We start from the raw sequence: 57,671 nt of genomic DNA, 5'->3' as shown, positions 1-57,671 counted from the left end.
TTTTTACCGATGAAGAGATTTTCGAACTGGAGATGAAACATATCTTCGAAGGCAATTGGGTTTATCTCGCCCATGAGTCGCAGATCCCCAACGTGGGGGACTACTTCACCACCAACATCGGCCGCACACCCGTGGTGATCACGCGCGACAAGGACGAAAACCTAAACTGCATCGTCAACGCCTGCTCACACCGCGGCGCCATGCTGTGCCGCCGCAAGACGGATAACCGCACCACTTTCACCTGCCCGTTCCACGGCTGGACGTTTAAGAACTCCGGTGAGCTGCTGAAAGTGAAGGACTCCCGCAACGCCGGCTACCCGGAGACCTTCAACAAAGAGGGCTCCCACGACCTCACCAAGGTTGCCCGGTTCGAGTCCTACCGTGGCTTCCTGTTCGGTTCCTTGAAGGCTGACGTGCTCCCGCTCGAAGAGCACCTGGGTGACGCCACCAAGGTCATCGATTCAATCGTGGACCAGTCCCCGGAGGGACTCGAAGTGCTGCGCGGGGCGTCCACCTACACGTACGACGGCAACTGGAAGGTGCAGGCCGAGAACGGTGCCGACGGCTACCACGTCACCGCCGTGCACTGGAACTACGCCGCCACTACGGCCCGCCGCAGCGCCGGAGACTCCGCCAACACGACCAAGGCCATGGACGCCGGCAAGTGGGGCAAGGTCAAGGGTGGCTTCTATTCCTACGACCACGGACACCTGCTGCTGTGGCAGGAATGGACAAACCCGGAGGACCGTCCTCTGTGGGACCGCCGCGAGGAGCTCGTTGCAAAGTACGGCGAGGAGATGGCGAACTTCATGATCAACATCTCGCGGAACCTCTGCCTGTACCCGAATGTCTACATCATGGACCAATTCTCCTCGCAGATCCGCCACTTCCGCCCCATCTCGGCGGACCAGACCGAGGTGACGATCTACTGCATCGCACCCAAGGGCGAATCGCAGGAGAACCGGTCCAAGCGCATCCGACAGTACGAGGACTTCTTCAACGCCACCGGCATGGCCACCCCCGACGACCTTGAGGAGTTCCGGTCCTGCAACAAGACCTACTGGGCCACCTCGGCGCCATGGAACGACATGACCCGCGGGTCCACCCATGAGATTGCCGGCCCCGACGAACAGGCCCAGGCGCTGGGCATGACCAAGGTCATCGCGTCCGGGGTGCGCACCGAGGACGAGGGGCTCTACCCCATCCAGCACGGGTACTGGAAGGAAGTCATGGACCGGGCCCTCGCGGAAGGGGAGCACTCCGCACGGGATACCGTTCCCGTCACCGCCTGACGCAGACCAAGTGGAACCAGAGAGAGTGCATAACCCATGACAAACCTGACCAGACCAGCTGCGGCGCTCAAGAGCGCCGAGGAGATCGCCACCCTCGAAACCGTCCGTGCCTTTCTGTACAAGGAGGCCCGCCTGCTGGATGATCGCCAGTTTGATGAGTGGCTTCAGTGCTACCATCCCGACTCCGAGTTCTGGATGCCCGCATGGGACGTCGATGACCGGCTGACCGAGGATCCGCAGAACGAGATCTCGCTCATCTACTACGACAATCGCGGCGGCATTGAGGACCGTATTTTCCGGATCAAGACAGATCGGTCCTCAGCGACCTCCCTCCCGGAGCCCCGCACCGGGCACAACATCACAGACATCGAAATCATGGAGCAAGACGGCGACCAGGTGAAGGTGCGCTTCAACTGGTTCACCCTGTACTTCCGCTACAACACCACGGACACGTACTTCGGGAACAGCTTCTACACGATCGACCTCGGCGGCGGCGAGCCGGTAATCCTGAAAAAGAAGGTCGTCCTCAAGAACGACTACATCCACCACGTGGTGGACGTCTACATGATCTGACGGCCCCGCGCCGGCGCCTGGCACTTCCCGGGCGCCGGCGTTGACCGTTTCGAAAACCCGCTCTCAACGGGCATATCCGCACTTTCCCGGGTCGCGACGACGTGACCCCCAGCCAGGAGGAAATCATGGGCCACAAAGTAGCCCTCAGCTTCGAGGATGGCGTCACCAAGGTCATCAAAGTCGGCGACTACGAGACCGTGATGGACGCCGCGTACAAGGCACGGATCAACATTCCATCCGACTGTCGCGACGGTGCCTGCGGCACCTGCAAAGCGTTTTGCGATTCCGGCTCCTTCGATCCGGGCGACTACATTGACGACGCGATGACGGAGGAGGAGCTCGAAAAGGGTTACATGCTCACCTGCCAGGCGGTTCCGGAGTCGGATCTGGCCATTCAGATTCCCGCCACGTCGGAATCCGCGAAAACGTCTGCCACCACCTTCACTTCCACGGTGAAGGAACTCGACAAGCATTCGGAAACCACAGTTTCCTTCACCCTGGCGGTGGAAAACCGGGACGCCCTGGCCTTCCTGCCGGGCCAGTACGTCAACATCAAGGTCCCCGGCACCGACGCCGAGCGTTCCTATTCGTTCAGCAGCGGCCCCGAGGTGCAGGATGCCTCATTCATGGTGCGGGTGACGCCCCAGGGTGCCATGTCCGAATACCTGCGTGACCGGGCGGCGGTGGGCGACACCGTTGAATTCACGGGTCCCTATGGCTCGTTCTTCCTGCGTGAGCCCAAGCGCCCCCTGTTGCTCCTCGCAGGCGGCACGGGCCTGGCCCCACTCCTGTCCATCCTCGAGAAGCTCTCCGAGAACCCGCCGTCGGCACCCGTCCATCTGATTTATGGCCTCACCCGTGAGGCGGACATCGTCGGTCTGGACTGGCTGCGGGAATATGAGGCGAAGCTGCCCGGATTCACGTGGGACTACATTGCGTCCGAACCCGACACGTCTGCTCCCCATACGGGCTATGTCACCCAGATTATTGAGCCCTCGCACCTAAACGATGGCGACGTTGACATCTACCTGTGCGGACCGCCTCCCATGGTCAATGCAGTGTCGAAGTGGCTGGACTCCGAGGGCATCAAGCCCGCCAACTTCTACTTCGAGCGCTTTGCCCCGAAGGAAACCACTGGGGGCGACGCGGAAACAGGTGCACCTGCACCCGCGGAGAAGATTGAGGCGGAAGGCGACACGATGAGCCGCAGCGAGGCTGTCTCCTCCCTGGAGACCGGCCGGCTGGATTTCCGCAAGGAGGACAGCTTCGCCCAGCTTGACGCCCGCATGGGACTGGAACTTGCAGTGAGCGAGCTGATGTTGGGCCGTCTCAGCCAAGAGCAGCTGCACCAGTTCCGCCGGCTTGCCGAGGCCACCACGCTCTTTGTTAGGGCCGGCGCCGTTCAGGAACCGGATGAGTTCGCCCGAACCAATGAGGAGTTCCACGAATACCTTTTCGTGGTCTGCGACAACCCGATGCTGCTCGAGTCTTACCGTCGGCTGGACGTCCACGCGCAGATGGCGGCGGCCTTCGAAAAGGGAACCCCGATCTTCGAGCGGGTCACACAGGACCACCTTGATATTGTTGATGCCTTCGAGCGCCAGGACAAGGCGCGGGCGCGGGAGGTCATCATGGCCCATGCACGCGATGCCAAGGAAACCATGTCAGGGGCGATCGACGCCAAGGCTGGCAACTGATGACGCGACCATATGCGGGACAGTTCGTTACTCCCGGCCGGTACGCCGGGAAGGTGGCCGTTGTGACCGGTTCCGCCCAGGGCATTGGCCAGAAGGTAGCAGAGCGGATCGGTGCCGAGGGCGGCGCCGTCGTCCTTGTAGACCGGGCCGATTTGGTTCATGAGGTGGCGCAAGGGATCCAGGAGGCCGCGCAGCGTTCCGGTTCAGGAGGCTCCGCTACCTCAGTGAACGCTGACCTTGAGACGTTCGCGGGCGCGCAGCTGGCTGTGGACGCGGCGCTGGCAGCCCACGGCCGGGTGGACGTACTGGTCAACAATGTCGGTGGCACCATCTGGGCCCGCCCGTACGAAGAGTACGACGAGGACAAGATTGAGAAAGAGATCCGCCGCTCGCTCTTTCCCACCCTCTGGGCCTGCCGGGCTGTGCTGCCGGCCATGCTGCAGCAGGGCTCGGGCACCATCGTCAACGTTTCCTCGGTGGCCACCCGCGGAATGCACCGCGTGCCGTATGCGGCGGCAAAGGGTGGTGTCAATGCCTTGACCCAGTCATTGGCGATGGAGGTGGGCGGACGCGGTATCCGCGTGGTGGCCACAGCCCCGGGCGGTACCGAGGCGCCACCCCGCAAGGTCAAGCGGGGGCCGGAGGCCGAGTCCTCCACGGAAAAGGCCTGGTACCAGGTGATTGTTGACCAAACCGTTGAATCGTCCTTTCTGAAGCGCTACGGGACATTGGACGAACAGGCCGCTCCCATCGTCTTCCTGGGATCAGATGAAGCGTCCTTCCTAACTGGCAGCATCCTCCCAGTCGCTGGCGGGGACTTGGGCTGAGGCCGCTGTGATGGATGCCCGCCGCCGGGTCCGGTCCGCTGGCTCCGGTAGAGTTGCGGCCATGACGGCGGCATCCATACACGGCGGAGTGGCGGAGGACTTGCCGCTTGTAGGCCGGTCAGCGGTCTTTGAAGAGCTGTTAGAGATGTTGCGCACGGTCCGCAAGGGCAACGTCGGCGCAGTGGTGATCACCGGTCCAACCGGGGCGGGGAAGACCGCCGTACTGGAGTTCTTTCTTGAGCACTGCCGCACCGTGGCCCGTGGTGTCCGTGTGCTGTCCGCCATGGGCGATGAATGGGAGGCACAGTTTCCGCTAGCGGGGTACTCCCAGCTCATGCGCACGTTGCCGCTGCGCTCGGCCAAGGATTACGACTCCGGAATGGCCTTGTCCGCGGGCCCCGTTGGGGCTCTCACCCCCGACGAAGTGGTTAATTACGCTTCCACACTCAGCACCCACCTCGAAGGACTGCAGTCGCAGGGCAGCGTGGTTGTTGCCGTCGACGACGTCCACAAACTGGACGTGGAGAGCCTGCGTATCCTCACGTTCGTCATGCGCCGGCTGCATGGAAAGCGGATTTTGTTCGTGCTCACGCTCAATCCCGATGACGCTTTACGGGTCCCCGCCGGTGCGCTGGACTTCCTGACGGGCCATCAGGTGGCCTCTATCCCTCTGGATCCGCTGACCCCGCAGCAGGTTCAGGATCTCGCCAGGAGGATCCGCGGCGTCGATCTCAGTGCGACGGCGGCCCACGGCCTGGTCCAGCACACCGGAGGGCTGGCACAACCGATCGTGGAGCTGCTCCATGAGCTGCCGGTGGAAACCTGGCAGACGTGGTTTCCCTCCCTGCCGCCGACTTCCCGTGTGCGAGCCCGGGTGCGCAGTGTCCTGGGCGCAGCGACCCCGGGGCTGGTTGCTGTCGCGGAGGCTGCCTCTGTGCTCGGGCGCGCCGCAAGCCCGGCAGAGGTTTCCCAGGTGAGCGGGGTGGAGTCCGTCATGGAGCCACTCGACGAGGGACACCGTGCCGGACTGCTGGGCTTGACCGTTGACCAGGCGCGTTCCGCCGTGGTGTTCTTTGAACCAGGTACCGCCGAGGCCATCTACGAACAGATCATTCCCAGCCGGCGCATTGCGCTTCATCGGCTTGCCGCTGAAGCCGTGCAGCCCGAGGGCGAACGGTTGGGCCACCGCGTCTCTGCCACACCCGGCGCCGACGAAGGCCTGGCCGAGGAGCTGGAGGAATTCGCCCGACGCCAGGCGCTGGTAGGAGCGTGGCAGGATGCCTCAACAGCTTTGTTCTCCGCGTCCCGGCTTTCCCAGGACATCCGTTCCCGGAACGACAGGCTCCTGAGGGCCGTGGATGCCCTGGTGGGTTCCGGCAACATTGCCCAGGCCCAGATGTGGACCGCGGCAGTGGACGCCCTGCCGTCGTCGCCGCTTCGCTCCTCTGTGTTGGGCTACCTCTCCACCGCGTCGGGACAGAACGACAGCGCGCAGACACAGTTGGAGATGGCCTGGCGCACCTCCAACCCGCAGCGTGATCCATCCGCCGCAGCGCAGGTGGCGCAGCGCTTGGTCCTGCACGGGGTAGCATCCTGGGACGGCCCAATGATTACTACTTGGGCAGAACGGGCCATGGAACTTACGCCGCCGGGAACCCCCGCCCACATTGAATCAGAGGCCATCTACGGCCTGGGCCTGTATGCACAGGGCCGGCTTTCCGAGGCGGAGGCCTCCTATCACCGGGCCTTCGAACACGCTGCCGAGAACGCCCAAAAACAGCGCGTCCAGATGGGCGCGGGCTGGCTGGCGCTGCGCCTTGACAACGTTGAGACTGCGCTGGTGAACTTCGAGTCCGCGGCCCCCACTGAGTACCGGGGCGGGTCGATGCGGATTTCCCTCTGGGCCGAGGCGTGGCTGGCGCGTACGCACTTAGTTCTCGGGAACTGGGATGCGGCGGCCGCCACCGTGGTGCGCGCTTCCGCGCGCCTCGAGACCTCGCGAATGCCGCTGATCCGCCCGCTGCTCTATTGGACTGCGGCAGAGCTCTGGTCCATGCGGGGAGACTGGGAGCGGGCACGGTACTACGTTTCGCAGGCCGCGGTGCAGCCGGGGACCTATCGCGCCATGCAGGTGCCGGCGAGCCTCGCCCGTGCCCGCTTCCACGAGGCGAGGGCGGACTACGAAGGTGCTTTGGCCGTCCTGCAGCCGCTGACGGAGCTTGACCCGTGGACGGAGAACAGGGTGTCCTTCTGGCCCTGGCAGGACACATACGTCAACGCCCTCGTCATGACTGACCAGCTCGACGCCGCGGACTCGTTCCTCACGGCGTTCGAGCGCGTGCCGCGCGAGCGGGAAGTGCCTTCGGATATGGCCCGGATGGCGTGGGCGAGGGGCCGGCTGGTAGCCGCGCAGGGAGACCCCGACACAGCCAGGGGACATTTCGAGGCGTCCCTGGGCTACCTTAGGGGGCTCAACCGACCGTATCTGCGGGCACGCGTTAGTTTTGCCTTCGGCCAGAGCATGCGACGGGCGGGCAAACGTCGCCTGGCGTCGACAGTCCTGCGCGCGGCCCGCGACCTATACGACTCCCTGGGTGCGGCCACCTACGTGGAACGGTGCGACCGGGAGCTCAAGGCAACGGGCCTCGACGTCGGAAATATGCCCGACCCTGCCGACCCCGTACTCACCGCGCTCAGCGATCACCACCTCCAGCTCACAGCACAGGAACGGGCGGTGGCCGAACTAGTAGCGGGCGGCGCCACCAACAAGGAGGCGGCCCGGGCCCTGTTCCTGGCGGAGAAGACCGTGCAGTACCACCTGACCCGGCTCTACCGGAAAATGGGAATCCGCTCCCGCAGCGAGCTCGCGGCCGCGTTCCGGGCTCGGGATTGACTCGGAACACGGCCGGCAATAGAGCCCCTGACGGCGTTCAGTAGTTGACGCCGGCGCTTACTTGACGTCGGAGGGGTGTTTCGCGAGCGGCACCACTGAGATGTCCATATACGGGAACAGCGGCAGGTTCTGCAGGATCTCATGGAGTTCGTCGTTGGAATCGACGTCGAAGATCGAGTAGTTGGCGTATTCGCCCACAACTCGCCAGATTTCCGGCCACTTGCCCGAGCGCTGCAACTGCTGCGAGTAGGCCTTCTCCTTGGCCTTGATTTCCGTTGCCTCGTTGGCTGGCAGGTCGGCTGGCAGGTTTACGTCCATGTGGACCAGGTACTTCATGAATGTCCTTTCGGTAAAGGGGTTGCTATCGATCGGTGCGGTAAAGGGAGAGCTTTTCTTCGTCAACAGCGGTACCCACGCCGGGGCCCTCGGGCACATGGATGCGCCCCCCGGTGATGACCAAAGGCTTGGCCAGCAGGTCGTCGGCCATGTCCAGGTAGTTGGAGAGTTCCGCTGCGCGCTTGGCGGTGTGGGCGAAGGCGGCGCCGAAGGTCACCGACGCGGCCGTGCCGACCTGGGTGTCGATCTGGTTGCCGATATAAACGTCGATGCCCATTCCCTCGGCCATCCCGACGATCTTGGCCGCCTCCGTGAAGCCGGACCGTGCCGTCTTTACAGCCAGCAGGTTGGCGCCCCCGGTGAGGATTTCCCGTGCGGCCTCACCGAGGTTCGCGGCAGATTCGTCTGCGGCAATGGGGATGGGAGAGTTCTCCACAAGGCGGCGGCGGCCGAGGACCTCGCGGGCGTCGTCGGGCTCCTCAAGGAACTGCAGTCCCAAATCCACCGTCCGGCGGAGTACCTCGGCTGCCTCGTTGGCAGACCAGCCGCGGTTGGCGTCCATGTAGAGCTCGGCATCCTCGCCGAGGCCCTCCCGCAATACCCGAGCGGCCTCGATGTCGAGGTGCAGGGGACGGCGGCCGGTCTTGAGCTTGAACGTGTTGATGCCATACGTCTCGCGGAACTCGAGGGCCAACGCCAGCAACTCCTGCGCGGGCTTGAAGCCGAGCATATGGGAGACGCGGAGGGAGTCGGAGTACCCACCCAGCAGTTTTGTCACCGGCTGACCGAGAGTTTTGCCTATGACGTCCCAAAGGGCGATGTCCACGGCCCCCTTGGCGGTCTGGTTGTGCACCGTGCGGTACAGGATCGCCTGGACTTTCTCACGGTCAAATATGTCGACCCCGATCAGTTGGGGAGCAAAAACATCCTCCACCACCGCAACGATCGACTTCTGCGTCTCCCCGTAGGTGTAGGGGCGCGGCGGCGTGTCAGCGGTGCCCACCACTCCATCGTCGGTGCGAAGCCTGATGAGAACATGGTCCGCCTCGTGCACCGATCCGGAAGCAAAATGCAGTGGATGAAGATACGGGATCGAGTAGGGAATCGCCTCAATAGCCTTGATCTTCATGAGTGGGAGAGCCTTTCATCAGTGGGAAACGGCGCAGGGCCGGAGGCCGGGACCGGCGCCGGGGGTGCCGCAGTTGCGGTAACGACGACGTCCAAGAAGTTGTGTAGCAACGCAGAGTGATGCCCCCGCAGCCAGGCGACAGCGAGCTCCACCATGGGGACGTTTTCAATCTCCCGGTAGGCCACGCCTTCAAGCTGGAAGGCCTGAACGCTGGACGGCATGACCGCCACCCCGCCCCCTGCGGCTACGAATGCCAGCATGGTGGAGGTCTCCCCAACCACCTGGGTGATGCGTGGCTGGAAGCCCGCCTGGCGGCACAGGTCCGCGGTGGTGCGGTAGAGCACGGATTCGGGCCCGTAGGCGATGAAGTCCTGGTCCTGCAGTTCATGCATCGCCACAGGCCGATCCACGGCCAGGGCGCTGAACGAGGGAAGCGCAAGGACGAGCGGCTCCTGGGTCACCATCCGGTAGTCGATCTCCTGGGAAGCGACGGGGGGACGCAACAACGCGGCGTCCAGAGTGCCGTCCCGCAGCCCCGCTTCCATGGATGGCGTCAGCATTTCACCGTGCAGCGCAAGGGACAGGCCCGGCAGGACCTGTTTGGCAAGGCGGGCGATCTGGGGCATGACGCCGTAAGTTGCCGACCCTGAGAAGCCCACGCGGAGGACGCCGGTGGCGCCCTTCCCGACCTGGTAGACGTCGGCCTGAAGGGTCGCGACGTCGTTGACGATCTGCCGTCCGCGGTCCAGCAAGAGTTGGCCTGCCGCTGTCAGGTCCACCCTGCGGGTGGTCCGGTTGAGCAATTGGACCCCAAGCTGCTCTTCCAACTGGCGGATCTGCTGCGAGAGGGGTGGCTGCGCCATATGCAGGCGTTTGGCCGCGCGGCCGAAATGCCGCTCCTCAGCAACCGCGATGAAATAGTTCAGTTGGCGGATGTCCAACGTGGTGCCGTCCTTCCGCTAACCGGCCCCGCGCGACGCTGCCCTGGGCTCGTGATTGATTCACAGAATAACCATAATAAGCCCTACTAGGAAATTTCGTAGACGTAATATTGGCCAGGGCAGCCACGCGGACTAAGAGATCTTTCCAGCAGGAATGCTGCCCCCTGCCCGGCCTTCGGCGATCTCCTCGACTTTGTGTTCGGCCTCCTCAAGCCTGCGCTGGCGGGGCACCAGGACGGTGACGACAGCACCGAGGAGTGCGACTGCCCCGTAAATGTAGAAGGCGGTGGAACCGCCGATGCCCGCGGCGGCCAGCCACCCGCCGATGATCGGACCGAGCACCCCGCCCAGCCGGCCCACGCTGGCGCACCATGCCACGCCCGCTGCCCGGGCATTGGTGGTGAAGTAGTTGGACTGGAACCCGTAGATCAGCACCTGGGTTCCAAGCGTTCCCACGCCCGCGAGGGCGATAAAGACAAAAAGCAACGGCAACGGAAAGCTAAAGGTCATAAGCGCCAAGGAAATCGTCGCCAGCAAGAAGGTCGCGGCGATAACCCGCTGGGGGCCGTTTTTGTCCGCCAGACGGGATGCGAGCAAACCGCCCGCCACCGCGCCAAGGTTCAGCGCCAGCGGGAAATACAGGGAGTACGTCCGCCCATAGCCGTAGCCCTCCATGATTTTGGGCAACCATGTGTTGAGTCCATATGTCAGCAGCAGGCCAGAGAAGGACATTAGCCCCAGCAGGATGGATGCAACGGCGAACTGGCGGGAAAAGACGGCCGCAAAGCCGGACTTCTGTGGCGCGGCGCCGACCTGCAGGATTACGCGCTCCTTGAGGAGCGGGACGCCGGTACGTTCCGCGGCGACCAGGGCCTCCTGTTCACGGCCCCGGGACAGCAGCCACCGCGGTGACTCCGGGAGCTTGCGCCAGGCAATAGGCAGGAGAATGACCAGCGGCAGGGAGCCGATGATGAACAGTCCGCGCCAGCCAATGCTATCGAGGAAAAGGATGCCCATGATTGAGGCCAGGACGCCGCCTGCCGGGACCCCCGAATACACAATTGCGTTGTAGAACTGCCGCTTTCCCGCGGGCGCGAATTCAGCCATGGTGGCACCGGCGCTGGCGATAACTACCCCCAGGCCGAGCCCGGTCACGAACCGCAACGCACCGAAGGCAGGGACACTGGTGGCCAAGGCCGTGACGAACATGCCCACGGAGAACCAGGCGATGCCCAGGAGCATCAATCGGCGCCGGCCGAAAAAGTCACCGACAGCGCCGCAGATCAGTGAACCTACGAGTACTCCGATGAGGGCCCAGGACCCGAGGAGGCCTGCGGTGACTGCATCAAACGCTCCGATCTGGCTCGGGTCTGCGAGCAGCCCCGGTAGGATCGTGCCGTAAATGACCAGGTCGTAACCGTCAAACAAGAGCGCTGTACAGATAACGAAGGCCACCCAATTGGCGGTGCGCGCCTCCTTTTGCGGATTTTCGGCGATAACGGCGTGCGGTTGTGTCATGGTCCCCAAGTCCTCTCCGGAGAAGTGGAGGCCTACGGCACCCGGAGGATCCGAGGGGCCGTCCTCCGATTACTTCCAGCCTGACAGGCGTGTGACTCAAGTCATATGAGGGGAATGCCCGGCTTTCCGCCCGGGGGTTAATTATATGCATTTGCTCTCAATCAGCGGTTTTATTGAATTGAGCCCTCGTTGGCGCTGCACGTCTGAGTTCATACGATCTGGATACGAAAGGTGACCCAGGAACGGTGGTCCGGGAACCGGCCGATGGGTAGGCTGGCACAATGATCAACTCCGCACGGCTGCACTCGGACCTGTCCCGCCTCGGCAGGGAGACTGACATGTTACTGGCCACCGTCGAGTCCCTTGCCGACAACGAGATGACCGTTCCCTCGCTGTGTGAGGGGTGGACGCGCGCCGACGTCATCGCCCACCTCGCCTCCAGCGGCCGTGCCCTGGTAAAGCTCATCGACTGGGCTACCTCCGGCGAGGAGCGTCCCCTTTACGACTCAAGCGAGGCCCGCTCCCGGGAGATCGCTGCCCTGGCGGCCCTGCCGCGGGAGGAGCTCATTGGGGAGTTGCGGGAGTCCGCCCGAAACTTTGCCGAGCAGGCACAGCGGCTAAGCGGGGAACTCCTGGCCACGGAAGTCCAGGTGAGCGGCAAAGCGGTCCCCGCCACGTCCATCGTGGCGCTCCGGATTGCCGAGGTGGTGGTGCACCACCATGACCTCGGCACTGCTTGGACCATCGAGGAAGCCGATCCGGATTCGCTGCTCAACGCCCTCGAAGCCGTGGTGCGGTCGCTGCGCGCCAAGGGTGCTCCGGGTATGACACTTGTGACCGAAGAACGTGACGAGTGGGTGATCGGCGACGGCGGCCTGCGCGTTTTATCCGACCGCGCAGGCATGCTCCAGTGGCTGGCACGCGGGGACGCCGAACATGTTGACTTAGACGGCCCGGTGCCGGCACTGCCTTTCTGGTGAACGGACCGACCCCTCGCCGGGTCAGTCAGCGCATTACAGGGACAAGCGAGATTCCGTTGAGCATCAGGCCCAGGGCGCAATACATCTTCAGCTGGGTGGCCGGAATGGTGACATCCGGATGTATGAAGGCGCCCGTCAGCAGCAGCCCTGCCAGGCCCACCCAGATCAACGGGGCCACAGCCGATTCCAACCTGCTGGTGTCATGCAGTCCGCGCTTGCCGATCAGCCACAGGAATCCCACCCAGTCCACAACGATCACGGAACCGAACCCCAGCACCATCGCCAGGACGTGGCCGGACAGCGCCAGCCGTTGGACACCGGCGTCGAACGTGGTGGTATGGCCAACAGCCAACGACGCTCCCCACGCGGCTGTCGCCGCCAGCGACAGGACTGGTATCAGAATGCTGGGCCGCGACAATACTTGCTTCTGCGCCGCCGCGGTTATTGTCTGACCCGCCATCACGCCGGGCGGCACCGCGGCCAGGGCGGAACCCGTGTGCTGGAGGTACTCCACGGCCAGGGTGTCCTGCTTAGCCATGGCCATCTGCATGGGGACGTAGTGCGTGCGTGGATCCTTGACGAAGGCAACAAAGAACAGCCCGGTGTCGAGGTGCCCCAGCCCGTCCGACCCGTCGGTGTAGTTGTACCCGCGGCGCAGCATCCGGACGGAGACTACGGCGGCCGCGCACCCGCACCTGTACCCGAACAACGGCGACGATGACTGCGAACGGGAACGCACCCTTGGAGTGTGGATCCGCGCGTAGCGGTAAACGGCGCCGCGGCGACTTCGGCCCGGTGAAGGTCAGGCTCCTGAACGACGCCGTTGCCGGATGGCAGACCGGGAGGAATCGCGGCCGCCCTCCCCGAAGGTAACGACACGTTGTGCCCGCTGGGGGTCAGGCGGAGCCCTTCGCACAGCTCAAGGCCGTGCCCGTGGGCGCAACCTGTTCTCCTGGAGGTCGGCCCGGAAACACAGGCGGATTTCTGGGCCCCGAAAATAGCCTTCCGGCGCCGTCCGGGCACTCCCCCGATGCTCGCCGTTGAACTGCTTACTCAATGCCGGGGGCTTCTTCCTCCGCCAGCCTGATCATGCGCAGCTCCTCCTCCACCGCGCGGGAAGGCCAGTAGTCCTTCGCCAGCTCACTGGCCCGGATTTGATCTGCTGCCGGTACGATTTTGCCGAGCAGCCCGGCAGCCTGAAGCAGGGCGATCAGCGCCGTGGTCCTGGCATCGACTGCCCTGGCATCAGGCTTCGCGGGAGCGGGCGTCCCGGCAGCTGGCTTCCCGGAAACGGGCGTCGCGGTAACGGGCGTCCCGGCATCTGTCTCCGTGGCAGCGGACGCACCGGCATCCGACGGCGCACTGCCGAGGGCGGCCTGGATCTTTTTCAGGAGCGCCGCCTCAGGAGCATGGTCCTTCTCCGGGTACCGGGTGGACTTGAACAGACCAAGGTGTTTTTCGCCGACATGTTCCACGATGCCCTGGGACGCCATCCCCTCGTAAACACGCTGCATTTCGGCGCGGCCCTCCAGCATGGAGACCCAGCGCTTGGGAGTGTGCGGCCGTGATTTGCCGCGGATGAGCTCCAGCTCGTGCTGCAAATCCGTCTGCGGGGCTGTGCCCGTAGCCCTGACGTGCTTCCCCTGGAGCCTGATTGCACCGATCAGGTCCAGCTCGGCCAATATTGCCCCGGCCAACGTGGTCCTGAGTGCGAACATAGGGACTTCAGGTTTGCCGTCCGTGTCGTTCGTTGCCAGAAGGAGGAAGGCCTGGGGAAGGTTCAGCTCCACGGCCTTCGGTGTTTCAGCGTTCATACGAACATCGTGGCGCGGCTGGGCTGCCAGCACAATAAGGATTTAGCAGCGTCGACGTCGGCGTCTCCATTGCCCTGCCGCTGGCACCGCTGCCAAAGGTTCGCGGCCACCTGGTGCCTCCGTCCATTGCCGGGGGCACCAGGTGGGTTGCGATGCGCTGTCGGGAGCGTGCCTCAGGTCCGGACGCCTGCGGGGCCGCCGTCTGAGCTGGGGTTTGCGCCGCTGGCAGGCTGCACCCTCACGGACGGCACCGGTTTTTCATCGCCCGGCCGAAAAGAGCGCCAGGCCGCGAGTCCCGCGGTCACTGCGACGGCCACCGCCCCGGCAATAAGCCAGGCTTTCCTGGAAGCCGTCCGCTTCGACTTAGCCCGGCCGCGGGCCGTAACCGGGACTGCGTCCGGCGAAACCCGCTTCAGGCCCTCGTGAACACGAGGTGCCAGAGTTTCCACTCCGCCGGCGAGCTCATCAGCGAGCCGCCGCAGACCTGCCTGGATCCTCGGGGACGCAGATTCGATCCCGGTATCGAGCCCCGCCACCACTCTTTGCAATGCCGCCTCGACCCCGGGAGTGGCCCACTCCTTCCCCTTGGTCAGCTGGGACATGAGATTCTCTGAAAGATGCCGGACCTGGTCGGCCTGGGCAGCTGGTGTTGCCGTGCGCATAAGTGCCTCCTCGGTGTGATGTACTCCCATAGCCTACGGCGGCCGGCGCCCGCGAAAAAGGGGCCCTCCCGGCGGCAGCCACCAAGAACGCCGCGCTCCTCGGCGACGTAAGCCCGCGGTGGCCGGAAGACGAGTTTGAGGATTCCCTACCGCGACAGAATTCGGGCACAGTACGACGTCGTCGACAACCTCGTGGAAGCGGCCAACGCTTCGGGCGCGCCCGCATCCTGCTCGGCGGAAACCCGGACGCCGAGCAGCCCGGCTACTTCTACCCGACCACTCTCATAGCCGACATCGACAACGACAACCCCCTGGTGGCCGAGGAGCAGTTCGGCCCGGCCCTGCCGATCATCCGTTACAGCACGGTTGACGAGGCTGTTGCAATGGCAAACGGCCTCGACGTGGGGCTCGGCGCCTCGGTCTGGTCCTCGGACCTTTCAGCAGCCCGCGAAGTCGCCGCGAGGATCGAGGCCGGCACCGTCTGGATCAACAAGCACGGCGCCGTGGACCCCCGCATCCCCTTCGGCGGAGCCAAGCAGTCCGGCTACGGCCTGGAATTCGGCGTCGAAGGCCTCAAAGCCCTCGGTGTCCCCCAGATCATCAACGGCTGATCCGCTCCCGGCCCCACACACACAACGCAAGGTGCGGGCCACCCCCCGCGGCCCAGTCGCTGCAGCCGAGCCAAGATTCACGCCTGCCCGAACCCGAATATCAACCCGACAGGCGCCGGGCACCCCATGGGGTGCCCGGCGCCTGTTTCGCCCTTCGGATCAGGGTCTGAAGGAGTCGGGGAACTAGGCGGAGGCCGCCGAGCGCACGGCTTCGGCCAGTGACGTAGTCGGGCGTCCGATGAGCTTGCGCAGGTCTCCGGCGGTGACCAGAAGATCACCGCGGGCAATCCCCAGATCCGAATCCGCGAGGATCTCGGCGAACGCTTCCGGCACGCCCACACCGGCAAGCATGCCCGCGTATTCCTGGGCCGGGAGATCCCTGTAAATGATGGTCTTGCCCGCGGCGGCACTGATCTCGGCAGCAAGCTCGGTCATGGTGAAGGCCTGGTCACCGCCAAGCTCGTAGATCCTGCCCGCCTGGTCATCGGCAACAAGTACCGCCGCGGCAGCCTGTGCGTAGTCAGCGCGGGAGGCACCACTGATCCTGCCATCGCCGGCGCTGCCGGCCACCGCACCCTGTGCCAGTGCTCCCGGAAGCTGGTCGGTGTAGTTCTCCAGGTACCAGCCGTTGCGCAGGAGGGCGAAGGGGACCCCGGCTTCTTTGAGAAGCGCCTCCGTGGCCTGGTGCTCCGCCGCGAGCTTCATTTCCGAGGTGTCCGCATTTGCGATGCTCGTGTACGCAATGAGGCCCACGCCTTCAGCCTTGGCGGCCTCGATCACGGTGCGGTGCTGCGGCACCCGCTCCCCAACGGCGTTGCCGGAGATCAGGAGGACCTTGCGGGCACCTTTGAGGGCCGCGGCCACTGAATCCGGGTCCGCGTAATCCATCGCCTTGACCTGGACCCCCCGGGCGGCGAAGTCCGCCAGCTTTTCGATGGAGCGGCCGGCGGCCACAATCTCCCCTGCCGGGACGTTGCGCTCCAGCAGTGCTTCAACAACGTGGCGGCCGAGCTGGCCGGTTGCGCCTGTGATGACGATGCTCATGGGTTTCCTTTCACCATTTGTACTCTGTCACCGGTCACAACCTCACCCGCAGCCAATTGCTTCCCAAACGTTAGTACGCACTTTTAGGTAAGGTACAGGCATGGAAGTTAGTAGCAACGCCACAAGTCTCCCCGTGAGCTTTTCTACTGGTGTGTTTCCGGCAGGGTGCCCCAGCCGGACGGTGCTGGACCACATCAGCAGTAAGTGGGGCGTACTCATCCTGCTCGCCCTGTCCGAAGGCGAGCAGCGCTGGAGCGAGCTTCGCCGGCGGGCCGATGGCATCAGCGAGAAAATGCTGGCGCAGACGCTAAAGACCCTGGAGCGCGACGGCCTGGTCAGTCGTCGCGCCCAGACGGTCATCCCGCCACGGGTGGACTACAGCCTGACCAGCCGCGGCTACGAGCTGAGCGCATTGCTGGTTCCGCTGGTCACGTGGGCCTTCCAAAACGCCGATGACATCATCAACGGCCAGCGCGACCCCGCTTAGTCCGGGTCGGCCCTACGATGCCGGTGGTGCCGTTCATAGCTGTGGAACACGGCAGAAGAGGTGCTCCCTTCGTGGCCGAAGTTCCCGCGGAGCACCTCGGCCAGATCCTCCAGCGCCGCGTACAGCATCCGTCCGGCGAAGCGGAGTTCTGTGTTGTCATGGTCCCGGGCTTCAGTAGCCAGGTGTTGTGCATACGTCACGGTGGCCGGCAGCGATCCCCTGCGCTCTGCTTCGTGGAAGTAGTAGGTTTCCTGGAAGGACAGCAGGTCGATGCTGACCGATGCCACGTTTCCGGCCAGGGATTCGAGCAACGCGGCAGCGTGGGCGGGAGTCAGCGACGAGAGACCCTCGGCCCCGGCCGCTTCCCTGAACTGGTTCAGCCGGTGGGCCAACGCCCGTCGACGGCTCAGGGCAGGGTAGGTCTGCAGAATCCAGGACACCGTCGCGGTTAGCAGCCCGAACCCGGCCACGGCCTGGGCAGCCGCGACCAGCCTGAGCAGAGGCTGGGCCGGCACGATGTCACCGTAGCCGACGGTGGAGAGGGTGACCATCGAGACGTAGAGGGCTTCGCTGAAATCGCCGTGCTGCGCCACCCCGTCTCCGTACACGAAGCCTGCAGGCAGAAACGGGAAGTACACCAGAGCCCAGCCCAGCACCGCCAGGGCGGCCCAGGCACCGATCACGGCAGCCATGGCGAGAGGGGCTGCGATTGTCGATGCCCGTCCCCGGAGTTTGTTGGTTAACAGCCAGAGTCCGCGGATTATCGCCTTGCAGACCGGGCCTGTCCCACGCGGATACAGGAGTGTGTGGAAGACATCCGTAAGCATCAGCAGGATCAGGCCTGCCCCGGCCGCGATCCAGAGTGCGTCGTCGAAATCCATGCTTCAGCTTAAGGGTCCGAGGCCCCCGCGCGACGGCACCCGAAGCGAGGCGTTCGGCCGCGAGCGCGGGGTAGCCGAAATACCCCGCGGTGGCCGGGCCCGGGCCCATTGGTTGTCAGTAAACTGGGACACATGACCGAGCACGAACCGGCACCTGCCGGGGTCGCTGAGTCTCCGAGCCTGGCCGATCCCGACGACGTCGACACGTCCTTGCGCAGTCCGGCACAGCGGTCCCGCACGTTCGCCGGGATCCTGGTAAACACCGCCCTGGCCAACATCACCACCAGCTATCTGTGGTTTGCCCTGACGTTCTGGGTCTATCTGGAGACGCGCAACGTGATCGCCACCGGGGTGATCGGCGGAGCGTACATGCTGTTGATTGCCCTATCCAGCATCAGCTTCGGCACGTTTGTGGACCGCTACCGCAAGCTGGCCGTGATGCGCTTCGCCGCTGGTTTCACCCTGGTGATGTTCCTGCTGGCCGGGGTGATGTTCCTGCTGACACCCGCTGCCAGCCTGCTGGACCTGACACAGCCGTGGTTTTGGATCTTCGCCGTGATCATCCTGGTGGGCGCGGTGGTGGAGAACATGCGCAACGTCGCCCTCTCCACCGTAGTCACCATCCTCATCGAGCCTGACCGGCGGGCTAACGCCAACGGTCTGGTGGGCATGGTGCAGGGGCTGGCATTTATCGTCACCTCGGTGCTCTCCGGGCTGTCGGTCGGGCTGCTGGGCATGGGCTGGACGGTCGTCGTCGCCGTGGCGCTCACTGCCCTTGCCTTCGCGCACCTGCTCACGCTGCGCCTGCCGGAGGAGGTGCGGGTGGCCGCCACGGACGCCCACGGCGCATTCGACCTGCGCGGCTCCGTTGCCGCCGTCCTCGCCATTGGAGGCCTGTTCGCGCTGATCCTATTCACGACGTTCAACAACTTCATCGGCGGCGTCTATATGGCGCTGATGGATCCCTATGGACTGGAGATGTTCCCGGTGGAGCTGTGGGGAGCCGTATTCGCACTGGGATCCACCGGGTTCATCGTGGGCGGCGCGCTGATCGGCAAGTTCGGACTCGGGTCCAATCCGCTGCGCACCATGCTCATCGCGGTTATGGTTATGGGGGTCCTCGGCGCTGTGTTCACGCTGCGGGAGTGGGCGTGGCTGTACGTCGCGGGCATCTGGCTGTACTTGGTACTGATTCCTTTTGTGGAGGCCGCCGAGCAGACGGTCATCCAGCAGGTGGTGCCGCTGCCCCAGCAGGGCCGGGTGTTCGGGTTCGCCATGGCCTTCGAGTCGGCGGCAGCGCCGATCACCGCCTTCCTCATTGCCCCGATCGCCCAGTTCTGGATCATCCCCTATGCGCGGTCCGCCGAGGGCGCCGCCCAGCTGGCCCCGCTGCTGGGCGAGGGCACCTCCCGCGGCATCGCCCTGATCTTCCTGGTGGCCGGCATCATCATGATCGCAGCGGCGCTGCTGGCCTTCCTGACCCCGGTCTACCGCCGGGTCTCGGCGTCGTATGCGCAGGCGGCTGCACAGGGGCTGGAGACGGCGGGATCGTCGTCGCCGGCGGAGCGGGGACGGCCTGACTGAGCGGCGGAAGCCTAGAGTCGGCGCATCTTTTGAACCTTTCATTGGACGGGGAGGGGCCGCATGATAGGCGCATGACACACTTCGCATCAGCCGACCAAGCCGCTGTTGCCAAGGCTCAGCACGAGCTCCAGGAGGCCGGCATCCGCACCGTGATCGGCACGGTGGTGAATGCTTCGGGTATCACGCTGGCCAAGAGCGTTCCATTGGCCCGGCTTAAAACCTTCCACGAATCCGGGATGGGCGCTGCCCCCGTCTGGCATGTCTTCACCATCGACGGCGGGATAGCGTTCACGGACAGCATCACCCCGGTTGGCGACATGCGCCTCAGGATCGATATCGCGGGACTCCGTGTCCTGCCGGGTGGCCGGGCATGGGCACCGGCCAGCCTTTTCGAACAGGACGGAGCCGCGTCTCCGGCCTGTGCCCGCGGCCTCCTGACCGACGTCGACGGCAGCCTCGGCGAGGCCGGATACCAGGCACTCGTGGGCCACGAACTGGAATTCTTCCTCGTCGCCCCGGACGGTTCAGCGCTGGAAACCGCGCCCTGGGTTCCGTACGGGGCCACCGGTCTTCTGGACCGGTCGGAATTCCTCGATGACCTGCTGTCAGCGCTGAACCATGCCGGCATTCCAGTGGAGCAGATCCACGCCGAGTACGGCCGAAACCAGTTAGAGTTTTCCCTTCCCCCTGCTGCGCCGGTTCAGGCCGCGGACGAGGTGGTCCTTGCCAAACTCATCGTTGGCATCGTCGCCCGGGCCCACAGCATGCAGGCCTCGTTCTCCCCGCTGCCCTTTCCCGGCACCGTCGGCAACGGTGCCCACCAGCACGTTTCGCTCCACAAGGACGGCCTGCCGCTGTTCTCCGGCGGCAGCGGACCCCACGGCATCGGCGCCGAGGGCGGCGCGGCCATCGGCGGAATCATCGCAGGACTCCCCGAGATCCAGGGTTTCCTCACGGGATCAGTCTTGTCCGGAAGCCGCCTGACCCCCGGCACGTGGTCAGGTGCCTACTTGTGCTGGGGCCTGGAAAACCGGGAAGCCTCCGTGCGCTTCCTGAACGAGGGCCAGAGCAATCCGCACGGAGCCAACGTCGAAGTGAAAATCGTCGACCCGTCGGCCAACGTGTACCTGGCCTCCGCGTCCATCCTGGCACTCGCCCTTGACGGCATCCGCGGCGGGCGCAAGCTTCCGGCCGAGATCCCGGGCGACCCCGGACGGCTGTCGGAAGACGAGCGGCACCGGGCCAACATCCGGCTGCTCGCCAACTCCCCCGCCACCATCATCGACACGCTGGACAAGTCACGCCTTGCACGCGGGCTGCTCGGAGACGCCATCGTCGATGCCACCGTGGCCGTCCGGCGCTACGAACAGCGAATCTCCGCGGAACTCTCGCCGGACGAGCTTGCCGAACGCTTTCGACTTGCCTGGTCGATCTAATGGCGGGCGGTTCATTCCCGGACTTCGTCGAACAAGTCAGCCTCATTGATCACCACGTGCATGGCGCGTTTCACGCCGACGGTGATGAGGCACGCTTTCAGAACTCGCTCAACGAAGGGAACACCGAACCACTGGCCCACCCCGAGGACACCTACAACACCCAAATCGGGCTCGCCATCCGGCGCTGGTGCAGCGGCGTTCTTGATCTGCCACGGCACACCCCACCGGCGGACTACTGGAGCCGGCGCTCCGAGCTGGGCGAACTCGAGGTGTGCCGGCGCATGACCCGCGCTGCCGGCGTGAGTGACTGGCTGATCGATACCGGCTTGGATGCCGCCGACTACCTCGGCACGGCCGGCATGGCCGAGGTCTCCGGCGGGCGAACCCACGAGATCGTCCGGCTGGAACTGGTCGCCGAGGCGCTGATCCAGGAGATCGACAACCCGGCAGACTACGTCGACGAGTTCGGTCAGCGGCTTCACAAGCTCACCCGCAGCGCCGTGGGCGTCAAAACAGTTCTCGCCTACCGCACAGGATTCGACCGGAATCTCAGCCGGCCGACACCCGCCGCGGTCGCTGAAGCAGCCCGCCGCTGGCAGCAGAAACCCCGTACCGGCACCAAGGCGAAGCTCACCGACGTGACACTCATGGCCCACGGGATCCACACGGCGGTGTCGATGAAACTTCCGCTGCAGTTCCATGTCGGATTCGGTGACCGCGACCTGGACCTCCACAAAACCAATCCCCTGTACCTCCTGGACTTCCTCCGGTCCCCCGAAGTCCGGGACACACCAATCATGCTGCTCCACTGCTATCCATTCGAGCGCGAAGCCGGCTACTTGGCCCACGCCTTTGAAAACGTCCACCTCGATGTGGGCCTTGCCGTGAACTTCACCGGGTCACGGAGCCGCGATCTGGTGGCCCGCTCCTTCGAACTGGCACCCTTCACAAAAATCCTCTACTCCTCCGACGCATTCGGCCCGGCCGAACTCCACTACCTCGGCGCGCGACTGTGGCGCAACGCCATCACCAAAGTAGTCGGCGGATGGATCGACGACGACGACTGTTCCGAGGCGGACGCCCGCAAGATCGTGCAGCTCGTCGCACGCGACAACGCCCGCCGTGTGTACGCGCTCCCCTGAGCCGCCGACCTCCGTACCCAGCGATTTCAGGCGGGCTTAGATGCCTGGTTCTTCTTCCTCCGCCAGTCTGATCATGAGCAGTTCGTCCTCCACCGCGCGGGAAGGCCAGTGATCCTTCGCCAGTTCACTTGCCCGGATTTTATCTGCTGCCGGTGCGAGTTTGCCGAGCAGCCCGGCAGCCTGAAGGAGGGCGATCAGTGCCGTGGTCCTGGCATCGCGGGCCTCAGCGTCAGGCTTCGCGGGAGCGGGCATTTCCGCAGCAGGGGCCTCGACATCCGTTGCCGTGGCATCCGCCGCCCCGGCATCGGGCGGCGGACCGCCGAGTGCGGCCTGGATCTTTTGCAGGAGCGCCGCCTCCGAAGCGTGGTCCTTCTCCGGGTACCGCACGGTCCGGAACACGCCCAGGTGTTTCTCGCCGACGTGTTCCACGATGCCCCGTGCCGCCATCCCTTCGTACACACGCTGCATTTCGGCACGGCCCTCTAGCATGGAGACCCACCGCTTGGGCGTGTGGGGCCGGGACTTCCCATGGATGAGCTCCAACTCGTGCTGCAAGTCCGTTGGCGGGGCGGTGCCGGTAGCCCTGCCGTGCTTCCCCTGGAGCCCGATTGCGCCGATCAGCTCCAGCTCGGCCAGAATTGCCCCTGCCAGAGTGGTCCTGAGTGCGAACATAGGAACTTCAGGTTTGCCGTCTTGGTCGTTTTGGTTGCGAGAAGGAGGAAGGCCTGGGGAAGGTTCAGCTCCGCCGCCTGCGGCGTTTCAGCATTCACGAACATCGTGGCGCAGTTGGGCAACGGCCACAATCACGAATTGCAAGCGTCGACGTCGGCGTCTGCATTTCCCTGCCGCTGGCCCACCGCTTGCAAGAGTTTGCGTCCCCAGTGAGCGGACGACGGCGGGGCGTCCCGCCGTCGTCCGCTCTGTTTGGAACGGGTGGTGCCTAATGCGTCAGGTCCTTACCCTTGGTTTCAGGCAGCTTCCATGCCACCACGGTGGAGATGACTAGAAGAACGACGACGTAAATGGTGAATGCTGAAGGTCCGAAAGCGGCGTTGGACCAGCTCTGCAGGTACGGCGCCGTCCCGCCGAAGATGGCCACGGCCACCGCATACGGGACAGCTACCCCAACAGTGCGTATCCGGGTGGGGAACATCTCGGCGAAGACTGCCGGAGTCACGGCCAGCGTGGCGCCCATCAGCACCAGGATCAGGGTCGCGGGGAGGAACAGGGACCAGAAACCCTGGCCCACGGTGTTGACGAGCAGCGGGAACAGCACGATGGGTGTGCCGGTGCCGATCATCATGCTGGCGCGGCGGCCAAAGCGGTCTGAGAACTTGCCCCAGAAGGGAAGCGAGATGATCAGGACGACGTTGCTCAAGACGCTGGCCAGCAGCGCCGTTCCCTGGTCCATCTTGTGGATGATGACGGCCTGCTGGACTGCACTCACGGACCACACGTAGTAGCAGACAGTGGCACCGATGCCCAGCCCGATGACCCGGAGCGCCGAGCGCCAGTTACGGCGGATCTCGGGCCAGATCGGCGGGCGGACAGTGGCCTTGGCTGCGGTGAAGGCTTCGGTCTCCTTCATCCGGGACCGCGCAACAAGGGTGTAGAGGCCAAGCACCGCTCCGATGATGAAGGGGATGCGCCAGCCCCATGCCTGCATGTCCTGCTTGCTCAGCAGCAGATTGAGGATGTAGCCGAAAAGCAGGCCGATCACGATGCCGGAGGTCCCGGATACATAGATCAGCGAGGACCACAGGCCGCGGCGCGCTGCGGGCGCGGACTCCGCGATGTAGGTCTGTGCCGAGGGCATCTCGCCACCGTGCGCGAGTCCCTGCAGCAGGCGGGCCGTCAGGAGCACCACCGCCGCCCACGCGCCGGCGGAACTATAGGTCGGTACCAGAGCGATCATGAGTGAACCAAAGGAAGCCAGTCCCACCGTGGAGATCATCGAGGCGCGGCGGCCCCTATGGTCCGCCAGCCAGCCGAACAGGAATCCGCCCACGGGTCTGGCCACAAAGCCAACCGCAAAGACTGCCATCGCTCCCAGGAGCGCTGCCAGCGGGTCCTTGGGGTTGAAAACCTCGGTGGCGAAGTAGATGGCAAAAGCCGAGTAAATGCCCCAGTCGTACCATTCGAGGGCGTTGCCCATTCCGGTGGCGAACAGGGTCTGCCGCTGTGCCTTTGTGGCCTTGACGGGTACGACGGCGGTTGGATTCGGGCCGACCGGGTCCCCGGCGCTTAGATCGCGGGCACGGGTAGCTGAATTGTGGGTCATGGGGTTCCTTGGGTGGGTGCCGGGGTAGCCGGATCAGGCGTCGGCAAGCTGGGCCAGCCGCGCCACGGCAAGCTGGGTGTAGAGAGCGGTTCCGTCCACCAGAACGCTGTCATCGAACGTGGCGCGAGGTGAATGGTTGAAGGCTGCGTCCGGTCCGCCGTCAAGCGGAGTGGCGTCCAGGCAGATGAAGCTGCCCGGTATCAGGGCCAGGACGTCGGCGAAGTCCTCGGAGCCGCCCAGCGGAGCAGCCAGCCGGTGGTGTCGTTCTTCGCCAAACAATTCGGCGATCTGATCCACAGCAAACGAAGTTTGGACTTCGTCGGTGACAGTGACGCGTCCCCCGACGTGGTAATTGATGTCCACCTCAAGACCGTGGGCAGAGGCGATGCCTTTGAGCAGGCGCGGGATTGCCGCCTGCATTTTGCTCCGGGCCTCATCCGAGTACATCCGCAGGCTGGCACCAAACTCGGCCGTGTCCGGGATGACGTTGATGGCCTCGCCCGCCTTGACCATGCCCACGGACACCACCACGGGGTCGTGGGCGTTGAATTGGCGCGTGACCATGTGCTGAAGACCCAGGATCATTTCCGCCATCACCGGCACGGGATCCTTGGCCTGGTGTGGAGCCGAGCCGTGGCCGCCCCGGCCGATGACTTTCACGAATAGTGCGTCCGCGGCGGACATCATGACGCCCGGCTTGGTCTCGAACCGGCCAGTGTTACCGCCCGCGCTGAACACATGCAGGCCGTAGGCGGCGTCTGCCCGCCGGCCTGACAGATCCAGGATTCCTTCCTCAATCATCATCGGGGCGCCAGCGAGTTGTTCCTCCGCCGGCTGGAACATCAAAACGACGTCGCCGGCCAGTTGGTGCCGCCGCTCGGCCAGCAGACGGGCCGCGCCAACCAGCATGGACGTATGCAGGTCGTGCCCGCAGGCATGCATACGGTTGGCCACCTCGGAGCTGAAGTCGACGCCGGTTTCCTCCTGGAGCGGCAAGGCGTCCATATCGGCCCGGAGCAGGACGGTGGGGCGGTCGACGGCGGACGGGTCACCGGCGGTGCCGCGCAGGACGGCGCCCACGGATGTAAGGCCCTTGCCCAGCGTTATTTCCAGCGGCAGGTCAGACAAGGCCTCCAGCACTTTCTCCTGGGTGCGGGGCAGTTCCAGGCCCAGCTCGGGGTGGCGGTGCAGGTCGTGGCGCAGCCGGACGATGTCGCTATGGAGTTCGCGGGCATCTGCAAGAATTTGGGCTACGGACACAGAGTGTTCCCTTCGGATGAACGGGTTGTCCACGAAAACGTGGTTTGGCTTCCTTCGAGTATGTGAGCTGCGCTACCTGCCGTCCATGACCAATTTTGCAGGAATTGCATGCCATTCCGGCATGAAACAGGCGGCGGAGTGCGAAAGTCAGTCCAGTGTGAATCCCGGCGATCCGGGGACGGACGCCAGCAGTTTGCGGGTGTACTCGTGTTGCGGGTCGCGGTACACGGCGTCGATGGGACCTTGTTCCACGATGCGGCCCTGGAACATAACCACCACGTCGTCACAGACTTCCTGCACCACGGCCAAGTTGTGCGAGATGAAGAGCATGGCGCTGTCCACTGTGCCGCGCATTCCCTGCAGCAGCCGGACGATGTCCGCCTGTACGGACACGTCCAGCGCTGACGTGATCTCATCTGCAATAACGAGCTTGGGCGTCAATATCAGCGCCCTCGCGATGGCGATGCGTTGCCGCTGGCCGCCGGAGAATTCGTGCGGATACTTGTCCGCCGCGGAAGGTTCGAGTTTGACCCGCTCCAACGCTGCAGCGATGACGTCCCGGTGCCGGACGGGGTCGGCCCTCCGCGGGTCCAGCGCCTCCGCCAGCGTCTGACCGGTGGTGCGCCGCGGACTCAGCGAAGAGTAGGGGTCCTGGGGAATGTACTGGACCTCGCGACGCATTTGCTGGCGGCGTTGGCCGTGCAGTGTGGCGAAGTCCTGATTGCCAATGAGGACCTCACCGCTAGTGGGCCGGTTGATCCCCACCAGCGTCTTGCCGAGCGTGGACTTCCCCGAGCCGGATTCGCCCACGAGGCCAACCACCCTGCCGGCAGGCACCGTCAGGGTGACGTCCTTCAGGACGTGGGCGCTGCCAAAGCTGACGTTCAGGTCCCGGACGGCCGCGGCATGCGTCGCCCCGGACGGTGCCTCCGGGAGGGCATAGTCGGTCTGTGCAGTCATGGTGTGTCAGCTCCTGCGGTGGCAGGCGTGCGGTCGAGATCCAGGACGGGGATCGCGGCCAGCAGTGCCTTGGTGTAAGGGTGGTGGACGTTCCGGGCGGCCAGTTGCGCGGACGTCAGCCGTTCGACGATTTCGCCCGACTTCATGACCAGGATGGTGTCGCAGAGAGCCTCCACCACGCCAAGGTCATGCGAGATGAACAACATTGCCGTTCCTTGTTCGCGGTGGATGCGCCGGAACTGACGCAGGACCTCAGCCTGGACCGTGACGTCCAGCGCCGTCGTCGGCTCATCCGCCACGATCAGCTGGGGAGAGGTGACCATGGCCGCTGCGATCATGGCCCGTTGGCGCATGCCGCCGGAGAGCTCGTGGGGGTGCTGCTGGAGGCGTTTGGCTGGCTCGGTGATGTTGACGGCGGCGAGCGCCTCGGTCATGACCTTCCGCGCTTTCGCACCACCCATGCCCAGATGGCTGCGCAGGACCTCGGTCAGCTGGGACCCCATCCGCAGGGAAGGGTTGAACGTGGTACCGGGGTCCTGGTAGACCATGCTGATTTCCTTGGCCAAGCGTGACCGGTCAGGTTGGGCCAGCATGTTCATGCCGGCCACCCGCAGCAGGTCCGCCTCAACGGCGAGGTCCTCGGAGGGCAGGCCCGCAATAGCCATTGCGGTGAGCGATTTTCCGGAGCCGGACTCCCCCACCAGCGCCACCACTTCGCCGGGGTTGATGGTGAAGGACACGCCCTTGACCAACTCCTGCCGGCCCGGGATGCTGATGCGCAGGTTCTCCACCCGCACCAGCGCCGCATCGGATGCCGGGACGGCAACGGTGCGGCCGTGCTGCAGGACCCGGCGGAAGAACTTTCGTTTGGCCCTGGGATCGGCATGGGCGGCCAGCGCATCACCAATCAGCATGACGGACAATCCGGTCAGGGCGATCATGATCGACGGGCCCACAGCCTCTACCGGCTGGGTATAGAGCGCGCCCAGGCTGTCGTTGAGCAGCCGGCCGAAATCATAGTCCGGGGACTGCACGCCGAGTCCGATGAAAGACAAAGCGGAGATTTCCACCAAGGACAGGGCGAACACGGTGGCGGAGAGGATCAGCAGCGGCTCGGCCATGTTCGGCAGCATGTGCCGCATGGCGATCCGGACCGGGCTGACGCCCAGAAGGCGGGCTGTGACCACATAGTCGCTGCTGGAGACGGAGGACGCCAGGTTCGCCGTGATCCGGGCGAAGCCGGGAATTCCGGCGATGCCGATCGCGATGACTGCCGAGGAAACCCCGGGTTCCAGCACCGCGGCGATCACCAGGGCGAAAATCAGACTGGGGTAGGCCACCGCCGTTTCCAGGACACGCAGGGCCGCCTCCCGGACGCGCCGGCCGGACAGCCAGATGGCCAGGCCAATCACCACCCCGGAGAGCACCGAGATCGCTGCCGCACAGGTGGTCATGAGCAGGGTCAGCCGTGTGGCTACCAGCGCGCGTGCCAGCAGGTCGCGGCCAAAGTCATCGGTGCCCAGCCAGTGGGACGCGCTGGGTCCCTGGGCGGCGTTGGAAGTCAGCTGCTCGGCGGCCTGCTTCAAAGTCAGGGGTGCAATGACTGCGATGCCGATCAGGGCGATCATCAGCACGGCGCCGGTCACCATGGCGGGAGTCCAGAACTCCCGGCTCCTAAACCTAGATGTCATGTGAGGTTCCTCCGAGGGTGCGGGGATCGATGATGGCCAGGATCAGGTCCACCAGGATGATGATCAGGGTGGCCAGCAGCCCGAGGACCAGGATGATGCCCCGGATCACGGGGTAGTCGCGCTGCAGGATCGCGTTGACAATTCCCTGCCCCAGCCCGGGCCAGGCGAACACGGTTTCAATCACCACAGCGCCGCCCAGCTGCGCTGCCAGGATCAGGCCGGAAAGTGTCAGCGTGGTGGTCACCAGATTCGGCAGGACGTAGCGTGCGTTGGTCCGCAGCACGCCGAGCCGCCAGCCACGGGCCGTGCGGATGTAGTCCTTGTCCAGCACCGCCGCTGTTTCCCGCCGCACGATCCGCGAGATGACGCACGCAGGCCCCAGCATCAGGGCCGCGGTGGGAAGCACCAGCGAGTTCAGTGTTGCCGCACCGGCCGCCGGGAACCAGCGGAGGGTCACGGCAAACACCACCACCAGCAGCGTGGCCACCACGTACTGGGGAACGGAGTAGATCAGGCCAGTCAGGAAGTTAAACCCTGCGTCCAGCCACCTGTTCCGGCCGCCGCGGGTCAGGATAGCAACCGTCATTCCCAGGGGCACGGCAATGGCCAGCGCCAGCAGGATCGCCAGGAGTGCGATCTCTGCGGTAAACGGAAACCGGGTGAAGATCAGGGTGGACACGCTTTCGCCGCTGACGAACGAGGCTCCCATGTCCAGGCGCAGGACGCCGGAGACGTAGTTGAAGAACTGGGTGTACAGAGGCAGGTCCAGGCCCAGTTCGGCCCGGACATTGGCTATCTGTGCCGGGCTGGCGCCCTCGCCGGCAGCGATCACGGCCGGGTCCCCGGGGATTAGCGGGACAATCAGGAACGTCACCATCACCAGGACAGCGAACGAGAGAAGCAGCCCGCCGAGCCGGCGCAGCGAGAATCCCACCCACGGGTGGCGGAGGTAGCGGCTTCCCGCGCTCCCGGCACGTACGCCGGGAGCGCGGGAAGCTTCAGCAATGCTTGAAACAGTCATCTGTTGTTGTCCGCGCTACTTCGTAATCCGCATGGTGCTTTCGTCCGGCTGCCCATTCATGGTGTGCATGGCGAAGCCGGAGCGGATGGTCACTTGTGCTGGCAGGCCGGCCAGCGGGATCACATGGGCGTCACCGATCATGAGCTTCTGCACTTCCTGGTAAGTCCCGCAGCGCTCGCTGTCGTCGGTCTGGGTCATGGCCTCGGACACCAGGTCAAGGGCGGGCTGGTTCTCCAGGCCGCCCCAGTTCAGGCCACCCTTTTCCACCGGGGTTCCGATGACCGTGGACAGCGCCCCGTACATGGTGCCTCCGGCGTTGATGCCGCCCATGACGGTGATGTCCCAGGTGTCCAGCTTCTGGGTGAGGTCGGTGCTCCAGGTTGCCAGGTCCACGTTGCGCAGCTCAATATCCGCACCGGCGGCCCGGAGTGCCTCGGCAACGTAGGTGTTGGCGGCGCCGTTGGGGCCGAAGACCTGTGCGCCCACCATGCGGATCCTGACGCCGGCCAGCGCGGCCTTTGCGGCTGCGGGGTCTGACTTGATGAGCCGCCCGGTGTCCTTGTTGGAGCACGGCACGCCCGGGTGGGCGAACGAGGAGTAGAGCTCACCGAGGCCACCGGAGGCCGCCTGGTTGAACGCGGTGGGATCCAGGGCCTGGGCAACGGCTTTGCGCAGCGCCGGGTCGGTGAAGGGGTGGCCGGGGCGCTCGTTGAACATCATGTAGAGGCTGCCCTGGGGAATCACCTGGGCGCTGAAGTCCTTGTTTCCGTCGAAGCGGGTGGCGTCCTTGCCGCGGATGGTGGCGATGTCCTTGGCGCCGGTCAGGAGTTCGTTCGACACGGCGCTGGCGTTGGCGTTGACGCTCGCCTCGATGGTCCTGGCCGGGGTGCCCGGTATCTCGGTCTGGTATTCGGGCCAGGCCTTGTAACCGTCGCGGAGCGTGAACGTGTAGGCCACACCGTGCTGCTTTTTGGTCAACGTGTACGGTCCGGAGAAAGCACCCGGCACGTCCCCGGCGGTCAGCGCCTTGGGATCTGCGAGGCCGGCCGGGCAGACGATGCCGGTGGCGTGCAGGCTCAGGCCCTGCAAGAGGTCGGTCCACGGCTGGGCCAGCTCCACGATGACGGTGCCGGCTGCGTCATCAGCCGTCACGGTCGCGGGCCCTTCACCCAGAACCAGCGGACGGAAGCTGGATTTACTGTCCGGGGACGCGAACACCTTGAGCGATTCCGCCACCACGCCTGCGGTGATGGGAGTGCCGTCCACACACGTGGCGCCCCTGCGGATGGTGAACGTGCCCCGGGTGGGCGTGATGTCCCATTTGCTGGCAAGGTCCGGAACGATCTTGTTGTTCTCGTCACGGCGCACCAGCGTGGAGAACAGGAAGCGGTTGACGGCGTAGTCGTCGGCGTTGCGGACCTCTACCGGAGCAAAGCTCGTGGGGTCGGCGTTGACCACGGTCCGGATGGTGTCGGTGGAGACCTGCCCAGCGGCGGTGGAACCGGGAGTGGTTGCGGCACCGGTAGTGCAGCCGGTGGCGGCAACGGCGATGACCACGGCAGCGGCGGCGAAGGGAGCGAGCCGGCGGCCGCGACGGGCCGCCGGGGCTGCCATGGGCGGGAAAATCTGAGTCACGAGGGGTCCTTTGATTGGTCCGATGCGAGCGCAGGCGCCGCCGCTTACAGCGTTGGCGGACACCTGCAGATCGAGTATGTGACCCATATCTCAGAACGTCTAAGACTCATTATTTAGTGATTCCATGCCGTCCAGGCATGAAGGCGCGCAGTTCCGCGGGCGCTGACGGAACCGGGACGGCAACACGGACAGGCCAGGCATCGCCGGCACCGCCGTATGACCGTTTGTTGCGGCATCGGTGGCAGTGAAGCGCAACCGGCAGCCTTACCCTGATCCGGTGACCCCCACCCTTTTTGCCAACGCGACCTTCCATACCCTGAACCCGAAACAGCCCCGCGTCGAAGCCCTCCTGGTGGAGGACGGCGTCATCGTGGCCGCCGGCCCCGCCGCAAATCTCCGCGCCCACGCACCCGCCGGGACCAGCACCGTGGACCTGGGCCGCGCCGTCGTCATTCCCGGCCTGACCGATGCCCATATCCACACGGCAAGCCTGGCCAGGTCGATGCACGAGGTGGACCTGCGCGGGACCGGAAACCTGGCGGAAGCGCTGGCCCGGGTTACCGCCATCCTGCCGCGGTACCGGGACGGCGAATGGATTCTGGGCGGCTGGTGGGACTTCAACAAGTGGCAGGTCCCGGTGCAGCCGGACCGCGCCAGCCTGGACGCGGCCTGCCCGCGGAACCCTGTAGCCCTCACCAGCGCGGACGGCCACACGGTCTGGGCTAACTCGCAGGCATTGCAGCTGCTGGGCATCACCAGGGACACACCCCACCCGGCGGGCGGGGAGATTGTCCGTGATGCCGCCGGAGAGCCAACAGGGATCCTGCGTGAAAGCGCCGTCTACCCGGTGCGGAAACTGGCGGCTTCCGGGGTCTCCGGAAACCTTCCGGAGCAGCTGCGGGAGGCGCAGCGGTACCTGCTGTCCTTGGGCGTCACCGGCGTCCACGACATCGACGGTGCTGACGCACTGGCCGCCCTGACGAGCCTCCGTGAGGAGGGAGGGCTGGCCCTGCGCGTACATAAACTGCTGGCCCAGGACGACTTGCAGGCCTCCATCGCAGCAGGCATCCGCACCGGCCAGGGCGACAGCTGGATCCGGCATGGCGCCGTGAAGATATTTGCCGACGGCGCGGCGGGCTCGCACACGTGCCACATGAGCCAGCCCTTTCCGGGCGGCACCAGCCACGGGGTGGAAGTGACGGCGTATCCAGAGTTGCTGGCGCTGGCCGGCCGTGCGGCGGAGGCGGGCATCGCCGTCGCGGTCCATGCCATTGGTGACCGCGCCAACACGCTGGTGCTGGACGCCCTGGCCGCCATCCGGGACACCACCGCACTGCACAGCCTGCGGCACAGGATTGAGCACGTGCAGTTCCTGCAGCCCGCGGATGTCCCGCGGCTGGCCAGGCTTGGCGTGGTGGCCTCCATGCAGCCGCAGCACTGCCCCAGCGACCTGCCCATCCTGGGCATGGTGGAAGGCCGGGGCCTGGCGTCCTATGCCTGGCGGAGCCTGCTGGACGCCGGCGCCACGGTGGCCTTCGGCTCGGACTCGCCCGTGGAGGTCCCCAACCCGTTCCACGGGCTGTACGCCGCCATCACGCGGACCACTGCTGCGGGGGAGCCCGACGGCGGGTGGGAACCGCAGGAGCGGATCTCACTGGCCGAGGCACTGCACGCGTACTGCGTGGCCCCGTCCTTTGCCTCCGGCGAGGAGGCTGTGAAGGGCACACTGGCCGCTGGAATGCTCGCCGACTTCGCGGTTCTTGACACCGACATCTTCACGGCAGAACCCGCCGGGATCCGGGACACGAAGGTCCTGATGACGGTCACCGGCGGGGCTGTCCGCTACCGGAACGACGCCTTTAGCTAGGCGGCACGCACCTTTGAGGTTGCGATGGCACCGCCCAGGGAGATCAGGCCGATGACCACCAGGAGCGTGGCTGGTCCCCATGACGCGTTGCCGGAGAAGGTGAGGAAGACCGTGGCGAGCGCCGGCATAAACCCGGCGACGACGGCTGAGAGGTTGGCGGACAGCCCCATGCCGGTGTACTTGACCTGTGCCGGGAAGAGCCGGTCGATCAGCGCACCGATGATGGCGTAGGTGATGGCGCAGGGGCCGAAAGCCAGCACCATGGCCAGGATGATCAGTCCCGGATCCCGGCTGTCCACGAGCCAGAAGATCGGGAATGCCAGGGCAATGAAGATCGAGTAGCCAATGATGCCCACCCGCGCCGCGCCGAAGTGGTCGGCAAGGCGGCCGGCAAGCACTGTCATGACCATCTGGGCCACGGCGCCGATGGTCATGGCCGTGAGGATCACCGTGGACGGAAGTCCCAGGACCCGGGTGACGTAGCTGATCATGAATGTCGTGAGGATGAAGAAGCCGGCGTTGCCCACCAGATAAGTGCACACGCCGATGGCCAGCTTCGCTTTGTATTGGCGGAACAGTTCGGTGACCGGGGATTTCTGGGTTCCGTCAGTGGCCTTGAGCTTCTGGAACTCAGGCGTCTCCTCCACGTTCCAGCGGAGCCAGAGCGCCACGGCCACAAGGACGATCGAGGCAAGGAACGGCAGCCGCCATCCCCAGGCCATGAAGTCGTCTTTGGGCAGCAGGGTCACCAGCGTGATGGCGCCGGTGGACAGCAGCGTGCCAACGGGCGAGCCCAGCTGGACCAGGGCAGCGTACAGCCCCCGGCGTTTGGCCGGGGCGTACTCAATGGCCATCAGGGTGGCGCCACCCCACTCGCCGCCGGTGGCAACGCCTTGGACCGCACGAAGCAGAGTCAGCAAAACGGGAGCGACGACGCCGGCCGTGGCGTAGGTGGGCAGCAGCCCCATCAGCGTGGAGGCGGCACCCATGATCATCACGGTGGCCACCAGGGCACCGCGCCGGCCGTACTTGTCACCGACGTGGCCGAAGATCAGCGCGCCGACGGGGCGGGCGATGAAGGCCGCGCTGAAGCTGAGGAATGCCGCGACCGTGGAGGCCACGGGGTCGTTGCCGGGGAAGAACAGCGGCGCGAAGACGATCGCGGCGGTGGTTCCGAAGAGGAAGAAGTCGTACCATTCCAGCGCTGTGCCGATGAAGGCGGCGGCCACCACCTTTCCAGGGCTCGACGGGCCCGCTCCAGGGGCTGACGGACCGGTTCTTGGTCCAGCCAGCGCTGGTTCAACCGGTGTTTCGCCAACCGCCAGGGAGCCGGTTGCTGGTGATGTGGGAGTTGTCATGGGGTCCTCGAATGACTGATGCATTGTTGATGGGCTGCGAGCGCGGAGGCTCTGCCCATGAACCGTACTGTGCGTCACTGCATACCTGCCAATACTTCTTCTTGCGTTTATGTATACCCAAAGAGCATGCTTTTGCCATGAACCTTCGCCGCTTGCAGTACTTCCTGGCCGTCGTGGACGCCGGCACCGTGACCGCCGCCGCTGAGCGGATCCACATTGCCCAGCCCGCGCTCAGCCGGCAGATCAAGACCCTGGAAAACGAGCTCAAGCTGCGCCTGTTCGAGGCCCAGGGGAACAAGCTGGCCCTGACCCCCGCGGGCCGGGCGTTCATCCCCGCCGCCCGTCGCCTCATGCTGGAGACGCAGGGCCTGGAAGCTGCCGCGGACGCCCTGCGCACCGGACGGGTGGCCACACTGGTTGCCGCGGCTACGGCCGCCTCGGTCCGGGGTTTCCTGGCACCTTTCATCGCCACCACCCGGCCCGAGGACCCGCTGATCATTACGCAGGAAACCAGCCACTTCGCCATTGCCGACGCGCTGCTGCACGGCTGCGACTTTGCTGTCTCGCCCGCGCCGCCCGAGCCGGGCCTGACCACCATGGCGCTGGGCAGCATCCCCTTGACCGCCTACGTGGCGGCTGACCACGAATGGGCCCTCGGCGGCGTCGCCGAGCTCCCCCTGTCAGTCCTGTCCGGCCAGCACGCCATCCTCCCCTCACACCAGAGCGTCAGCCGCTACATTCTGGACGACGCCCTGAACCAGGCCCACCTGAGCTTCCGCCAGGTGTCCGAATGCGATGACGGGCAGACCATCATGGCGCTGGCAGCGGCCGGGCACGGGGTCGGGGTGACCACGGATTTGCCCGCCTACGGCGCCCACCCAATCCGGATCCTGGCAGGCACGGACGCGCGGCCGGGGGCAGCCCTCCGGCTCCCCCTTCACACCGCCTGGATTCCCGGCCATTTCGCCGAGGACACCATCCGGGCGGTGGCACGGCGGATCCGCGACTTCCTCAACCAGCAGCGTGCAGTCATCAGGGACGACGCGAAGCTGGACGGGCATGCCTGATGGGCATGAATAACCAACCCAATAGACATTAGACAGCATGAATACCGCTTCCGATACTTGATGGAACGCAATGATGCATCCACACACATCGGGAGAACTGCATGCTCTTGGACTCGCTGTACACCAACGGATCGTTCTACACCCAGCAGGGCAGGCGTCCGCGGGCGCACAGCGTGGGCGTCCACGGCGGGCGCATCGTCAGCCTGGATGATGAGCTGCCGGCGTCGCTCTTCCGCGACGTGTTCGACCTGGGCGGCGCCGCCGTCGTCCCCGGTTTTAATGATGCCCACTGCCACCTGAGTTACGTGGGTCAGGCGCTGGTCCAGGCCGATCTCCGGCCAGCGGCGTGCGGCACCATGGACGAACTGCTGGCCGCCGTGGACCGCGCCTGCCTGGCCGCGCCCGAAGGGGCGTGGGTCCAAGGTGCCGGTTACGACCAGAACTATCTGGGCAACCAGCACCCCACGGCGGAGCAGCTCGACGCCGTTAGCCATGGCCATCCCGTGTGGCTGATGCACAACTCCCGGCACATGGGGGTGGCCAACACGGCAGCTTTCGATCGGGCCGGCTACCCCGGCCGCCGCAATGTCACCGCGCCCGACGGCGGGGCCGCTCCTGCCGACACGGACGGCAGGGCCTTCGGGCTGCTTCAGGAGACTGCCCGGGCGCTGGTCATGGACGCCATTCCCGGACCCGGCGTGGAGGATGTTGCCGAAATGGTGGGCGCGGGCAGCGCCGCGCTGCTGGAGCTCGGCGTCACCAGCATCACCGAGCCCGGCCTGGGCGCCCCGCAGCACATAGGCCACAGCTTGTCAGATATCGCCGGGTACCAGCTGGCGCGCGATGCCGGGAAACTCGGTGTGCGTGCCACGGTGATGCCCTACCTGACCACGCTGCACGGGCTGGGCGATGCCGACGTGGAAGGCTCATCCGGCACGCCCCCTGTTGCCCGGATGGGCCTGGACCTGGGTATGCGCTCCGGGTTCGGCGACGAATGGCTGCGGCTGGGGCCGGCCAAGATCCTGTCCGACGGTTCGCTGATCGGCCGGAGCGCCTTTATGTGCTGCGACTACCAGCACGAGGCAGGTGGGCCGGAAGGCAACCGCGGACTCCTCCAGTTCCCGGCCCAGGAGCTGCGCCGCCGCGTCATCGGAGCCCACCGCGCGGGCTGGCAAGTGGCAACCCACGCCATCGGCGATGCAGCACTGGATGTCGTGCTGGACATTTTCGAGGAGGCCCAAAAGCTCTACCCGCGGCAGGACGCGCGGCACCGGATCGAGCACGTCAACGTTGCCGGCGATGACCAGATCAAGCGACTGGCGTCGCTTGGCCTCATTCCGGTCCCGCAGGGCCGCTTCATCAACGAACTCGGCGACGGCGCGGCCCGAGCACTGGGCCCGGAGCGGACCCGCCTTTCCTACCGGGTGAAATCCCTGCTCGACGCCGGCATCGAGATCCCTGCCAGCACTGACGCGCCAGTGGTTTCCGGAGACCCGCTCCTGAACATCCACGACCTGGTGAACCGTCGCACCTCCTCCGGCGCGGACTTTGGTCCGGAGGAACGCATCAGCGTGGCCCAGGCCGTGCGCGCCTACACCGTGGGCAGTGCGCACGCTGTGCACGAGGACCACTACAAGGGCTCGCTGGCACCGGGCATGCTGGCCGACTTTGTTGCACTGACCGAGGACATCTACGAGGTTCCCGCCGACACCCTCCGCGATGTCCGCGTTGCGGCCACCGTCGTGGGCGGCAGGCTGGTCCACGGCAGCCTAAAGGGCTAGCGGCTCCGGGGTCGCCCCGGGTGGCCAGTCGCCGCTGCGGGCGCGGCGTTGATCGCCCCTGCCGCTATTCATGCTTTTTAGTTATCCATTTTCAACTTTATATGTATTAGACAGCATGAACTTCCCCGCCAATACTTGAGAAAACCCCTGAGCGCCGGCACCGAAGCCGGCCGCCGGACCCACTGCCAGATTCCTGGCCATCCCCTATCGAGGAGCACCACTTTGGAGACGAAAACCCACGCCGGCCAGGCGATCGTTGATTCGCTCGCCCTGCACGGCGTCAATCGCGTATTTGCTGTCCCCGGCGAAAGCTACCTGGCCGTGCTTGACGGGCTCCACGGAGCCGACATTGAGACGATTGTGTGCCGCCAGGAAGGCGGCGCCGCCTACATGGCAGAGGCCCACGGGAAGTTCACCGGCGAACCCGGCGTGGCCATGGTGACCCGCGGGCCGGGAGCCGCAAATGCTTTCGTTGCCATCCACGCCGCCTGGCAGGACGCCACACCCCTGGTCCTGTTCGTGGGCCTGATCCCCGTGGCGGACCGGGAGCGCGAGTCCTTCCAGGAGTTCGATCCGAAGGCTTGGTTCGGCACGCAGGCAAAGCGCGTCCTGGTCTTGGACGAAGCCTCGCGCGCCTCGGAAGTGGTGGCCGAAGCCTTCTTTGCCGCCAAGTCAGGCCGTCCCGGCCCAGTCATCGTGGCCCTGCCAGAGGACGTCATCACCCATGAGTTCACCGGCGACCTGCACCCGCCCATCGCCGTGGCCGAGGGGGCGGTGTCCGCCGCCGAGCTCGAAGTGGTCCGCACCGCCCTGGCCAGCGCAGAGAAACCCGCCATCTTTGTCGGCGGCCAGCGCTGGACCCCCGCCGCCGCAGCAGCAGTCACTTCCTTCGCCGAGGCCAACGGCATCCCGGTCATCCAGGACTGGCGGGCCGCGGACCGCATCCCCTTCGATTCCGAGGTATTCGTCGGCGCCCTGGGATACGGCCGCACCGCTGAGACCGCCCGGATCTTCACCGAGGCCGATGTGCTGCTGGCCATCGGTGCCGTGCCCACCGACGTTCCGACGGACGGCTACACCCTGCGGCAGTCTCTGGACGCCACGAATATTGTGGTCAACATCGACAGCTCCCTGCGGGGCCGCTCCGGCGCGGTGACGGCCCACGTCCTCGCCAGTCCGGTGGCCTTCGCCGAGGCCATCAAGGACCTGCGGCTCGGCAAGGCTGCCCAGTGGGACTCCTGGCGCGCTGCCGGCCGGGCCGCGCAGGCTGCGTTCAGCGCCCTTCCGGACCTGGCGGCCCTTCCCGGCACGCGTGAAGGCACCGGCCACATGAGCGCCGTGGTGTCCGAACTTGTCCGGCGCCTGCCGCACGACGCCGTGTACAGCTTCGGCGCGGGCAACCACTGCGCCTGGGCCCAGCGGTACCTGCCCACCAACGTGTTCCCGTCGCAGCTGAGCATGCGCAACGGTTCCATGGGCTACAGCGTGCCGGCGGCAGTGGCCGCCTCGCTGCAGAGCCCGGAACGACTGGCCGTGGCCGTCGCCGGCGACGGGGAATTCCTGATGAACGGCCAGGAGTTCGCAACCGCAGTGCAGTACGGTGCCGCGATGCTCATCATCGTGATGGACAACGGCCAGTACGGCACCATCCGGGACCATCAGGAGCACCATTTCCCGGGCCGCGTCAGCGGCACGCAGCTGGCCAACCCCGATTTTGCCGCCTTCGCCCGCGCCTTCGGCGGCCACGGCGAAACGGTGACCAGCGACGCGCAAGCCGCGATCGCCGTCGAGCGTTCCCTCAAAGCTGTTCGAGACCAGCGCATCCCGGCCATCATCCACGTCATCACCGACCCCGCGATCGCCCTCCCCTAAGCGATCCAAACACTCAAGGAGCACAGCATGAGCCTCTATGCCGTCACCAACCCGGCCACCGGCGAGACCGTCAAGGCCTACCCCACCGCCACCGATGAGCAGATCCACGCCGCGGTAGCCACCGCCGACGCCGCCTTTAGGGCGTGGAACCGGACGGCGTTGGCGGACCGCGTGAAGTTGCTGGGCCGCGTGGCTGAGCTGTACACCGAGCGCCGCGACGAGCTGGCCGCAATCGTCACCCGGGAGATGGGCAAACCTGTCTTCCAGGCGCAGATCGAGGTGGACATCGTGGCGTCCATCTACCGGTATTACGCCGAGAACGGTCCGTCCTTCCTGGAGGACGAGGAGCTGGAAGTCGCTGCTGGCGGCACGGCGATTGTCCGCAAGGACGGCCTGGGTGTCCTGCTGGGGATCATGCCCTGGAACTTCCCGTACTACCAGGTGGCCCGCTTCGCGGCGCCCAACCTGATGAACGGCAACACCATCCTGCTGAAGCACGCCCCGCAGTGCCCGGAATCCGCGCTGGCGGTGGAGCAGATCTTCCGGGACGCCGGCGCGCCCGAGGGCGCGTACCTGAACCTCTTCGCCACGAACGGCCAGGTGGCGGACATCATCGCGGACCCCCGGGTGCAGGGCGTCTCGCTCACCGGCTCGGAGCGCGCAGGATCCGCCGTTGCCGAGATCGCCGGCCGGAACCTCAAGAAGGTGGTGCTGGAACTCGGCGGCTCGGATCCGTTCCTGGTGCTGGACTCGGCTGACCTGGACCAGGCGGCCACGCATGCCCTGCTCGGCCGCTTCGGCAACACCGGCCAGGCCTGCAACGCGGCCAAGCGGATCATCGTGGCGGACGCGGTATATGACCTGTTCGTGGAGAAGTTCGTAAGTGCCGTGACCTCCATGAAGGTGGGGGACCCCACCGAGGCTGACACGTTTATGGGGCCGCTGTCCTCCACCGCCGCCCTGGACGGCTTGGCTGCGCAGGTGGACGACGCCGTCGCCAAGGGCGCCACCGTGCTTACCGGCGGCGGCCGGCTGGATCAGCCGGGGGCGTGGTTCCAGCCAACGGTCCTGGCGGGCGTCACCGAGGACATGCGTGCTTTCTCGGAGGAGCTGTTCGGCCCGGTGGCGGTGCTGTACCGGGTGTCCTCCGAGGATGAGGCCGTGGAGCTCGCCAACAACTCCGTGTATGGGCTGGGTGCCGTTATCCAGTCCACCGATCCGGCCAAAGCCGCGGAGATCGCCGACCGCCTGGAGACCGGGATGGTGTACATCAACGAAGCCCCCGGCTCTGCCGCGGAGCTGCCCTTCGGCGGCATCAAGCGCTCCGGGGTGGGCCGTGAACTGGGCAAGTACGGCATGGATGAGTTCGTGAACCGGAAGCTGATCCGTACCGCAAAGTAGCCATCGGGAAAGCGATGCGGAAAACACCATGAAAAGACGCCAGAACTTCCAGCTACGGCCTGGGACATCCACTCCCACCCAGAAGGGACCCCACATGACCGCCCTACCCTCCGACAAGTTCCGGTCCTACGACTTCAGCCATCTTTGCCTTGGTGATCTCATCGAGGCACGGCAGAACCACAAAGTTCACCACCGCGGCTACATCGAAGAAGCCCACCCCGAATTGGGCGTGTTCTGGATTCAGGACACCATCACGGGCACCCGGCGGCTGATCGATTTCGATTCGTTCGAGATCTTTTTTGGCCGTCATACGGAAGCAGTGCCGACCACCGTGTAGTCCGACCTGAATTACTCATAGAGACGGGTGGCGCCCGCAGACAGGATCTGCGGGCGCCTCCCGTTTGCGTGTGGCTGTGCGGCTAGTCAGAGGATGCTGCCCCGGCAACGGCGTCGCTGAATACTTTGCCGAGGATGGCTGCGCCCTTGCGGATCTCGTCCAAGGACGGCAGGCAGAAGGACATCCGCAGTTCGTTGTGGCCGCTGCCGTCCGTGTAGAAGGCAGTTCCGGGGACGTACACCAGACCGCGTTCGATGCAGTCGTAGACCAGTGCTTCGGTGTCAATCCCGGCCGGAACCTTCACCCAGAGGTAGAAACCTCCGGTGGGCCGGTTCCAGATGGTGCCGGCGGGCATGACCTCGGCGAGCGTTTCCACCAGGGCATTGAACTTTTCCCGGTAGATGGCCCGGTATTCGACCAGCTTGTCCCTCCAGGCGGGGTCATCCAGGTAGGCGCTGATGAGTTGCTGTGAGTAAACCGCGGGGTTGAGCTGCGAGGTCTCACTGGCGTTGAGCAGGTGGCCGTACAACGACGCCGGCGGCAGGACCCAGCCCACGCGGAGTCCGGGGGCGATCATCTTGGAGAACGAGCCGAAGTACAGGGTGATGTCCTCGAAGCCGGGTTGAATGGCGGGCATGGTTTCGCCGTCAAAGCCCAGGAGCCCGTAGGGGTTGTCCTCGAAGATCAGCAGATCGTTGCTGCGGCACAGCTCACCGACCTGCAGGCGGCGTTCGGCGGAGAGGTTCACACCTCCGGGGTTCTGGAAATTGGGAATGGTGTAGAGGCCCCGGGCGGTCTTGCCGTCGGCACGGACTTCGCCGATGAGCCGTTCGAGTTCTTCCGGGATCAGACCGTCGGCGTCCATCGGGACGTGGACAATTTCGGCCTCGTAGCTGGTGAAAACGGCCATGCCGCCTGCGTAGGACGGCCCTTCGGCGAAGATGACGTCGCCGGGGTTGACCAGGACGCGCGCGGCGACGTCGAGGGCCTGCTGGCTTCCCGAAGTCACGATGACCTGGTCAGGGCCAGCTGTGATGCCCTCGAGTTTCATGAGCTCACAGATGTGGGCGCGCAGTTCTGGGATGCCATCGCTGGAGCCGTACTGGAAGGAGCGCTCCCCGCTTTCGAGCAGGATCCGCTGGGCGTCTGCCGCGATCCGCTCGAACGGCAGGGCGCCCAGGTAGGGGGCGCCGTTGGCGAAGGAGATCATGCCCGGCCGCTGGGCGGCCCTGAACACTTTGCGGACTTCCGAGGGGCGCGCGGCGAGGGTGCGCTGCGCCAGGTGCTGCCGCCGGGCGGGGACGCTGGTGTCGCCGGGAGTGGGGGCAGCGCCTGCGGAAGTTTCGACGGATACGGACATGGAATTCCTTTCAGTCACGAGTATCCTCCCAGTGTCGCGCCGGCCGGCGAATGCTGTCTAAGACCAAAATTCGAGCGAACTCATGCTTGGACGGCATGAGGTGGCTGTTGGAAATCTGCCGTCGACGGGATCTGGAGCGAAAACCCGGCCCGTAAAATGGTGCCATGGTGAAATCAGCTCCCCGGTTCGCGGGATGAAGAGCGCTGGTGGCCGCCTGCTGGCCGGACTTGAGCTCGACCGCGCGGCGGCTCAGCCCCTGCACCAGCAACTGTACGCGCAACTGCGCACCCAGATCCTGACAGGTTCGATGCCGAGCGGAACCCGGCTGCCCTCGACCCGCACACTCGTCACCGAGCTGGGAGTCTCGCGGATCACAGTCGTGTCCGCGTTCGAGCAACTCACCGCCGAGGGCTTCCTGCGCTCACGCGCGGGAGACGGCACCTACGTCGACACCCTGTGGAGCGACGCCGCCCCGCAGCGGCCGATGTCCCGGCCGCCGCTGTCCGAACGCGGAGCCGCCACCTCCTCGCGGGGCACCGACCTGTTCAGCGAGGCGCCGCACGCGTGGGCGCCGGCCGAGACCGAATCGTTCGTTGCCAGCCAGGTTGCGTCCTCGGCTTTCCCCGCGGCGACCTGGAAGCGCCTGCTGGGGCGCCATGCCGGACGCACCGATCCGCTTGCGATCGGGTACAGCGATCCCCACGGCCATCGCCCACTGCGGGAAGCGATCGCGGACTACGTCAACGACGTCAGGGGCCTGGGGTGCACGGCGGACCAGGTCATTGTCACCTCCGGCGCGCAGCAGGCGTTCAACGTGCTGGCGGTTCTCCTGCTCGACGCCGGCGACCCTGTCGTCGTCGAGGACCCGGGGCACATCTCCGGACGGCTCGCCTTCCAGTCCCAGGGCTGTCCTCTCCGGGGCGTCCCCGTCGACGGCGAGGGAGCGGCCGTCCCGGACGATTCCGACGACGCGGCGCCGGCTCGCCTGGCCTGCTTGACCCCCGCGCGGCAGCATCCGCTCGGCATCGCCATGAGCCCGGCACGGCGCGCGGAGTGGATCGCGTGGGCGCAGCGAAACGGGAGCTGGATCGTCGAGGACGACTGCGACAGCGAGTTGCGGTACCGGGGGAAACTCTTCCCGACGCTGTTCGGGCTCGACCTGAGCAGGCAAGTGATCACCGTGGGCTCCTTCAGCAAGGTGCTCGCGCCGTCGATCCGCCTCGGATACTGCGTGCTGCCGGAGGACCTGGTGAAGCCGTTCGCATCCGCATCATCGGTCATCGGACGCCCGCCCGCGACGGTGCTCCAGATGGCACTCACGGACTTCCTGTCGGAAGGGCATCTGCACGCCCACCTTCGCCGCACCCGCCGCCTGTACGCCGCACGTCAGGACGCCCTGCTCGAAGCAATCGATCATCAGTTGGGCCACAGGATTGAAGCCGCCCCCGTCGACGCCGGCCTGCACGTGATGGGCTGGCTTCGTGAACCGGTCGATGATATCGAGGTGGCGCGGGGACTGGCCGCGGGCGGGGTGTACACCTACCCGCTCGGCGAGTACCGGCTCACCCGACAGCTTCCCCCGGCGCTGCTGATCGGGTTCGCCGGCACCGCGGAGGAGCACATGCCGCGGGCTGTCGGCAGAATGGCCGCCGCGTGGGACCGATGGGAGCTCGCCACCGCAGTTTCCTGAATGGACTTAACGGCTGCGTCCTTAATGGACCTTTTTCGAAATCCATTACCGGCGTACAAATGAGGAGTGACATTCGCCACCACCCTTGAAACGCCCCCCGAGGAGCCAACGATGCCCCCTGCAGACGCCCAATTTCGGGCACTCCTGAGTCCCCGCCTCAACGAAGAGGAGATCGGGTCCCTGCCCCGCCTGACCGACGAGCTGGCCCGGACCCTGATCGAACGAATCGACCGCGCCCGCCTGTTCGCCCACGCCTACGCCCTCCTTGGCAACCTGACCTACGGCGGGTACGGGCCCGACGATGTGCTCGACTTCGCGCATCGGCACGGCCTGGCCGGCGCATGCATCCACCTCCTCGACGGCGAGGAGCGGAGCCTGGGCCGGATGAGCGACGACAGACTGTGCGAGTTCGCCGACCGCGCGCGCCGCCTGGGTCTGAGCATCCACCTCGAGATCAGCACCACCCTGCGCGCGGACGTGGACGAGGTGGTCCGGATCGCGGGCGTCCTCGGCGTCCAGCGCATCCGCGTCTACTCGCGATTCGAGGGCACACTCTCGGAGGTAACGACCCTGATCGAGCAGGACCTGCGCCGGCTCGCCGTGCTCGCCGACGGGCACGATCTGCACTTCTCCTTCGAACAGCACGAGGAACTGCGCTCCACCGAGATCGCCGAATTGCTGCGCCGGGTCTCCCATCCGCGCCTGCATGCCATGTTCGATTTCGGAAACATGATTAATGCCTGTGAGCGTCCCATGGATGCCCTCGCCGCGCTCGCACCGCACATCCTGCAGGCGCACCTGAAAGGAGTTCATGTCCTCCCCGAGGGGGACGGATTTGGTCACCGCGGAGTGCTGCAGGGAAGTCCCGAGGACGACTTGCCCGGCGCGCGGATGCTCTTCGAGCTCCTGATGCTCGGTGAGGACGAGCCCCAGGTCATCGCCCTGGCCCTCGAACAGGAAAACCTCTACTACGCTCCCGCCTTCCGCCACGCCGGGGAGGGCGAGGACCCTTTCATCCCGTACCGCGATCTGAGCACCACCGGCATCCCGGCCGGATGGACCCGGGATGATCTGCTCGCTGCAGAACCGGGCTGGGCCGACCATCAGGTGGCCTATGTGAAGGATCTGCTCACCTCGCTGCGCGACATCGCCGTCCTGCAGCTCGACACGACGAACGCTCTGGCAGGTGCACGATGACTACGATGGCCACGACCCCCGAGAAGTCCACGCCCCGCATCGACCGGAGCAAATGGGTCCGCTTCGCCCTGCTTGTCATGGCCGGCGGCACGATCTACAAGCTCGCCAACCTCAAGGACGCGTTCTACGTCCCCATGCAGGAGGCAATGAGCCTCAGCCACACCGAGATCGGTACGCTGCTGAGCGTCAACTCGATGGTCGCGACGGCACTCTTTATCGTCGGCGGCTACCTCGCCGATCGCTTCTCCACGCGGATCCTGATCCCGCTCGGGCTCGTCGGCACCGGAGCGCTGGGCCTGTTCCTCAGCACCTTTCCCGGCTTCGGCACGCTCCTTCTCCTGTTCGCCCTGCTTGCCGTGTGCTCGGACTGCCTGGTCTGGCCCGCGCTGCTGAAGAGCATCCGCCAGCTCGGCGGTCCGAAGGAACAGGGGCGGCTCTTCGGCCTGCTCGAGGGCGGCCGCGGCGTGGTCGACACTGCCGTGGCGTTCTCCGCGCTGGGCATCTTCGTCCTGCTCGGTTCGGGTACCGGCGGATTCCGTGCGGCCATCGCCTTCTACGCCATCATTAACATCGCCGTCGGCGTGCTGCTGTTCCTGCTGCTCCGCAACCAGACCGGCGAGCAGACGAGCGAGCATCCCGCGCCGAAGAAGCGGAAGGCCGGCCTCGGCGAGATCTGGCGCGCGGCGAAGCTGCCGCAGCTGTGGTGGGTGAGCTTCACCGTGTTCATGGTGTACGTCGTGTACTGCGGCCTCACCTATTTCATCCCCTACCTGACCTACGTGTACGGGCTGCCTGTTGCGCTGGTCGGCGCCTACGGCATCATCAACCAGTACGGCCTGAAAATCCTCGGCGGCCCGATCGGCGGCGTCCTCGCGGACAAGGTGTTCAAGGGTGCGAGCCGGTACATCCGGTTGGCGTTCCTGTGCCTGATCCCGGTGGTGGCAGTGCTGCTGGTCCTCCCGGCCGATCCGAGCAGCCAGATCCCGGCGATGATCGTGACCCTGCTGTTCTCGCTGATCGTCTTCACCATGCGGGGTGTGTTCTGGGCGCCGATGGACGAGGTCGGGATCCCGGAGGAGACCAGCGGGACCGCCTTCGGAATCGCGTGCCTGGTCGGCTATGCACCAGGGATGTTCGCCTTCATCGTCTACGGGGCAATCCTCGATGCCAATCCGGGAGCCGGCGGCTACCACATCGTGTTTATCGTGCTCGCAGCGCTCGCGCTCGTGGGAGCGATCGTGTCCAGCGGGCTCGTGCGGGCCGCCCGGGCCCGACGGGCTGTGGCCGAGGTCTGATCGTCTGCCGGACGCTAACGACATCCATTGGCAGCTCAGCACCCAGGAATGAACCTTGTGGGCGGACGACGGCGGGATTTCCCGCCGTCGTCCGCTTCCGTCTGGTGCCTACTGGCCGAAGTGGACCTTTTCCCAAGCCAGAACGTCCGCGCCGTCGGCACTGTTGCCGGCGACCGTGAACCTGACGTAGTTGGTGGCGTTGGCGGATCCATCCACGGTGATGCGCTGCAGGTCATCGGCGGCGGGGTGGCCGTAGATGTCCAGCCAGGGTGAGCCCTCCGCGAGCGGCTGGTTCTCGGCGAAGACGTGGCTGTCGCCGTTAATGAGGTAAACCGGGGCGTCGAAGCTGTTGGTTTCGTCGATGATGGCCTGCACGATTTCGCGGAAGCCGGACATGGTGTCCGGGTTGGCAGTCGCGGCGGCGAGCAGGGACGGGTCGAACATGTCGGCCTGGGTCATCAGGACAACGGCGCGGTCGTCGCGGCGTTCGGCGTCAGCGAAGGTGTCGCGGATCTGGGCCAGGACGGCGTCCGTCCGGTGCTCAACTTCGGCCAACTGCTCGGGCGTGGCTGTGGTTTCGCCCAGGCCGGTCCACGGCTGCAGCGAGTTGTTGCTGCCCTGGATATTCAGCACGGAAAACGCCACCCGGTTCTGGGCGAAGCGGACGTTTTCCGGCAGCCCGAGGTCCGCCTGGGTTTTGACAGGCATGGTGGCGCCCAGAGTCTTGCCGGACTCGTCGAAGAAGACATCCCGCAGCTTATCGAGCCGTTCCAGCGGGTTGTAGGCGCCGTTGTTGGTGCGGTGGCAGTCCACCCATTCGTTGTCGCCCGGGGTGAAGACCAGCGGGTGCTCGAAGGTGTCGAACTGCGTGCGGATGTTCTCGAAGTACTCGTCCGAGCAGATCGAGGAGCCGTTCTTGATGTCGCCCACGTGGGTGACGAACCTCAGGGCGCTGTCGGCGTTGATGTCCTGGATGCGGGCGGGGAACTTCGCGATTTCGGCCTCGCCGTAGGGGATGTCGCCGATCACGCCGAACGTGAACGCCTGGCCGTCGGCGGTGTTGTCAGCGGCGGTGGCGGGCTGGGACGCAAGGAGGACGAGCGCCAGGACGGCTGCCGCCGCCGTCGTCGTCTTGATGATCTTTGAAGGCATGACAATGTTCCTCTTCTTTGCGGGGTTGGGGCTTGAGGTGTGCGGGTTAGGCCGCGCGGGCGGTCAGGAACTGCTGCAGCGCGGCGAGGTCGTCGGTGTTGATGTGGTCCACGCCGGCGTCGAAGAGTTCGTTCCAGATGGCTTCGCGTGCGGTGCCGGGCATGTCCGGGGTGGCCCAGAAGCGGACGCGGTAGCCATTGGCGTGCGCTTCGGCCACGTAGCCGTGCAGCTTGGCGCGCTCGGCCTCCGGCATGGGGCCCACGCCCTGCCAGATGAAGAGCTTGGTCCAGTTGTCGCTGACCAGCGGCATCAGGCCGGCAGGCTTTCCGGAGGTGAGGTCTGCGGAGCGGCCATCGTAGAAGCTGAAGCGCGTCTCCTGCGCCTGCATGGTGGCCAGCGGGCGGTTTCCGCTGATGACCGCGGTGACCGGGCCGGTCTTGGTGGTGCCGTCGCTGTAGCGGCTCATGATGTCGCGGTGCTCGGCCAGTTCCTGCTCGATTGCAGTGTAGGTGGATTCGCCGTCGCTCTTGATGTCGATCAGAAGCTGCAGGCTGCCATCCCACTTCGGGTAGACGCTGTGGCCCTGGCCGCGGACCAGGTCCTGGAGCGGATCGAGGTAGAGGCTCTCGAGCGTAACGCCGGGCTGGACATCCTCCAGGTCGTGGGCAACCAGCAGCTCGCCGTCCACCAGCCACACGTCCGCTTCCACGCTGGTGAAGCCATGCTCCAGCGCATCGAACAGGGGGTGGTCATGCTCATAGTCGTTGTGCGCATGCGCCTGGGCGAGCGGCTGGCCGACGACGACGGGAGCCGGCTTGGTTGCCTCTGCCTGGGCAGGGGCTGCTACTGTCCCGGCCAGGGAGGCAAGGACGGCGACCGCGGCAAGGGTGCTTTTCACGAACACGGAGTACTCCTTGAATACAGGGGATTCTCCGCCCGGCACATGGGGCCTGCCGGGCAAAAGGGGGCATGAAAAGACTGCTGGTCGCGGGAGAACGCTGGAGGGCGTGTTGGTGGCTGGTGGGTGAACTGGGAAGGATCATTGGCGTGTTGGGGCTGAGGGAGGCCCCGCCAGTACACGTTTCGCCAGAAAATCCCATGCGCCCGTGAAGACGTTGACTGGAGAAGGCCGGTTGCGCCGCGCAGGCAGTGACGATCATCAACAAGGGAGAGATCATGCATACACGAACACTCGGGCAAGGTCTGCAGGTTTCGGCCTTTGGCCTTGGCTGCATGCATGTCGCAGAGCTATGGGCCCAACCCCGGTGACCGCCACGAGATGATCCGCGTGCTCCGCGACGCGGTCAGGATCGGAATCAACTTTTTTGACACGGCCGAGGTGTACGGCCCCTTCGTCAACGACGAACTCGTCGGCGAAGCTCTCGCGCCGGTCCGTGACGAGGTAGTGATATCAACCAAGTTCGGGTGGCGGATCGAAGACGGCAAATCGGTGGGGCTCAACATCTCACCTGAGCGGATCAAGCGAGCTGCGGACGAGTCACTTCGCCGGCTGCGCGTCGATACCCTCGATCTCTTTTACCAGCACCGCGTCGACCCCGCCGTGCCGATCGAAGAGGTGGCCGACCTGAATGCTGTGGCCAGCCGCATCGGCGTGCAGGGGAACCGCTACAACGACACGCACATGGGTCTCGTCGGACGGTGACTTGCAGGCACAGTCAGCCTTCCACGATCTGACTGATCCCGAACTCTCCCACGGCGAACATCCGCGGATTGTCGTCGGAGTTGCTCAGCAGGGCGGTGGACAGGATAAGAGCCCAGCCCCGGGCCCTCATCCAGGTGTCCCCTGCCACTGCGTGGCCAAAGGCGTCCATAAAGCGGTGGCGGGCGCCGACGTCGAACATCAGCCATCCCACTGCAAGATCGACAGCCGGGTCCCCGGCCCCGACATCGCCGAAATCGAAGCCGGCCAGCGAGCCGTCGTCCGTCAGCAGCACATTGCCCGGGTGAAGGTCCCCGTGGAGCATCATCGGCGGACCGTCCCAGGCTTTAGCGGCACAGGTCTGCGCCCACACCGCTCTCAGCGCTGCCGCCTGCGGGTAGCGTTCGCGGTCCCCGAGCCGTTCCACCACCGCAGAGCCATGCTCCAGCAGCGGCACGCCGCGGAAAGGATTCACCGGGACGCCGGTGTCGGCGGGCACGTGGAGGGAGCGGAGGAAATCGGCCAGACCTTCAGCGGCCGGCCCACGGCCTGCGGGTCCGACGTCGGCCGCGGCGGCTCCGGGGACCCATCGCACGATGCTCCACGGCCAGGGAAAGTCCGATGTCGGCAGGCCGGCATGGACGTGGACAGGAACCGCCACCGGGGAGCGGCAGGCTATGTCGGGAAGGTAGCGCTGCTCATGAAGGATCAGCGGCACGGCCTCCGCCCTGCGCGGCAGCCGGACGGCCAGGTCGTCGCCGAGCCGGAAGGTCGCGTTGTCCCAGCCATTCGTGACCCGCATCAGCGGACGATCGGCGAGATCGGGCCGCTGGTCCCGGACAAGGCACTGGACGACGGCGTCATTCACTTCCATCGTGGCTGGGGGCATTCCCGCCATTCAGGCTCCGCCTTCCGTGTCCTGATTCGCCGTTGCGGCTTCGATGGCCCTGGAACCGGACCAAAAATGGTCCACTGGTCGAAACCAGTATCGCCCCGCAAGGATAAAATTAAGCGCGTACTTGCTGGCCACCCAATTCATTCTGGCCCCGAAGTGCCCGGATGCATGGCTGGCGTAGATCAAGACCGGCGCCCCGTGTCACGTCGGAGCCGCGGCGCAGGCCGAAAAGCCGGCACATCTTTCGACCCTTTCATTGGGCGGGCAGGCGGACGCCCGCACGATCGTGCAACTCGTCGCACAGGAAAACGCCCGCCGCGTGTACGCGCTCCCCTGAGCGCCGCCCCTGATAGGTACCGGATTCCTGCCGGGGGGACACGATGGCGCGTGAAGCCCGGTCAGCTTCGCGGCGTCTCCGAGTGCAGCCTTCCGTCATCCGGTAGCGGTCCGCCAGCCCGTCCAGCTGGAACTGCCAAGACTCGACCGTGTTCCCCGCCCGCCGATCAGCAGTACATCCGGCCCGTCGCCAACCTGCTCCGTCCAGATTTCGAGTTCCCCGGCTTTCACATAGCGCCACATTGCGGCCCTCCTGTCTCGTTCGGCCGCCGGCTGAACGGTCCTGCCGGCGGCGGCGCCTCCCCGCGCTCGGCAACCCGCCGGGCAGCCCATTCGCAATCTACTCTCCTGTGTGCGGGGGTGCCTAGGCGGGCTAAATGGCTAGGCGGCACGGTCATTCAGGCGGGCACCCCACGTTGTCCGCGGACCGTTGTCCGGGCGCCGCAGGCGAATCTATACTGTGGACACTGCGAACAGTTCCAGTGCCTTGGCGGCTGGAAGTATCCCTGCAGCGCCGACTCCGGCGAGATCAATTCCACTATTGGACCAGGGGTGCCAACCCCATGGCACGGAAGCAGCAGGCCGATGAACACACTGCATCAGGAAGAGCAGGGCGGCGAAGTGGACCGCGCCCTGGAGGAGTTGCGCGGGCGCCTGGCGGGGTCGGTGATCGAACCGCAGGATCCGGTGTACGACGAGGCCCGGGCGGTATGGAACGGCATGATCGACGCGCGTCCGCGGGCGGTCATCCGCGCGGGAGCCGTCGGGGACATTGATCCCGTCCTTCACACGGCCCGGCGCACCGGCCTGCCGCTGGCCGTCCGCGGGGGCGGGCACAACATCGCCGGCCACGGCACTGTCGAAGGCGGCCTCGTGCTGGATCTTGGCCAGTTGCGCGGTGTGGAGGTCGATGCAAAAAACCGACTCGTGACCGTCGAACCCGGGGCGACCCTTGCCGACGTCGACCGGGCCACCGCCACGCACGGACTGGCCGTGCCGCTTGGCGTGATCAGCGCCACCGGCGTCGCGGGACTGACGCTCGGCGGAGGGGTGGGCTGGTTGACCCGGCCCAACGGTCTGAGCCTGGACAACCTGGCCTCCGCCGACGTCATCACCGCCACCGGAGAGCACCTGCGCGCCAGCGAACAGGATAACCCCGAGCTGTTCTGGGGGTTGCGCGGCGGAGGCGGGAACTTCGGCGTGGTCTCGTCCTTCACCTTCCGCGCCCGGCCGCTGCCGGCTGCCGTACTGGGTGGAAACTTCTTCTACCGCCCGACCCACTGGAAGAGCGCGCTGAGCGCGTTCGGCCGGTGGACGCAGGATCTGCCCGAGGAGATGAACCCGATCATCTCCTTCCTCGTGCTCCCGCCCGACCTCGAGATGGGGGAGGAGCCGTGGATGATCATCGGCTTTGCCTGGGCTTCGGAGAACCACCAGCCCGGGCTCGAGCTGATCGAGCAGCTGCGCGCCGCCGCGCCCCCGGACGAGGAGGAAGTCGCGCCGACCGCCTGGCTCCAGTGGCAGTCCGCCATGGACAGCCTCTTCCCCAAAGGCTCCCGGGGGTACTGGAAGAACTTGTCGTTCTCCCGGCTGGACGACGTCGCCGTCGACGTTCTGGTCGGTTTCGCCTCTGAGGTGACCTGGATGGGGACCGGGATCGATATCCACCACATGGAAGGGGCCTTCGGGCGTGTGCCGGAGGAGGCCACAGCGTTTCCCAACCGCTCGGCGAAGTACTGGCTGAACATCTACGGATTCTGGCACGACCCCGCGGAGGACGAGCGGCTGAGCGCGTTCGCCCGGAAGGCCTACACTCTCATGCAGCCGTTCGGCGAGCACGGCGAGTACGTCAACTTCCTCGGCGCAGAAATCGGACAAGACGTCGCCGAGGCCGCGCGTCAGGCCTACGGGCCGGATACTTATGACCGGCTGGTGGCACTGAAGAACCGTTTCGACCCGGACAACCTTTTCCGCCTCAACCACAACATCGTGCCGACCTCCGGCTGAGACAGCGAAGGCAGTCACAGATGCCTGGTTCTTCTTCCTCCGCCAGCCTGATCATGCGCAGTTCGTCCTCCACCGCGCGGGAAGGCCAATAGTCCTTCGCCAGTTCATTTGCCCGGATTTTGTCTACCGCCGGTACGAGCTTGCTGAGCAGCGCGGCAGCCTCAAGCAGGGCGATCAGCGCTGTGGTCTTGGCATCGGGGGCCTTAGCGTCAGGCTTCGCGGGAGCGGCCGTCCCGGCATCCGGCGCCCCGACATCGGTCGCCGTGGCATCAGCCGTCCCGGCATCGGCCGGCAATCCGCCGAGTGCGGCCTGGATCTTTTCCAGGAGCGCGGCCTTCGGACCGTGGTCCTTCGCAGCGGCCGATGTCCCGGCCGCCGCTGTCCGAACGCGGGGTCGCCACCTCTTCGAGGGGCACCGACCTGCTCAGCGTGTTCATCGTGCTCGCGGCCCTCGCGCTCGTGGGAGCTTCGTCCCGCCTCTTGCTTGTGAGAAACGTCTCAAATAAATACGGCCGAAGCCGGGTACCAGTCGCGGACGGGTAATGTTATCTGTTCGTAATAGGACCTGACTGAAATGTGTTTGAATATGCCTGAAGACTCCACTAGTGAAGACAAGCCGAAACAGCTCCTCGGACTAAGCGGAACCCAGACCATTGGCTCGGCGTTGGCCGCGGTGACCTCTGCCCTGGTTGGGTCCTTTCTAGGCGTTGCCGGGACCCTTATCGGAGCCGCACTCGGCTCCATCGTTGCCACCGTGGGCGCGGCTCTCTATGCCCGGACACTCAGTTCGGCTGCCACAGTGGCATTGAGGAAAATTCCCCAGCGACGCAGGGGCGGACTGCCTGCTGACGACGGCGACGTGCTGGCTGCCAACGCTCCGGCCGAAAGCGACGAACCTCGAGCCAAACGGCCGAGGAGGCAGGTCACCCCCAAGACCTGGATCAAGGTCGGGGCGGTCAGCGCCGCCGCATTCGTTATCGCAATGGTCGGTGTCACTGCGGTCGAATTCGGAACCAATCAGCCCATCTCCAGCCTTGTCTCGTCGACGTCGAGCATCGACGGCGGTACGTCCGGTCCCACGACGACGCTGGGCAAGGCATTGAGCGGCAATCCAGCTGTCCCGGACGAGACCGACCCATCGACGGAGGACCTGGCGGAAGTGCCGGAGCAAGTCGAGGAAGGCGCCAACAAAGAGCGTGGCCTGACTACGGACGGTAGCCCCAGCCGCGGGGACAGCGGCTCGGCCGGAACTGAAGAGCCGGGAGCCGGCGAATCAAGCGACACCATGCCGGCGGACCTTTCCCCCGAAATCGAACAGAGCCCGGAGCCTGCCTCAGGGACCGCACCGACCTCGGAGCCCGAGGTGTTCTCGGATTCGGGATCGGCCGAGCAGCCCGCACCGTAACGGCAAAGCTACGGATACAGGCCCGATAAGGCACTCGAGCTGTTAGGGATGGCGGGGCCGGGGCGACGGCGTTGTGGCGGCTGACTCATCCGCCGAGGACCACCGGATTCTCAGCGGTCAGCCCGCGCCCTGGCCCTCGCGGGCCACCTCCTCCAGAATCCTGGCTGTCGGCGCTGCCGACATCAGCTGCCCTATCACCTCCGGTTTGTCCCACACCTGGCTGCGCAGCCGTTCCAGAAAGACGGTCGCAGCGTCCTTGGTGTCGAAGTCAAGGAGCACGGCCACGCTGTTCCGGTCCTCCGTATCCCGGAACAAGCGGACAGACCGGGCGCCCGAGGCGGCGCGGCCTGCGGGATCGCTGTCGAAGACGTTCCTAAAAGCCTCGTAGTCCCGGACCGGATAGCTAATCTGCAGCGTGAACATCGTTGTTCCTTCCCTGGGCTGTGTCAGGAACACGATAGGCCGTCCAGCGTCATCCCGGTAGGGCCGGAGGGCGGCCCCGATCCAGCGCTGCGCTGCCCTCCTGACTTGTCTATCCGTACCCCTGCGCGGTCGACGGCGGCAGGCGCCTAACCGGCCACTGACGCCGTCTCGGCGTACCGCAGGAGGTAGGCGGTTTCAGCAGCGGTGAGCTTCCGGGGGCGCTCCGATTCACGGTCCAGCGGGACCACCACCGTGGTGCCTATAAAGACGGAGCTGCCTAGTTGGATTCCCGTATGGCGGACGGTGAAGGACCCGTTGCCTACCCTGGTGATGTCGAGCACCAGCAGGAGCTCATCCTCGTAGCTGACGGGTTTCCTGTACTCCACGTTCAGTGAAGCCACCACCTTAGGGCACTGGAACGTTTCCAGCCCTTCGGATGCCGCCGTCGAGTTCAACCACCTGACGCGTGCCTCCTCCATCAGCGTGACGATGCGGGCGTTGTTGATGTGCCCGTTAAGGTCCTGGTCGGACCAGCGGAGCGGCATGATCATTTCGAAGTGCTCATGCATGCCGGCGTCCTCGGCGGTTTTGATCAGCAACCGGCCCATCCCTCTCGTCAGTCTTTCGCGTGTGCCCTTCACAACCTTCCCAGCGCTCATGGGAAAGTTCCAATACTGATCCGCCATCTCATTGAGTGGGCGTTCGAATGAATGGTCCCCGCAGGTGCTGAGGAAGCTCACCGGACGCCCGATGTCCCAGCTTAGGGGCATATGTCCCCCGGGCGACGGGCCTGAGAGAATGGCCCAATGGAGATCGCGCTGGGAATTCTGGCTCTCGTCGCGGTGATCTGTGCCGGAAGCGCCCTGGGCCGGAAGCTCAATATTTCCGTTCCGCTGCTGCTGGTGCTGGCCGGCGTCGCCGGTTCCTTCCTCCCGTTTGTTCCGCCCATTGAGCTGAACCCGGAACTGGTCCTCGTGGGCTTGCTGCCGCCCCTGCTCTACGCCGCGGCGCTGCGGACTTCGCTCTTCGATTTCCGCTCCAACCGCCGCGCCATCGGGCTGCTCTCGGTGGGCTATGTCATTTTCGGCACCGTCACAGTGGGCTTCGTCGTCTGGTGGCTGTTCCCTGAAATCCCGTTGGCCGCAGCATTCGCCCTCGGCGCCGTCCTGGCGCCGCCGGATGCGGTGGCCGCCACCGCCATCGCCCGGAAGGTGGGAATGCCCCGCCGGATCGTCACCATTCTCGAGGGCGAATCCCTGGTCAACGACGCCACCGCCCTGATCTGCCTCCGCGCTGCCATCGCCGCCATCGCCGGGTCAGTGTCCGCAGCGGAAATCGCGGGTGGATTCCTACTCGCGGCCGGTGGCGGGGTGGTGGTGGGCCTGGCCGCTGCCTACGTACTGACCGAGCTTCGCAAGCGGATCCGGAACGTCCCCATCAATACTTCGACGTCGCTGGTGGCCCCTTTGGTCGCGTACCTCCCGGCTGAGGCGATCCATGCCTCGGGTGTCCTCTCCGTCGTCGTGACCGGGCTGGTGATGGGCACCAAGGCGCCCTCCATGCCCAACGGCGCCGCCCGGCTAAGCCAGCGCAGCAACTGGAACACGGTGCAGTTCCTGCTGGAAAACACGGTGTTCCTGCTGATCGGGCTGCAGGTGCGGACCATCATCGATGGCGTCCAGGACGATTCCCTTGGCGCCGCCAGGATCTGGGCCGGCTGCGCCATAATCCTGCTGGCGGTGCTGGTGCTGCGGCCCGTGTGGGTGTTCCCTGCCACCTACCTGCCCCGGCTGATCCCCGCCGTGCAGCGGAACGATCCGGCGCCGCCGTGGCAGTTCGCGGCGATTGTCTCGTGGGCCGGGATGCGGGGCGTGGTCACCCTCGCCGCGGTGCTGGTGCTGCCCCCGGACCTGGAACACCGTTCCGTGCTGATCCTCGTTGCCCTGGTGGTCGTGGGCGGCACGCTGGCATTGCAGGGCCTCACTCTTCCGGCGCTGGTCCGGGTCCTGCGGGTTCAGGGCCCGGACCAGCGCGAGGACGCGCTGAACCAGGCTTCACTGATGCAGCTGGCCACCGCCGCCGGCGTGGCGCGCCTGCAGGAACTGCGTACGGACGACGATCCGCCGGAAGTGGTGGCCATGCTGAAACGGCGCACCCAGGAGCGCGGGCTGGCGGCATGGGAACGGCTCGGCCGGCCGTCCTCGGAAGCGGCAACCCCCAGCGAGCGCTACGCCCGGCTGCGGCTTGCCATGCTGGAAGCAGAGCGGGCCAAGGTGCTGGAGCTGCGCCGCGGCGGCGAATACGCGCAGGAGGTCCTCAGCGACGTGCTCGACCGGCTGGATGTTGAGGAATCCATGCTTGATCTGGCACTGGACGAGGTGGATACGTCCGGCGAGGGCGGCGGGGAAGGGATCGCGAGGCCGGGCGGGGTGTGCGGCCACATCGAATCGGCCCCGCCCCGGGAGGTGCCCCGCGACGCCTACTGTGCGGCCTGCCGGCAGGAAGGCACGACGACGGTGCACCTGCGGATGTGCCTGGCCTGCGGCCAGGTGGGGTGCTGTGATTCCTCCCCCGGAACCCACGCGTCCAAGCACTTTAGGGCGACCGGGCACCCGGTCATGCGCAGCATTGAGCCGGGCGAAGAATGGCGCTGGTGCTACCAGGACGACCTGCTGGGCTGACGGCGGAAGTCTGAGAACACAAGAAGCGGACAACGGCGGAACCTCCCGCCGTCGTACGTTTGAATTAGTGCCGGGTGGCCTTCTATTTGGCCCGGTCGGCGTCGTCGTAGGGTCGGCCGCGGAAGTGGGCGCGGAGGTAATCCCCCACCACGGCGGCCACACAGTTCGGAGGTTCGAATGTCCGCCCTGCGCACCCACGACATAGGATCAAGAGTGTGGAACTAACCGGGAGGACGCTTTGGCGCCCCTGGGGCGGGTAGGCGAGCCGCAGAAACTACTGGAGAGTATTGATCATGGCTTCGAAGAATAACCCCGAATCCCACGTCGAAGAGGAGTCAGGCCAGCACGGCGGCGTCCAGTCAGTTGACCGGGCCCTCGCGGTCCTGGAAATCCTGGCGCGCGACGGCCATGCGGGCGTGAGCGAAATCGCCGAAGAGATGGGCATCCACAAGTCCACGGTCTCCCGCCTGCTCGGTTCACTGGTGAGCAGGGAATTTGTCCACCAGAACAGCGACCGCGGAAAGTACCAGCTGGGCTTTGGTATCCTTCGGCTGGCAAGCTCCATCCCCGGCCGACTCAGCCTGGTCCGTGAAGCTCGGCCCGTGCTTGAAAGCCTTGCCGAAGACTTCAAGGAGACGGTGAACCTCGCCGTCCATCGCTCCAACTACGCCGTCAACGTGGACCAGGCCATGGGCCCGTCCATGCTTGCCACCTACGACTGGGTGGGCAGCCTGACTCCGCTCCATGCGACCTCGAGCGGGAAAGTCCTGCTGGCCGCGCTGTCTGCGGATGAGCGGAACCGTATCCTGACAGAGACAGGACTGCCGGCCCGGACTCCGCGGACCATCACCAACCGGGGAAAGCTGGAGAACGAGCTGATCAACGTCGCCCGGAACGGCTACGGCGTCACCCTGGAGGAATTCGAAATCGGCATCAACTCCATGTCCGTACCGGTGTACAACCACCTGGGAGCGGTCATTGGTGCCATCAGCATCTCCGGCCCTGCCTTCCGTTTCGACCCCGAGAAGGAGCCGGGGCTCGTCGAAGGAATCAAGGAGGCAGGCCTCCAGGTCAGCGCCAAGATGGGCTATACCAGGCGCTAGTCCGAAAATGAGATGACCTGCCTGTGGTCGGGGCCAGCGTGTGGGTGTCCGGAGGCGACATGGAGCCTCCGGTGGTCATGAAGATGGGA

General features: G+C 65.7%; 43 protein-coding genes and 4 pseudogenes (1 of these 47 running past the window's edge). 25 read left to right on the top strand and 22 right to left on the bottom strand.

The genetic code is table 11. The features are described 5' to 3' along the window. From benA to J2X01_RS17305, 5 genes are all read left to right on the top strand, one after another. Nucleotides 1-1,292, top strand: the 3' portion of a protein-coding gene (benA, locus tag J2X01_RS17325; RefSeq protein WP_310060248.1) for a benzoate 1,2-dioxygenase large subunit. Its footprint begins 91 nt before the window's first position; the window shows 1,292 of its 1,383 coding nt (coding positions 92-1,383); its start codon lies beyond the left edge, outside the window; its stop codon occupies nucleotides 1,290-1,292. Nucleotides 1,293-1,328: 36 nt separating this feature from the next. Then, nucleotides 1,329-1,865, top strand: coding sequence for a benzoate 1,2-dioxygenase small subunit (benB, locus tag J2X01_RS17320; RefSeq protein WP_310060246.1), 537 nt, complete (start codon nucleotides 1,329-1,331; stop codon nucleotides 1,863-1,865). Nucleotides 1,866-1,990: 125 nt separating this feature from the next. Further along, nucleotides 1,991-3,562 (top strand): benzoate 1,2-dioxygenase electron transfer component BenC, encoded by a 1,572-nt coding sequence (gene benC, locus J2X01_RS17315; RefSeq protein ID WP_310060244.1) that lies wholly within the window; start codon nucleotides 1,991-1,993, stop codon nucleotides 3,560-3,562. Further along, nucleotides 3,562-4,389, top strand: coding sequence for a 1,6-dihydroxycyclohexa-2,4-diene-1-carboxylate dehydrogenase (locus tag J2X01_RS17310; protein ID WP_310060241.1), 828 nt, complete (start codon nucleotides 3,562-3,564; stop codon nucleotides 4,387-4,389). Before benC ends, J2X01_RS17310 begins: the two co-directional genes overlap by 1 nt. Before the next feature lie 10 nt (nucleotides 4,390-4,399). Further along, on the top strand, nucleotides 4,400-7,282 hold the full coding sequence (locus J2X01_RS17305) for an AAA family ATPase (RefSeq protein WP_310060239.1): 2,883 nt from the start codon (nucleotides 4,400-4,402) through the stop codon (nucleotides 7,280-7,282). Nucleotides 7,283-7,339: 57 nt separating this feature from the next. Here the strand turns inward: J2X01_RS17305 and catC are convergent, their stop codons facing one another. From catC to J2X01_RS17285, 4 genes are all read right to left on the bottom strand, one after another. Continuing rightward, nucleotides 7,340-7,618 carry a muconolactone Delta-isomerase gene (gene catC / locus J2X01_RS17300; RefSeq protein WP_310060237.1) on the bottom strand — a complete coding sequence of 93 codons (279 nt, stop codon included), beginning with the start codon at nucleotides 7,616-7,618 and terminating at the stop codon, nucleotides 7,340-7,342. Nucleotides 7,619-7,643: 25 nt separating this feature from the next. Beyond that, nucleotides 7,644-8,747: a mandelate racemase/muconate lactonizing enzyme family protein gene (locus J2X01_RS17295; protein WP_310060235.1), complete on the bottom strand. Its 1,104-nt coding sequence runs from the start codon at nucleotides 8,745-8,747 to the stop codon at nucleotides 7,644-7,646. Beyond that, nucleotides 8,744-9,688, bottom strand: a complete 945-nt coding sequence (locus tag J2X01_RS17290) for a LysR substrate-binding domain-containing protein (protein WP_310060232.1) — start codon at nucleotides 9,686-9,688, stop codon at nucleotides 8,744-8,746. Before J2X01_RS17290 ends, J2X01_RS17295 begins: the two co-directional genes overlap by 4 nt. Nucleotides 9,689-9,820: 132 nt before the next feature. Beyond that, nucleotides 9,821-11,206: an MFS transporter gene (locus tag J2X01_RS17285; protein WP_310060230.1), complete on the bottom strand. Its 1,386-nt coding sequence runs from the start codon at nucleotides 11,204-11,206 to the stop codon at nucleotides 9,821-9,823. 281 nt (nucleotides 11,207-11,487) lie between these two features. Here J2X01_RS17285 and J2X01_RS17280 point away from each other — a divergent pair, with 281 nt between their 5' ends. After that, nucleotides 11,488-12,186 (top strand): maleylpyruvate isomerase family mycothiol-dependent enzyme, encoded by a 699-nt coding sequence (locus tag J2X01_RS17280; protein ID WP_310060226.1) that lies wholly within the window; start codon nucleotides 11,488-11,490, stop codon nucleotides 12,184-12,186. Nucleotides 12,187-12,637: 451 nt separating this feature from the next. Here the strand turns inward: J2X01_RS17280 and J2X01_RS17275 are convergent. Both J2X01_RS17275 and J2X01_RS17270 read right to left on the bottom strand, forming a co-directional pair. Beyond that, nucleotides 12,638-12,853: pseudogene (locus J2X01_RS17275) on the bottom strand (deferrochelatase/peroxidase EfeB); the annotation flags it as partial. A 382-nt stretch (nucleotides 12,854-13,235) separates the two neighbouring features. Continuing rightward, on the bottom strand, nucleotides 13,236-14,000 hold the full coding sequence (locus tag J2X01_RS17270; protein ID WP_310060223.1) for a GOLPH3/VPS74 family protein: 765 nt from the start codon (nucleotides 13,998-14,000) through the stop codon (nucleotides 13,236-13,238). Nucleotides 14,001-14,824: 824 nt separating this feature from the next. On the opposite strand from J2X01_RS17270, the pseudogene J2X01_RS17265 reads away from it, so the two are divergent. Further along, nucleotides 14,825-15,273 (top strand): annotated as a pseudogene (locus J2X01_RS17265) (aldehyde dehydrogenase family protein); the annotation flags it as partial. Between the two features lie 183 nt (nucleotides 15,274-15,456). Here the strand turns inward: J2X01_RS17265 and J2X01_RS17260 are convergent. Beyond that, on the bottom strand, nucleotides 15,457-16,317 hold the full coding sequence (locus J2X01_RS17260) for an SDR family oxidoreductase (protein WP_310060220.1): 861 nt from the start codon (nucleotides 16,315-16,317) through the stop codon (nucleotides 15,457-15,459). A gap of 100 nt (nucleotides 16,318-16,417) precedes the next feature. Between J2X01_RS17260 and J2X01_RS17255 the strand changes: the two genes are divergently transcribed. Further along, entirely contained in the window at nucleotides 16,418-16,804 is a 387-nt protein-coding gene (locus J2X01_RS17255; protein WP_310060219.1) for a winged helix-turn-helix transcriptional regulator, read from the top strand. On the opposite strand, the gene J2X01_RS17250 is transcribed toward J2X01_RS17255, so the two are convergent. Next, the gene (locus J2X01_RS17250; RefSeq protein WP_310060215.1) at nucleotides 16,801-17,685 is read right to left on the bottom strand and encodes a potassium channel family protein; all 885 of its coding nucleotides are present in this window, start codon (nucleotides 17,683-17,685) and stop codon (nucleotides 16,801-16,803) included. The two genes, J2X01_RS17255 and J2X01_RS17250, sit on opposite strands and share 4 nt — an antisense overlap. Before the next feature lie 132 nt (nucleotides 17,686-17,817). On the opposite strand from J2X01_RS17250, the gene J2X01_RS17245 reads away from it, so the two are divergent. The 3 genes from J2X01_RS17245 to J2X01_RS17235 all read left to right on the top strand — a co-directional run bounded on the left by J2X01_RS17245 (nucleotide 17,818) and on the right by J2X01_RS17235 (nucleotide 21,847). After that, nucleotides 17,818-19,269, top strand: a complete 1,452-nt coding sequence (locus tag J2X01_RS17245) for an MFS transporter (protein ID WP_310060213.1) — start codon at nucleotides 17,818-17,820, stop codon at nucleotides 19,267-19,269. Nucleotides 19,270-19,340: 71 nt separating this feature from the next. Next, nucleotides 19,341-20,705, top strand: coding sequence for a type I glutamate--ammonia ligase (locus J2X01_RS17240; protein ID WP_310060209.1), 1,365 nt, complete (start codon nucleotides 19,341-19,343; stop codon nucleotides 20,703-20,705). Further along, nucleotides 20,705-21,847, top strand: coding sequence for an amidohydrolase family protein (locus J2X01_RS17235; RefSeq protein WP_310060206.1), 1,143 nt, complete (start codon nucleotides 20,705-20,707; stop codon nucleotides 21,845-21,847). Before J2X01_RS17240 ends, J2X01_RS17235 begins: the two co-directional genes overlap by 1 nt. Before the next feature lie 36 nt (nucleotides 21,848-21,883). Here J2X01_RS17235 and J2X01_RS17230 read toward each other — a convergent pair. The 7 genes and pseudogenes from J2X01_RS17230 to J2X01_RS17200 all read right to left on the bottom strand — a co-directional run bounded on the left by J2X01_RS17230 (nucleotide 21,884) and on the right by J2X01_RS17200 (nucleotide 30,695). Beyond that, a pseudogene (locus tag J2X01_RS17230) lies at nucleotides 21,884-22,617 on the bottom strand (GOLPH3/VPS74 family protein). 170 nt (nucleotides 22,618-22,787) lie between these two features. Continuing rightward, nucleotides 22,788-24,128 carry an MFS transporter gene (locus J2X01_RS17225; RefSeq protein WP_310060202.1) on the bottom strand — a complete coding sequence of 447 codons (1,341 nt, stop codon included), beginning with the start codon at nucleotides 24,126-24,128 and terminating at the stop codon, nucleotides 22,788-22,790. A gap of 33 nt (nucleotides 24,129-24,161) precedes the next feature. After that, nucleotides 24,162-25,388 carry a M20 metallopeptidase family protein gene (locus J2X01_RS17220; protein WP_310060198.1) on the bottom strand — a complete coding sequence of 409 codons (1,227 nt, stop codon included), beginning with the start codon at nucleotides 25,386-25,388 and terminating at the stop codon, nucleotides 24,162-24,164. A 147-nt stretch (nucleotides 25,389-25,535) separates the two neighbouring features. Next, nucleotides 25,536-26,348, bottom strand: a complete 813-nt coding sequence (locus J2X01_RS17215) for an ABC transporter ATP-binding protein (protein ID WP_310060196.1) — start codon at nucleotides 26,346-26,348, stop codon at nucleotides 25,536-25,538. Further along, nucleotides 26,345-28,039 (bottom strand): dipeptide/oligopeptide/nickel ABC transporter permease/ATP-binding protein, encoded by a 1,695-nt coding sequence (locus tag J2X01_RS17210; protein WP_310060193.1) that lies wholly within the window; start codon nucleotides 28,037-28,039, stop codon nucleotides 26,345-26,347. Before J2X01_RS17210 ends, J2X01_RS17215 begins: the two co-directional genes overlap by 4 nt. Continuing rightward, nucleotides 28,029-29,060: an ABC transporter permease gene (locus tag J2X01_RS17205; protein ID WP_310060190.1), complete on the bottom strand. Its 1,032-nt coding sequence runs from the start codon at nucleotides 29,058-29,060 to the stop codon at nucleotides 28,029-28,031. Before J2X01_RS17205 ends, J2X01_RS17210 begins: the two co-directional genes overlap by 11 nt. Before the next feature lie 15 nt (nucleotides 29,061-29,075). Then, the gene (locus J2X01_RS17200; protein ID WP_310060187.1) at nucleotides 29,076-30,695 is read right to left on the bottom strand and encodes an ABC transporter substrate-binding protein; all 1,620 of its coding nucleotides are present in this window, start codon (nucleotides 30,693-30,695) and stop codon (nucleotides 29,076-29,078) included. Between the two features lie 277 nt (nucleotides 30,696-30,972). Between J2X01_RS17200 and J2X01_RS17195 the strand changes: the two genes are divergently transcribed. Next, nucleotides 30,973-32,562, top strand: coding sequence for an amidohydrolase (locus J2X01_RS17195; RefSeq protein WP_310060183.1), 1,590 nt, complete (start codon nucleotides 30,973-30,975; stop codon nucleotides 32,560-32,562). Here J2X01_RS17195 and J2X01_RS17190 read toward each other — a convergent pair. Next, nucleotides 32,559-33,791: an MFS transporter gene (locus J2X01_RS17190; RefSeq protein WP_310060180.1), complete on the bottom strand. Its 1,233-nt coding sequence runs from the start codon at nucleotides 33,789-33,791 to the stop codon at nucleotides 32,559-32,561. The two genes, J2X01_RS17195 and J2X01_RS17190, sit on opposite strands and share 4 nt — an antisense overlap. 266 nt (nucleotides 33,792-34,057) lie before the next feature. Between J2X01_RS17190 and J2X01_RS17185 the strand changes: the two genes are divergently transcribed. From J2X01_RS17185 to J2X01_RS17165, 5 genes are all read left to right on the top strand, one after another. After that, on the top strand, nucleotides 34,058-34,987 hold the full coding sequence (locus J2X01_RS17185) for a LysR family transcriptional regulator (RefSeq protein WP_310060178.1): 930 nt from the start codon (nucleotides 34,058-34,060) through the stop codon (nucleotides 34,985-34,987). 101 nt (nucleotides 34,988-35,088) lie between these two features. Beyond that, on the top strand, nucleotides 35,089-36,768 hold the full coding sequence (locus J2X01_RS17180; RefSeq protein ID WP_310060175.1) for an amidohydrolase: 1,680 nt from the start codon (nucleotides 35,089-35,091) through the stop codon (nucleotides 36,766-36,768). 222 nt (nucleotides 36,769-36,990) lie between these two features. Then, the gene (locus J2X01_RS17175) at nucleotides 36,991-38,640 is read left to right on the top strand and encodes a thiamine pyrophosphate-dependent enzyme (RefSeq protein WP_310060172.1); all 1,650 of its coding nucleotides are present in this window, start codon (nucleotides 36,991-36,993) and stop codon (nucleotides 38,638-38,640) included. Between the two features lie 27 nt (nucleotides 38,641-38,667). After that, nucleotides 38,668-40,041: an NAD-dependent succinate-semialdehyde dehydrogenase gene (locus tag J2X01_RS17170; protein WP_310060170.1), complete on the top strand. Its 1,374-nt coding sequence runs from the start codon at nucleotides 38,668-38,670 to the stop codon at nucleotides 40,039-40,041. 94 nt (nucleotides 40,042-40,135) lie between these two features. After that, nucleotides 40,136-40,378, top strand: a complete 243-nt coding sequence (locus J2X01_RS17165) for a hypothetical protein (RefSeq protein ID WP_310060167.1) — start codon at nucleotides 40,136-40,138, stop codon at nucleotides 40,376-40,378. Between the two features lie 82 nt (nucleotides 40,379-40,460). On the opposite strand, the gene J2X01_RS17160 is transcribed toward J2X01_RS17165, so the two are convergent. Next, nucleotides 40,461-41,738 carry an aminotransferase-like domain-containing protein gene (locus J2X01_RS17160; protein WP_310060165.1) on the bottom strand — a complete coding sequence of 426 codons (1,278 nt, stop codon included), beginning with the start codon at nucleotides 41,736-41,738 and terminating at the stop codon, nucleotides 40,461-40,463. A gap of 193 nt (nucleotides 41,739-41,931) precedes the next feature. Here J2X01_RS17160 and pdxR point away from each other — a divergent pair, with 193 nt between their 5' ends. From pdxR to J2X01_RS17145, 3 genes are all read left to right on the top strand, one after another. Next, nucleotides 41,932-43,428, top strand: a complete 1,497-nt coding sequence (gene pdxR, locus J2X01_RS17155; RefSeq protein WP_310060162.1) for a MocR-like pyridoxine biosynthesis transcription factor PdxR — start codon at nucleotides 41,932-41,934, stop codon at nucleotides 43,426-43,428. A 111-nt stretch (nucleotides 43,429-43,539) separates the two neighbouring features. After that, complete coding sequence (locus J2X01_RS17150; RefSeq protein ID WP_310060159.1) at nucleotides 43,540-44,625, top strand: sugar phosphate isomerase/epimerase family protein; 1,086 nt, start codon at nucleotides 43,540-43,542, stop codon at nucleotides 44,623-44,625. After that, on the top strand, nucleotides 44,622-45,920 hold the full coding sequence (locus J2X01_RS17145) for an MFS transporter (protein WP_310060157.1): 1,299 nt from the start codon (nucleotides 44,622-44,624) through the stop codon (nucleotides 45,918-45,920). The genes J2X01_RS17150 and J2X01_RS17145 overlap by 4 nt, the downstream gene beginning before the upstream one ends. A 108-nt stretch (nucleotides 45,921-46,028) precedes the next feature. On the opposite strand, the gene J2X01_RS17140 is transcribed toward J2X01_RS17145, so the two are convergent. Both J2X01_RS17140 and J2X01_RS17135 read right to left on the bottom strand, forming a co-directional pair. Beyond that, complete coding sequence (locus J2X01_RS17140) at nucleotides 46,029-47,072, bottom strand: metallophosphoesterase family protein (protein WP_310060154.1); 1,044 nt, start codon at nucleotides 47,070-47,072, stop codon at nucleotides 46,029-46,031. 46 nt (nucleotides 47,073-47,118) lie between these two features. Beyond that, nucleotides 47,119-47,976, bottom strand: a complete 858-nt coding sequence (locus J2X01_RS17135; protein WP_310060151.1) for a phosphatidylinositol-specific phospholipase C/glycerophosphodiester phosphodiesterase family protein — start codon at nucleotides 47,974-47,976, stop codon at nucleotides 47,119-47,121. A gap of 272 nt (nucleotides 47,977-48,248) precedes the next feature. Here J2X01_RS17135 and J2X01_RS17130 point away from each other — a divergent pair. Then, nucleotides 48,249-48,654 (top strand): annotated as a pseudogene (locus J2X01_RS17130) (aldo/keto reductase); the annotation flags it as partial. A gap of 94 nt (nucleotides 48,655-48,748) precedes the next feature. Here the strand turns inward: J2X01_RS17130 and J2X01_RS17125 are convergent. Continuing rightward, nucleotides 48,749-49,630 (bottom strand): aminoglycoside phosphotransferase family protein, encoded by an 882-nt coding sequence (locus J2X01_RS17125; protein WP_310060148.1) that lies wholly within the window; start codon nucleotides 49,628-49,630, stop codon nucleotides 48,749-48,751. A gap of 918 nt (nucleotides 49,631-50,548) precedes the next feature. Between J2X01_RS17125 and J2X01_RS17120 the strand changes: the two genes are divergently transcribed. Together J2X01_RS17120 and J2X01_RS17115 are read left to right on the top strand one after the other, a co-directional pair. Next, nucleotides 50,549-51,970 (top strand): FAD-binding oxidoreductase, encoded by a 1,422-nt coding sequence (locus tag J2X01_RS17120; RefSeq protein ID WP_310060144.1) that lies wholly within the window; start codon nucleotides 50,549-50,551, stop codon nucleotides 51,968-51,970. A gap of 586 nt (nucleotides 51,971-52,556) precedes the next feature. Beyond that, nucleotides 52,557-53,375: a proton-conducting transporter membrane subunit gene (locus tag J2X01_RS17115; RefSeq protein ID WP_310060142.1), complete on the top strand. Its 819-nt coding sequence runs from the start codon at nucleotides 52,557-52,559 to the stop codon at nucleotides 53,373-53,375. A 117-nt stretch (nucleotides 53,376-53,492) separates the two neighbouring features. Here J2X01_RS17115 and J2X01_RS17110 read toward each other — a convergent pair whose 3' ends face one another. Next, a complete protein-coding gene (locus tag J2X01_RS17110; RefSeq protein WP_310060140.1) occupies nucleotides 53,493-53,798 on the bottom strand; it encodes a hypothetical protein in 306 nt (101 codons plus the stop codon). 146 nt (nucleotides 53,799-53,944) lie between these two features. Next, on the bottom strand, nucleotides 53,945-54,397 hold the full coding sequence (locus J2X01_RS17105; RefSeq protein WP_310060138.1) for an acyl-CoA thioesterase: 453 nt from the start codon (nucleotides 54,395-54,397) through the stop codon (nucleotides 53,945-53,947). Between the two features lie 207 nt (nucleotides 54,398-54,604). On the opposite strand from J2X01_RS17105, the gene J2X01_RS17100 reads away from it, so the two are divergent. Both J2X01_RS17100 and J2X01_RS17095 read left to right on the top strand, forming a co-directional pair. Further along, nucleotides 54,605-56,479, top strand: coding sequence for a Na+/H+ antiporter (locus tag J2X01_RS17100; protein WP_310060134.1), 1,875 nt, complete (start codon nucleotides 54,605-54,607; stop codon nucleotides 56,477-56,479). A gap of 293 nt (nucleotides 56,480-56,772) precedes the next feature. Next, nucleotides 56,773-57,582, top strand: coding sequence for an IclR family transcriptional regulator (locus tag J2X01_RS17095; protein ID WP_310060131.1), 810 nt, complete (start codon nucleotides 56,773-56,775; stop codon nucleotides 57,580-57,582). Nucleotides 57,583-57,671 lie beyond the last annotated feature (89 nt).

Origin of the sequence: Arthrobacter ginsengisoli (assembly GCF_031456935.1) — a bacterium.
GTDB classification, from domain to species: domain Bacteria; phylum Actinomycetota; class Actinomycetes; order Actinomycetales; family Micrococcaceae; genus Arthrobacter; species Arthrobacter ginsengisoli.
This window is presented reverse-complemented; position numbering and strand designations above follow the sequence as displayed.

What these genes read in the sequence shown, in the direction of transcription:
- benB (WP_310060246.1), top strand. Translation starts at nt 1,329, where the DNA reads ATGACAAACCTGACCAGACCAGCTGCGGCGCTCAAGAGCGCCGAGGAG.
- benC (WP_310060244.1), top strand. Translation starts at nt 1,991, where the DNA reads ATGGGCCACAAAGTAGCCCTCAGCTTCGAGGATGGCGTCACCAAGGTC.
- J2X01_RS17310 (WP_310060241.1), top strand. Translation starts at nt 3,562, where the DNA reads ATGACGCGACCATATGCGGGACAGTTCGTTACTCCCGGCCGGTACGCC.
- J2X01_RS17305 (WP_310060239.1), top strand. Translation starts at nt 4,400, where the DNA reads ATGGATGCCCGCCGCCGGGTCCGGTCCGCTGGCTCCGGTAGAGTTGCG.
- catC (WP_310060237.1), bottom strand. Translation starts at nt 7,618, where the DNA reads ATGAAGTACCTGGTCCACATGGACGTAAACCTGCCAGCCGACCTGCCA.
- J2X01_RS17295 (WP_310060235.1), bottom strand. Translation starts at nt 8,747, where the DNA reads ATGAAGATCAAGGCTATTGAGGCGATTCCCTACTCGATCCCGTATCTT.
- J2X01_RS17285 (WP_310060230.1), bottom strand. Translation starts at nt 11,206, where the DNA reads ATGACACAACCGCACGCCGTTATCGCCGAAAATCCGCAAAAGGAGGCG.
- J2X01_RS17280 (WP_310060226.1), top strand. Translation starts at nt 11,488, where the DNA reads ATGATCAACTCCGCACGGCTGCACTCGGACCTGTCCCGCCTCGGCAGG.
- J2X01_RS17270 (WP_310060223.1), bottom strand. Translation starts at nt 14,000, where the DNA reads ATGAACGCTGAAACACCGAAGGCCGTGGAGCTGAACCTTCCCCAGGCC.
- J2X01_RS17260 (WP_310060220.1), bottom strand. Translation starts at nt 16,317, where the DNA reads ATGAGCATCGTCATCACAGGCGCAACCGGCCAGCTCGGCCGCCACGTT.
- J2X01_RS17255 (WP_310060219.1), top strand. Translation starts at nt 16,418, where the DNA reads ATGGAAGTTAGTAGCAACGCCACAAGTCTCCCCGTGAGCTTTTCTACT.
- J2X01_RS17250 (WP_310060215.1), bottom strand. Translation starts at nt 17,685, where the DNA reads ATGGATTTCGACGACGCACTCTGGATCGCGGCCGGGGCAGGCCTGATC.
- J2X01_RS17245 (WP_310060213.1), top strand. Translation starts at nt 17,818, where the DNA reads ATGACCGAGCACGAACCGGCACCTGCCGGGGTCGCTGAGTCTCCGAGC.
- J2X01_RS17240 (WP_310060209.1), top strand. Translation starts at nt 19,341, where the DNA reads ATGACACACTTCGCATCAGCCGACCAAGCCGCTGTTGCCAAGGCTCAG.
- J2X01_RS17235 (WP_310060206.1), top strand. Translation starts at nt 20,705, where the DNA reads ATGGCGGGCGGTTCATTCCCGGACTTCGTCGAACAAGTCAGCCTCATT.
- J2X01_RS17225 (WP_310060202.1), bottom strand. Translation starts at nt 24,128, where the DNA reads ATGACCCACAATTCAGCTACCCGTGCCCGCGATCTAAGCGCCGGGGAC.
- J2X01_RS17215 (WP_310060196.1), bottom strand. Translation starts at nt 26,348, where the DNA reads ATGACTGCACAGACCGACTATGCCCTCCCGGAGGCACCGTCCGGGGCG.
- J2X01_RS17210 (WP_310060193.1), bottom strand. Translation starts at nt 28,039, where the DNA reads ATGACATCTAGGTTTAGGAGCCGGGAGTTCTGGACTCCCGCCATGGTG.
- J2X01_RS17205 (WP_310060190.1), bottom strand. Translation starts at nt 29,060, where the DNA reads ATGACTGTTTCAAGCATTGCTGAAGCTTCCCGCGCTCCCGGCGTACGT.
- J2X01_RS17185 (WP_310060178.1), top strand. Translation starts at nt 34,058, where the DNA reads ATGAACCTTCGCCGCTTGCAGTACTTCCTGGCCGTCGTGGACGCCGGC.
- J2X01_RS17180 (WP_310060175.1), top strand. Translation starts at nt 35,089, where the DNA reads ATGCTCTTGGACTCGCTGTACACCAACGGATCGTTCTACACCCAGCAG.
- J2X01_RS17170 (WP_310060170.1), top strand. Translation starts at nt 38,668, where the DNA reads ATGAGCCTCTATGCCGTCACCAACCCGGCCACCGGCGAGACCGTCAAG.
- J2X01_RS17165 (WP_310060167.1), top strand. Translation starts at nt 40,136, where the DNA reads ATGACCGCCCTACCCTCCGACAAGTTCCGGTCCTACGACTTCAGCCAT.
- J2X01_RS17160 (WP_310060165.1), bottom strand. Translation starts at nt 41,738, where the DNA reads ATGTCCGTATCCGTCGAAACTTCCGCAGGCGCTGCCCCCACTCCCGGC.
- pdxR (WP_310060162.1), top strand. Translation starts at nt 41,932, where the DNA reads ATGAAGAGCGCTGGTGGCCGCCTGCTGGCCGGACTTGAGCTCGACCGC.
- J2X01_RS17150 (WP_310060159.1), top strand. Translation starts at nt 43,540, where the DNA reads ATGCCCCCTGCAGACGCCCAATTTCGGGCACTCCTGAGTCCCCGCCTC.
- J2X01_RS17145 (WP_310060157.1), top strand. Translation starts at nt 44,622, where the DNA reads ATGACTACGATGGCCACGACCCCCGAGAAGTCCACGCCCCGCATCGAC.
- J2X01_RS17140 (WP_310060154.1), bottom strand. Translation starts at nt 47,072, where the DNA reads ATGCCTTCAAAGATCATCAAGACGACGACGGCGGCGGCAGCCGTCCTG.
- J2X01_RS17125 (WP_310060148.1), bottom strand. Translation starts at nt 49,630, where the DNA reads ATGGCGGGAATGCCCCCAGCCACGATGGAAGTGAATGACGCCGTCGTC.
- J2X01_RS17120 (WP_310060144.1), top strand. Translation starts at nt 50,549, where the DNA reads ATGAACACACTGCATCAGGAAGAGCAGGGCGGCGAAGTGGACCGCGCC.
- J2X01_RS17115 (WP_310060142.1), top strand. Translation starts at nt 52,557, where the DNA reads ATGCCTGAAGACTCCACTAGTGAAGACAAGCCGAAACAGCTCCTCGGA.
- J2X01_RS17110 (WP_310060140.1), bottom strand. Translation starts at nt 53,798, where the DNA reads ATGTTCACGCTGCAGATTAGCTATCCGGTCCGGGACTACGAGGCTTTT.
- J2X01_RS17100 (WP_310060134.1), top strand. Translation starts at nt 54,605, where the DNA reads ATGGAGATCGCGCTGGGAATTCTGGCTCTCGTCGCGGTGATCTGTGCC.
- J2X01_RS17095 (WP_310060131.1), top strand. Translation starts at nt 56,773, where the DNA reads ATGGCTTCGAAGAATAACCCCGAATCCCACGTCGAAGAGGAGTCAGGC.